The organism is Paenibacillus sp. YAE3 (genome assembly GCF_057546105.1).
On the sequence record NZ_BAAIYF010000003.1, the window covers coordinates 114,508 to 170,190 of the forward strand.

Annotated in this window: 56 protein-coding genes, 1 tRNA gene and 1 other RNA gene (2 of these 58 cut by a window edge); 35 read left to right on the forward strand and 23 right to left on the reverse strand. The window is 55.2% G+C overall.

Features of this window, described 5'->3' with window-relative positions; genetic code table 11:
- Together AC27KL_RS06525 and AC27KL_RS06530 are read left to right on the forward strand one after the other, a co-directional pair.
- A protein-coding gene (locus AC27KL_RS06525) for an ABC-F family ATP-binding cassette domain-containing protein (protein WP_487169207.1) crosses the window boundary here: on the forward strand, positions 1 to 791 show its 3' end. 1,126 nt of this gene lie to the left of the window's left edge; only the last 791 of its 1,917 coding nucleotides appear in the window; the start codon falls outside the window, past its left edge; the stop codon is at positions 789 to 791.
- A gap of 20 nt (positions 792 to 811) precedes the next feature.
- The gene (locus AC27KL_RS06530) at positions 812 to 1,828 is read left to right on the forward strand and encodes a glycine-rich domain-containing protein (protein ID WP_487169208.1); all 1,017 of its coding nucleotides are present in this window, start codon (positions 812 to 814) and stop codon (positions 1,826 to 1,828) included.
- 182 nt (positions 1,829 to 2,010) lie between these two features.
- On the opposite strand, the gene AC27KL_RS06535 is transcribed toward AC27KL_RS06530, so the two are convergent.
- The 5 genes from AC27KL_RS06535 to AC27KL_RS06555 form a co-directional block, all read right to left on the reverse strand.
- Positions 2,011 to 3,048, reverse strand: coding sequence for a M42 family metallopeptidase (locus AC27KL_RS06535; RefSeq protein ID WP_487169209.1), 1,038 nt, complete (start codon positions 3,046 to 3,048; stop codon positions 2,011 to 2,013).
- Positions 3,049 to 3,090: 42 nt separating this feature from the next.
- Positions 3,091 to 3,420 (reverse strand): LapA family protein, encoded by a 330-nt coding sequence (locus AC27KL_RS06540; protein ID WP_487169210.1) that lies wholly within the window; start codon positions 3,418 to 3,420, stop codon positions 3,091 to 3,093.
- A 76-nt stretch (positions 3,421 to 3,496) separates the two neighbouring features.
- Entirely contained in the window at positions 3,497 to 5,287 is a 1,791-nt protein-coding gene (gene pepF, locus AC27KL_RS06545; protein WP_487169211.1) for an oligoendopeptidase F, read from the reverse strand.
- Between the two features lie 208 nt (positions 5,288 to 5,495).
- Positions 5,496 to 5,681 (reverse strand): hypothetical protein, encoded by a 186-nt coding sequence (locus AC27KL_RS06550; protein WP_036706663.1) that lies wholly within the window; start codon positions 5,679 to 5,681, stop codon positions 5,496 to 5,498.
- Between the two features lie 9 nt (positions 5,682 to 5,690).
- Positions 5,691 to 5,924 carry a hypothetical protein gene (locus AC27KL_RS06555; protein WP_036706665.1) on the reverse strand — a complete coding sequence of 78 codons (234 nt, stop codon included), beginning with the start codon at positions 5,922 to 5,924 and terminating at the stop codon, positions 5,691 to 5,693.
- A gap of 163 nt (positions 5,925 to 6,087) precedes the next feature.
- Here AC27KL_RS06555 and AC27KL_RS06560 point away from each other — a divergent pair, with 163 nt between their 5' ends.
- Complete coding sequence (locus AC27KL_RS06560) at positions 6,088 to 6,285, forward strand: cold shock domain-containing protein (protein ID WP_036706669.1); 198 nt, start codon at positions 6,088 to 6,090, stop codon at positions 6,283 to 6,285.
- A 192-nt stretch (positions 6,286 to 6,477) separates the two neighbouring features.
- Here AC27KL_RS06560 and AC27KL_RS06565 read toward each other — a convergent pair whose 3' ends face one another.
- On the reverse strand, positions 6,478 to 7,125 hold the full coding sequence (locus tag AC27KL_RS06565) for a lysoplasmalogenase (RefSeq protein WP_487169212.1): 648 nt from the start codon (positions 7,123 to 7,125) through the stop codon (positions 6,478 to 6,480).
- Between the two features lie 219 nt (positions 7,126 to 7,344).
- Here AC27KL_RS06565 and AC27KL_RS06570 point away from each other — a divergent pair, with 219 nt between their 5' ends.
- Positions 7,345 to 8,376 carry a tetraprenyl-beta-curcumene synthase family protein gene (locus tag AC27KL_RS06570; RefSeq protein ID WP_487169425.1) on the forward strand — a complete coding sequence of 344 codons (1,032 nt, stop codon included), beginning with the start codon at positions 7,345 to 7,347 and terminating at the stop codon, positions 8,374 to 8,376.
- A 19-nt stretch (positions 8,377 to 8,395) separates the two neighbouring features.
- Positions 8,396 to 9,364 (forward strand): 6-phosphofructokinase, encoded by a 969-nt coding sequence (pfkA, locus tag AC27KL_RS06575; RefSeq protein WP_212953271.1) that lies wholly within the window; start codon positions 8,396 to 8,398, stop codon positions 9,362 to 9,364.
- Between the two features lie 131 nt (positions 9,365 to 9,495).
- Here pfkA and AC27KL_RS06580 read toward each other — a convergent pair whose 3' ends face one another.
- Both AC27KL_RS06580 and AC27KL_RS06585 read right to left on the reverse strand, forming a co-directional pair.
- Positions 9,496 to 10,860 carry an MATE family efflux transporter gene (locus AC27KL_RS06580; RefSeq protein WP_487169213.1) on the reverse strand — a complete coding sequence of 455 codons (1,365 nt, stop codon included), beginning with the start codon at positions 10,858 to 10,860 and terminating at the stop codon, positions 9,496 to 9,498.
- 250 nt (positions 10,861 to 11,110) lie between these two features.
- On the reverse strand, positions 11,111 to 12,286 hold the full coding sequence (locus AC27KL_RS06585) for a putative glycoside hydrolase (RefSeq protein ID WP_487169214.1): 1,176 nt from the start codon (positions 12,284 to 12,286) through the stop codon (positions 11,111 to 11,113).
- A gap of 317 nt (positions 12,287 to 12,603) precedes the next feature.
- Between AC27KL_RS06585 and AC27KL_RS06590 the strand changes: the two genes are divergently transcribed.
- Positions 12,604 to 13,710: a GntR family transcriptional regulator gene (locus AC27KL_RS06590; protein ID WP_487169426.1), complete on the forward strand. Its 1,107-nt coding sequence runs from the start codon at positions 12,604 to 12,606 to the stop codon at positions 13,708 to 13,710.
- On the opposite strand, the gene AC27KL_RS06595 is transcribed toward AC27KL_RS06590, so the two are convergent.
- Complete coding sequence (locus AC27KL_RS06595) at positions 13,707 to 14,618, reverse strand: SDR family oxidoreductase (protein WP_487169215.1); 912 nt, start codon at positions 14,616 to 14,618, stop codon at positions 13,707 to 13,709. The two genes, AC27KL_RS06590 and AC27KL_RS06595, sit on opposite strands and share 4 nt — an antisense overlap.
- Before the next feature lie 358 nt (positions 14,619 to 14,976).
- Between AC27KL_RS06595 and rhaB the strand changes: the two genes are divergently transcribed.
- Both rhaB and rhaA read left to right on the forward strand, forming a co-directional pair.
- The gene (gene rhaB / locus AC27KL_RS06600; protein WP_487169216.1) at positions 14,977 to 16,428 is read left to right on the forward strand and encodes a rhamnulokinase; all 1,452 of its coding nucleotides are present in this window, start codon (positions 14,977 to 14,979) and stop codon (positions 16,426 to 16,428) included.
- A 55-nt stretch (positions 16,429 to 16,483) separates the two neighbouring features.
- Positions 16,484 to 17,767 carry an L-rhamnose isomerase gene (gene rhaA / locus AC27KL_RS06605; protein ID WP_487169217.1) on the forward strand — a complete coding sequence of 428 codons (1,284 nt, stop codon included), beginning with the start codon at positions 16,484 to 16,486 and terminating at the stop codon, positions 17,765 to 17,767.
- A gap of 206 nt (positions 17,768 to 17,973) precedes the next feature.
- On the opposite strand, the gene AC27KL_RS06610 is transcribed toward rhaA, so the two are convergent.
- Together AC27KL_RS06610 and AC27KL_RS06615 are read right to left on the reverse strand one after the other, a co-directional pair.
- The gene (locus tag AC27KL_RS06610) at positions 17,974 to 18,162 is read right to left on the reverse strand and encodes a hypothetical protein (RefSeq protein WP_197069903.1); all 189 of its coding nucleotides are present in this window, start codon (positions 18,160 to 18,162) and stop codon (positions 17,974 to 17,976) included.
- Between the two features lie 185 nt (positions 18,163 to 18,347).
- A complete protein-coding gene (locus tag AC27KL_RS06615; RefSeq protein WP_339321566.1) occupies positions 18,348 to 19,172 on the reverse strand; it encodes a YitT family protein in 825 nt (274 codons plus the stop codon).
- A gap of 426 nt (positions 19,173 to 19,598) precedes the next feature.
- On the opposite strand from AC27KL_RS06615, the gene cshA reads away from it, so the two are divergent.
- Positions 19,599 to 21,179, forward strand: coding sequence for a degradosome RNA helicase CshA (gene cshA / locus AC27KL_RS06620; RefSeq protein ID WP_487169218.1), 1,581 nt, complete (start codon positions 19,599 to 19,601; stop codon positions 21,177 to 21,179).
- A gap of 100 nt (positions 21,180 to 21,279) precedes the next feature.
- Here the strand turns inward: cshA and AC27KL_RS06625 are convergent, their stop codons facing one another.
- Positions 21,280 to 21,396: a sporulation protein YjcZ gene (locus AC27KL_RS06625; protein ID WP_081992025.1), complete on the reverse strand. Its 117-nt coding sequence runs from the start codon at positions 21,394 to 21,396 to the stop codon at positions 21,280 to 21,282.
- A 180-nt stretch (positions 21,397 to 21,576) separates the two neighbouring features.
- Here AC27KL_RS06625 and AC27KL_RS06630 point away from each other — a divergent pair, with 180 nt between their 5' ends.
- The 3 genes from AC27KL_RS06630 (at position 21,577) to AC27KL_RS06640 (ending at position 23,299) form a co-directional block, all read left to right on the forward strand.
- Complete coding sequence (locus tag AC27KL_RS06630) at positions 21,577 to 22,401, forward strand: YesL family protein (RefSeq protein ID WP_487169219.1); 825 nt, start codon at positions 21,577 to 21,579, stop codon at positions 22,399 to 22,401.
- Positions 22,402 to 22,472: 71 nt separating this feature from the next.
- Positions 22,473 to 22,663, forward strand: a non-coding RNA gene (gene ssrS / locus AC27KL_RS06635) — 6S RNA.
- Between the two features lie 246 nt (positions 22,664 to 22,909).
- A complete protein-coding gene (locus AC27KL_RS06640) occupies positions 22,910 to 23,299 on the forward strand; it encodes a DUF1499 domain-containing protein (protein ID WP_036706691.1) in 390 nt (129 codons plus the stop codon).
- A 191-nt stretch (positions 23,300 to 23,490) separates the two neighbouring features.
- On the opposite strand, the gene tpx is transcribed toward AC27KL_RS06640, so the two are convergent.
- Entirely contained in the window at positions 23,491 to 24,009 is a 519-nt protein-coding gene (tpx, locus tag AC27KL_RS06645; RefSeq protein WP_036706695.1) for a thiol peroxidase, read from the reverse strand.
- A 173-nt stretch (positions 24,010 to 24,182) separates the two neighbouring features.
- Between tpx and AC27KL_RS06650 the strand changes: the two genes are divergently transcribed.
- Both AC27KL_RS06650 and gltC read left to right on the forward strand, forming a co-directional pair.
- Positions 24,183 to 24,815, forward strand: coding sequence for a rhomboid family intramembrane serine protease (locus tag AC27KL_RS06650; RefSeq protein ID WP_487169220.1), 633 nt, complete (start codon positions 24,183 to 24,185; stop codon positions 24,813 to 24,815).
- Positions 24,816 to 24,856: 41 nt separating this feature from the next.
- Complete coding sequence (gltC, locus tag AC27KL_RS06655; protein ID WP_036706700.1) at positions 24,857 to 25,780, forward strand: glutamate biosynthesis transcriptional regulator GltC; 924 nt, start codon at positions 24,857 to 24,859, stop codon at positions 25,778 to 25,780.
- A gap of 65 nt (positions 25,781 to 25,845) precedes the next feature.
- Here the strand turns inward: gltC and AC27KL_RS06660 are convergent, their stop codons facing one another.
- Both AC27KL_RS06660 and AC27KL_RS06665 read right to left on the reverse strand, forming a co-directional pair.
- Positions 25,846 to 26,520 (reverse strand): zinc metallopeptidase, encoded by a 675-nt coding sequence (locus AC27KL_RS06660; protein WP_036706702.1) that lies wholly within the window; start codon positions 26,518 to 26,520, stop codon positions 25,846 to 25,848.
- 45 nt (positions 26,521 to 26,565) lie between these two features.
- On the reverse strand, positions 26,566 to 26,997 hold the full coding sequence (locus AC27KL_RS06665; RefSeq protein ID WP_212951680.1) for a MerR family transcriptional regulator: 432 nt from the start codon (positions 26,995 to 26,997) through the stop codon (positions 26,566 to 26,568).
- Positions 26,998 to 27,348: 351 nt separating this feature from the next.
- Between AC27KL_RS06665 and AC27KL_RS06670 the strand changes: the two genes are divergently transcribed.
- The 3 genes from AC27KL_RS06670 (at position 27,349) to AC27KL_RS06680 (ending at position 30,683) form a co-directional block, all read left to right on the forward strand.
- Complete coding sequence (locus AC27KL_RS06670) at positions 27,349 to 28,791, forward strand: ammonium transporter (RefSeq protein ID WP_487169221.1); 1,443 nt, start codon at positions 27,349 to 27,351, stop codon at positions 28,789 to 28,791.
- Positions 28,792 to 28,866: 75 nt separating this feature from the next.
- On the forward strand, positions 28,867 to 29,946 hold the full coding sequence (locus AC27KL_RS06675; protein ID WP_487169222.1) for a DUF294 nucleotidyltransferase-like domain-containing protein: 1,080 nt from the start codon (positions 28,867 to 28,869) through the stop codon (positions 29,944 to 29,946).
- Positions 29,943 to 30,683, forward strand: a complete 741-nt coding sequence (locus AC27KL_RS06680; RefSeq protein WP_036706707.1) for an exonuclease domain-containing protein — start codon at positions 29,943 to 29,945, stop codon at positions 30,681 to 30,683. Before AC27KL_RS06675 ends, AC27KL_RS06680 begins: the two co-directional genes overlap by 4 nt.
- Here AC27KL_RS06680 and AC27KL_RS06685 read toward each other — a convergent pair.
- A complete protein-coding gene (locus AC27KL_RS06685) occupies positions 30,670 to 31,125 on the reverse strand; it encodes a Mov34/MPN/PAD-1 family protein (RefSeq protein ID WP_487169223.1) in 456 nt (151 codons plus the stop codon). The two genes, AC27KL_RS06680 and AC27KL_RS06685, sit on opposite strands and share 14 nt — an antisense overlap.
- Positions 31,126 to 31,301: 176 nt before the next feature.
- On the opposite strand from AC27KL_RS06685, the gene AC27KL_RS06690 reads away from it, so the two are divergent.
- Entirely contained in the window at positions 31,302 to 31,856 is a 555-nt protein-coding gene (locus tag AC27KL_RS06690; protein WP_339321558.1) for a TlpA family protein disulfide reductase, read from the forward strand.
- Between the two features lie 86 nt (positions 31,857 to 31,942).
- Here AC27KL_RS06690 and cimA read toward each other — a convergent pair whose 3' ends face one another.
- Positions 31,943 to 33,568 carry a citramalate synthase gene (gene cimA, locus AC27KL_RS06695; protein ID WP_487169224.1) on the reverse strand — a complete coding sequence of 542 codons (1,626 nt, stop codon included), beginning with the start codon at positions 33,566 to 33,568 and terminating at the stop codon, positions 31,943 to 31,945.
- Between the two features lie 206 nt (positions 33,569 to 33,774).
- Between cimA and AC27KL_RS06700 the strand changes: the two genes are divergently transcribed.
- From AC27KL_RS06700 to AC27KL_RS06710, 3 genes are all read left to right on the forward strand, one after another.
- Positions 33,775 to 35,070 carry a DNA polymerase IV gene (locus AC27KL_RS06700; protein WP_487169225.1) on the forward strand — a complete coding sequence of 432 codons (1,296 nt, stop codon included), beginning with the start codon at positions 33,775 to 33,777 and terminating at the stop codon, positions 35,068 to 35,070.
- 152 nt (positions 35,071 to 35,222) lie between these two features.
- A complete protein-coding gene (locus AC27KL_RS06705) occupies positions 35,223 to 35,471 on the forward strand; it encodes a ferredoxin (protein ID WP_487169226.1) in 249 nt (82 codons plus the stop codon).
- Between the two features lie 116 nt (positions 35,472 to 35,587).
- Complete coding sequence (locus AC27KL_RS06710; RefSeq protein ID WP_487169227.1) at positions 35,588 to 37,018, forward strand: L,D-transpeptidase; 1,431 nt, start codon at positions 35,588 to 35,590, stop codon at positions 37,016 to 37,018.
- A gap of 1 nt (position 37,019) precedes the next feature.
- On the opposite strand, the gene AC27KL_RS06715 is transcribed toward AC27KL_RS06710, so the two are convergent.
- Positions 37,020 to 37,154: a hypothetical protein gene (locus tag AC27KL_RS06715; protein ID WP_281422516.1), complete on the reverse strand. Its 135-nt coding sequence runs from the start codon at positions 37,152 to 37,154 to the stop codon at positions 37,020 to 37,022.
- A gap of 187 nt (positions 37,155 to 37,341) precedes the next feature.
- Here AC27KL_RS06715 and AC27KL_RS06720 point away from each other — a divergent pair, with 187 nt between their 5' ends.
- From AC27KL_RS06720 to AC27KL_RS06740, 5 genes are all read left to right on the forward strand, one after another.
- Positions 37,342 to 38,436: a quinone-dependent dihydroorotate dehydrogenase gene (locus AC27KL_RS06720; protein ID WP_339321553.1), complete on the forward strand. Its 1,095-nt coding sequence runs from the start codon at positions 37,342 to 37,344 to the stop codon at positions 38,434 to 38,436.
- A gap of 24 nt (positions 38,437 to 38,460) precedes the next feature.
- Positions 38,461 to 39,282, forward strand: a complete 822-nt coding sequence (gene yjbM, locus AC27KL_RS06725) for a GTP diphosphokinase (RefSeq protein ID WP_036706717.1) — start codon at positions 38,461 to 38,463, stop codon at positions 39,280 to 39,282.
- A 141-nt stretch (positions 39,283 to 39,423) separates the two neighbouring features.
- Positions 39,424 to 40,974, forward strand: a complete 1,551-nt coding sequence (locus AC27KL_RS06730) for an RsmB/NOP family class I SAM-dependent RNA methyltransferase (RefSeq protein ID WP_487169228.1) — start codon at positions 39,424 to 39,426, stop codon at positions 40,972 to 40,974.
- Entirely contained in the window at positions 40,971 to 41,726 is a 756-nt protein-coding gene (locus tag AC27KL_RS06735; RefSeq protein ID WP_487169229.1) for a pseudouridine synthase, read from the forward strand. Before AC27KL_RS06730 ends, AC27KL_RS06735 begins: the two co-directional genes overlap by 4 nt.
- Positions 41,727 to 41,859: 133 nt before the next feature.
- Positions 41,860 to 42,660 carry a Cof-type HAD-IIB family hydrolase gene (locus AC27KL_RS06740; RefSeq protein ID WP_339321550.1) on the forward strand — a complete coding sequence of 267 codons (801 nt, stop codon included), beginning with the start codon at positions 41,860 to 41,862 and terminating at the stop codon, positions 42,658 to 42,660.
- Between the two features lie 96 nt (positions 42,661 to 42,756).
- On the opposite strand, the gene AC27KL_RS06745 is transcribed toward AC27KL_RS06740, so the two are convergent.
- On the reverse strand, positions 42,757 to 44,097 hold the full coding sequence (locus AC27KL_RS06745) for an RsmF rRNA methyltransferase first C-terminal domain-containing protein (RefSeq protein ID WP_487169230.1): 1,341 nt from the start codon (positions 44,095 to 44,097) through the stop codon (positions 42,757 to 42,759).
- A 77-nt stretch (positions 44,098 to 44,174) separates the two neighbouring features.
- Positions 44,175 to 45,320 carry a GGDEF domain-containing protein gene (locus AC27KL_RS06750; RefSeq protein WP_339321548.1) on the reverse strand — a complete coding sequence of 382 codons (1,146 nt, stop codon included), beginning with the start codon at positions 45,318 to 45,320 and terminating at the stop codon, positions 44,175 to 44,177.
- A 144-nt stretch (positions 45,321 to 45,464) separates the two neighbouring features.
- Between AC27KL_RS06750 and AC27KL_RS06755 the strand changes: the two genes are divergently transcribed.
- From AC27KL_RS06755 to AC27KL_RS06770, 4 genes are read left to right on the forward strand one after another with little or no spacing between them, the layout of a single operon-like run.
- Positions 45,465 to 46,598 carry a glycosyltransferase family 4 protein gene (locus tag AC27KL_RS06755; RefSeq protein WP_487169231.1) on the forward strand — a complete coding sequence of 378 codons (1,134 nt, stop codon included), beginning with the start codon at positions 45,465 to 45,467 and terminating at the stop codon, positions 46,596 to 46,598.
- Positions 46,599 to 46,602: 4 nt separating this feature from the next.
- Positions 46,603 to 47,424, forward strand: coding sequence for a metallophosphoesterase family protein (locus AC27KL_RS06760; protein ID WP_487169232.1), 822 nt, complete (start codon positions 46,603 to 46,605; stop codon positions 47,422 to 47,424).
- Positions 47,361 to 47,924, forward strand: a complete 564-nt coding sequence (locus AC27KL_RS06765; protein ID WP_487169233.1) for a hypothetical protein — start codon at positions 47,361 to 47,363, stop codon at positions 47,922 to 47,924. The genes AC27KL_RS06760 and AC27KL_RS06765 overlap by 64 nt, the downstream gene beginning before the upstream one ends.
- Positions 47,914 to 51,102, forward strand: a complete 3,189-nt coding sequence (locus tag AC27KL_RS06770; protein WP_487169234.1) for an AAA family ATPase — start codon at positions 47,914 to 47,916, stop codon at positions 51,100 to 51,102. The genes AC27KL_RS06765 and AC27KL_RS06770 overlap by 11 nt, the downstream gene beginning before the upstream one ends.
- On the opposite strand, the gene AC27KL_RS06775 is transcribed toward AC27KL_RS06770, so the two are convergent.
- The gene (locus AC27KL_RS06775) at positions 51,089 to 52,117 is read right to left on the reverse strand and encodes a YkvI family membrane protein (protein WP_487169235.1); all 1,029 of its coding nucleotides are present in this window, start codon (positions 52,115 to 52,117) and stop codon (positions 51,089 to 51,091) included. The genes AC27KL_RS06770 and AC27KL_RS06775 overlap by 14 nt on opposite strands.
- Positions 52,118 to 52,275: 158 nt before the next feature.
- On the opposite strand from AC27KL_RS06775, the gene AC27KL_RS06780 reads away from it, so the two are divergent.
- The 4 genes from AC27KL_RS06780 (at position 52,276) to AC27KL_RS06795 (ending at position 54,277) form a co-directional block, all read left to right on the forward strand.
- Positions 52,276 to 52,872, forward strand: coding sequence for a DedA family protein (locus AC27KL_RS06780; protein ID WP_487169236.1), 597 nt, complete (start codon positions 52,276 to 52,278; stop codon positions 52,870 to 52,872).
- Between the two features lie 91 nt (positions 52,873 to 52,963).
- Positions 52,964 to 53,536, forward strand: a complete 573-nt coding sequence (locus AC27KL_RS06785; RefSeq protein ID WP_339321542.1) for a xanthine phosphoribosyltransferase — start codon at positions 52,964 to 52,966, stop codon at positions 53,534 to 53,536.
- 83 nt (positions 53,537 to 53,619) lie between these two features.
- Complete coding sequence (locus AC27KL_RS06790; RefSeq protein WP_036706737.1) at positions 53,620 to 53,949, forward strand: hypothetical protein; 330 nt, start codon at positions 53,620 to 53,622, stop codon at positions 53,947 to 53,949.
- 112 nt (positions 53,950 to 54,061) lie between these two features.
- A complete protein-coding gene (locus AC27KL_RS06795) occupies positions 54,062 to 54,277 on the forward strand; it encodes a hypothetical protein (RefSeq protein ID WP_339321541.1) in 216 nt (71 codons plus the stop codon).
- Positions 54,278 to 54,472: 195 nt separating this feature from the next.
- On the opposite strand, the gene AC27KL_RS06800 is transcribed toward AC27KL_RS06795, so the two are convergent.
- Positions 54,473 to 54,895 carry a YhjD family protein gene (locus AC27KL_RS06800; RefSeq protein WP_339321540.1) on the reverse strand — a complete coding sequence of 141 codons (423 nt, stop codon included), beginning with the start codon at positions 54,893 to 54,895 and terminating at the stop codon, positions 54,473 to 54,475.
- A 227-nt stretch (positions 54,896 to 55,122) separates the two neighbouring features.
- On the opposite strand from AC27KL_RS06800, the gene AC27KL_RS06805 reads away from it, so the two are divergent.
- A tRNA-Leu gene (locus AC27KL_RS06805) sits at positions 55,123 to 55,207 on the forward strand.
- A gap of 92 nt (positions 55,208 to 55,299) precedes the next feature.
- Here the strand turns inward: AC27KL_RS06805 and AC27KL_RS06810 are convergent.
- Positions 55,300 to 55,683 carry the 3' end of an ABC transporter ATP-binding protein gene (locus AC27KL_RS06810; RefSeq protein WP_487169237.1) on the reverse strand. Its footprint extends 576 nt past the window's final position, so only the last 384 of its 960 coding nucleotides appear in the window; its start codon lies beyond the right edge, outside the window; the stop codon is at positions 55,300 to 55,302.

Consider the following 55,683-nt stretch of genomic DNA (forward strand, 5'->3'; position numbering starts at 1 on the left):
TCACGGGTCCTACCGTCAAAATCGGCTATTTCACGCAGGAGCATCAGGACATGGACGGCAGCATGCGCGTCATCGAATACATCAAGGAGGAAGCGGAGGTCATCCGCTCTGATAACGGCAGCAGCATTACGGCGTCCCAGATGCTGGAGCGCTTTTTGTTCCCGCCCGCGATGCAGTGGACCCCGATTTCCAGATTGTCGGGCGGGGAAAAACGCCGCTTGTATTTGCTGCGGGTGTTGATGTCCGCGCCGAACGTGCTTCTTCTGGACGAACCGACAAACGATTTGGACATCCAAACGCTGGCCGTGCTGGAGGATTATTTGGACGATTTTCCGGGCGTCGTGTTTGTCGTATCCCATGACCGGTACTTTTTGGACCGGACGGTGGATAAAATATGGGCTTTTGAGGGCGACGGACGGGTGCGCGTGCATGTCGGCAATTTTACCGAATACAGCGAATGGATGGCTAAAAACGCCGAACCTGCCGCCGCGGAACGCAAGGCGGAGAAGGTTTCCGCGCCGCAGGCGGCCGCGGCCGCACCGCGCGAGAAGCTGAAATTCAGCTATAAGGAGCAGCGCGAATACGAGCAAATCGACGGTCTGATCGAAGCCTGCGAGAATAAACTGGCGGCCATCCAGAGTAAGATGGAGGAGGCCTTCGCCGACTCGGCCCTGCTTCAGGAGCTGCTTTCGCAGCAGCAGGAAACCGAAGCGGAGCTGGAGCACCTGATGGACCGCTGGACGTATCTGAACGAGCTGGCGGAAAAAATCGAAGCAAGCAAAAACGGCTAAATTGCAATAGGCGGTGACGCATGGGGATTTTTCAAAGATGGTTTAAAGGACGGAAAAAAGAACCTCGCCGTTCCCTCGGCAGTTACCCGGGGAGCGCTTTTTCCGATGTTGCTCCCGAGGGAGCGGGATTCCGGCAGCATGAATTCCTTGCGCCGGTCCAAACGCGGTTGGACGAGGTGTTCCTTAAGCATGAAGAATATTGGGCGCATGTAAGGTCGCGGTTTCTCGCCGAACATCCGGATGTTTCGGACGCGATGTATTCCTGGCTGCTCCTCGAGTTCAAACGGTTCTTGGCGATGAATGTTTTTCTCAAAAGCGTCGGCATGTACAGCTCCATGGTCGATGAAATCTGGCATTCCGCCCTGCTTTTTTCCCGCGAATACCAACAGTTTTGCCATGACCTGTTCGGGGAAATGATCCATCACGCGCCCCATACGGGCAAATCCGCGAAACCGGGGGAGGCGGAACGGGCCCAATTCGAGCTGGTGTACTCCGTTTTATTTGAAATCCATACGGAAAACACCATCCTTCTTGGGAGCTTCGGGCGTAAAAAACTGGACCCGGCGTTGGCAAACCATGCTCTGGCGGGGGACCGTGATGTTTTGCTTGAACGTTACTTCAAAAATCATCCGTCGTACGTTTACCACGCGGCCGTGCAAGAGCTTGTAAACCATATCATCCACGTCGTCCAAAACCGGGAGGAGCTGCAAAAACGGATGCCGACATCGCCGTCCTCCCAAGCGAAGGCGGGCCGGCCGTCCGGGCAGAGGAAAAATTCTCAAGCAGCTTCCGGTTTCACCTCCCAACAAACGGATTCATATGCTTATGGCGGCAGCGACGTAAATACGCTCATTATGCTTGATTTGATCGACGGGGACGTCGTCGGCGGCGAGTCTGCTTGCAGCAGCGAATCTTCTTGCGACAGCGATTCGTCCTGCGGCAGCGATTCCTCATGCAGCAGCGACTCCTCGTGCAGTTCGTCGTCCTGCAGCAGTTCATCCTGCAGCTCATCTTCGTGCAGCAGTTCATCCGATTAAAAACTCGTCGGTCCGGCAACATGACGGGAAGACAGATGCCGCGCGTTTCGCGCAAGAAACAAAAGGCTGTTCGATCAAGTGGATCGAACAGCCTTTTTTGTCGATATGAACATGCGTTGAATCCAGGAGAGACCATTCCAGCGTTCCGATGGAAGCCGCCGGGCTTGGCATTCACGCCGAAATTAAGATTGCAAATAGGCCGCCAGCAGTTTGGCCGTATTAAACACGGCCGTTTTGTGCGTGCGTTCCATTGCATGGGAGGCATGCACGCCCGGGCCGATCAGCGCGGCACGGATATTGTTGCCGGCCGACAATGCGGCGGAGGCGTCGGAGCCGTAGTGCGGATACACATCGACGGCATAAGGGATGCCTTCGGCTTTGGCCAGCTCGATCAGCTTGCTCGTCATGTCGTAATCATATGGGCCCGAAGAATCTTTGGCACAAATGGAAACGTCGGTTTCCTTGCAGCTGAGATCGTCGCCGATGCAGCCCATGTCGACGGCGATCATCTCGTCGATGTCGGAAGGGATATAGGCTGCGCCGTGACCGACCTCCTCATAGTTCGAGATCAGCAGCTTCACATTATGCTTCGGCTTCCAGTTTTCGCGCTTCATCGATTCGAGCAGGCCAAACAGCGCGGCCACGCTGGCCTTGTCGTCGATGTGGCGGGATTTGACGAACCCGCTTTCGGTGATGACCGCGCGGGAATCGAAAGAAACGAAGTCGCCGACGCCGATGCCCAGCTTCAGAACATCCTCTTTGGATTCGACGAGCTCGTCGATGCGGACTTCCATGTTTTCTTCCTCGCGTTTGAAGTCGCGGGCATCGTCGTAGACATGCACGGAAGGATGCGTGCTCAAAATCGTGCCCGTATACGTTTTGCCGCTGCGCGTATGGATGACGCAATATTCGTTTTCAATGCTTTGCAGCATAAAGCCGCCGACGCGGGTCAGGCGGAGCCGGCCGTCGGATTTGACGGCGCGGACCATGGCCCCGAGCGTGTCCACGTGCGCGCTGAGCCCGACCGTGCGGGAGGGGTCCTCGCCCTCCACTTCAAGAATAGCGCCGCCCTTTTGGTTCCAGGACAGCTTGACGCCGAGGGAGGCCGCTTCCTGCTCCACGAGCTTCAAGACCTGGGCGGTAAAGCCGGTGGGGCTTGGCGTGTCCAGCAGTTTTTTCAAAAGCGTTAATATGTATTCTTCGTTCGGTTGGATTGACATGCAGATGTCCTCCTTATTTCATGGATGAAGATGATGGGTTCCCTACGTAGGCAGTTCGCCTTCGTTTTTTTCTTTGCCGCCGGATTGGATTTCTTCCGGGGAAGGGGGCGTATATCCGGTTTCGTTTTGAATATGCGTCAGCTGGGCGGTCAAAAGCTTGATTTCCTTTTGCAGCTTGTACTGCCTGAAGATGCCGTAAGAGCCGACGATGATGCCGCCGATCAGCGTGCAGCCGACGATGAGCAGGATGAGCGGGATGTCGACTTCGCTGAACATAAAATTGACCCGGACCGGATCCACGTTAATGACGGCAAACACCGCCGTAATCAGCGCAAACACCAATCCGGCAATCAGCGACCATTGGATTTTCATGCGAAAGATACCTCCTTCTTAAAGACAGTATAAAATCCCTTGACCTGCAAGGACAAGGGATTTTATGCCGGATGCGTTATTTCGTCATTTGCTCCAACTGCTCGATGACATTTTCAAAGACGCTCATCGCTTCGCGGATCGGCTGCGGCGAAGACATGTCGACGCCGGCTTTTTTCAGGATGTTGATCGAAAAGTCGCTGCCGCCGCTTTTCAGGAAGCCGAGGTAGCGGTCCACCGCGGGCTGGCCTTCCTCCAAAATTTGCTTGGAGAAGCTAGTCGCCGCCGAGAATCCGGTCGCGTATTTGTATACATAGAAGCTGTTGTAGAAATGCGGAATGCGGGCCCATTCCATTTCGATGTCCTTGTCGACGACCATGCCTTTGCCGTGGTATTTCACGTTCAGGTCGTAATAAATTTCCGACAGCGCCTGCGGCGTCAACGCTTCGCCCGATTCGGCGCGCTCATGGATGAGCTTCTCGAATTCGGCGAACATCGTTTGACGGAACACCGTCGTGCGGAACTGGTCGGCATAGTAGGTCAGCAGGTACATCTTTTCCTTCGGATCGGTCGATTTTTTGAGCAGGTAATCCATCAGGAGCGCTTCGTTGGTCGTCGAGGCCACTTCGGCCAGGAAAATGGTGTACTGCGCGTCGCGGTACGGCAGCGCGTTGTCCGAATAATAGGAATGCAGCGCATGGCCCATTTCGTGCGCGAGCGTGAACATGCTGTTCAAGTTGTCCTTATGGTTCAGAAGCACGTACGGATGGGTGCCGTAAGCTCCCCAGCTGTATGCTCCGGTGCGTTTGTTTTCGTTCTCGTATACGTCGATCCATTTGTTGTCGAAACCTTCCTGCAGCGATGCCAAATAATCGTCGCCCAGCGGTTTGAGGCCTTCCTTGACGGTCTTTTTCGCTTCGTCGTACGTGATGTCCATTTTGTATTCGTCCACGAGCGGAGCGAACAGATCGTACATATGGAGCTCGTCGACGCCGAGCAGCTTTTTGCGCAGGTCCATGTATCTGTGGAGCAGCGGCAGGCTTTCATGGATCGTGTCGATCAGGTTCGTGTACACTTCCTTCGGAATGTTGTCGCCGTAAAGGGACATTTCCAGAACGGAAGGGTATTTGCGCACGTTCGCGTAAAAGATGTTTTTGTTGACGTTGGCGTTCAGCGTAGCGGCGATGGTATTTTTTTGCTTGGCGTAGGTATCGTACACCGCTTTGAATGCCCGCTCGCGCACCTCGCGGTTCGGGTTCTCCAGGAACTGGATGTAGTTGCCGTGGGTCAGCTCGACTTCCTTGCCTTCTTCGTTTTTGATCTTCGGAAACTTCAGGTCCGCGTTGTTAAGCATGCCGAAAATCGTTTGCGGAGCCTGCGACAGGTTGCCGACCTGGGCGAGCAGCGCTTCTTCCGTTTTGGAAAGCACGTGGGCTTTTTCGCGCTTCATTTCGGTCAGGGTGAATTTGTAAGGCGCGAGTACGGGATCGGCGATAAACGCGTCCAGCTTTTCGTCCGGCAAGGACAAAATTTCCGGCGTAACAAAAGAAAGGGCTTCGCCGACCTGCACGTTCAATTTTTTCGCTTTCTGGGATAATGCCTGGTATGTAGGGTTTGCTGTATCTTCGTCATGGTGCAGGTGAGCGTATACGTAAAGGCGTTCGGTTTTGAGGGAAATGTCGTCCTCAAGCGCAAAATAGTCCTTGACCGCGTTCGCGTTGTCGAGCTTGCCTTGGAATTCGGCGATCTTTTTCAGCTCCTGCTGCAGTTCGGCATAAGTTTGGTCCCAGGCTTTTTGGCCGTCGAACAAATCCTCCACATTCCATTTATGTTCTTCGGCTACCTCGGAACGCTTCAATAATTTTTCCATGGGAATCCTCCTTAAATGTTGGGATGAAAAAGCATGGGTTCCATTTGACGAAACCGCTGGAGGAAAGCAGGAAGCCGCCCCCACGACAAAGGTGAGCAGCGCGGCGATCCTGATCGTCTTGTTGAAGTTCACTACCAGGGGACCTCCTTATAAAGGAAAGATGTCCCTTAGTATGAACTTTTCCCCGCGATAATATGAAACCTTTCCTTCAAGGGCTGGAACCCATGGTAAACAGATTGTATACAATAAGGATAAAGGCAATCAGGATCATGACGGCCGCAGTGCCTGCCATGCCCCGTTTCAGCCTTGGCGGGACCGAGTTTTTCATCAGGATGAGCACGGCTCCCAGGCAAAAGGCCGAGATGATGTAAATAAGGGTGCTGTTGTATTCCATTTTAAGGGCTTAGACTCCTTTAAAGGCGGCCATGATGGAGCGCCATTCTTCCATGTTGTCTTCGTACTCCTCTTTGGGGAACCGGGATTCGGCCCACTGCATGAGAGCCGGGCGGCTCATGAAGGTGTGGGTTTCCTCGCCCCATTGATCGGAAATCTCCCGAAGCACGATGTAGCGGCCCTGCACTTCGACGGTCATCATGTTCCATTTGTCTTTTTTGTATATTTCGTGTTTTTTGATCATATGCATTCTCCGTTTGCTCTTTTGGTAAAATGATACCTTAGAGGAAGCTACAAAAGCAAATGAAAAAGTGCAATTTCGCAAAAGATCGATTGCATTGTCAAGAAGCATGAAGTATAATGTACTTATTCGCCACATATGGCGGTATTTTTAGGAGGTTGTTCATTTGAAAGGTACAGTTAAATGGTTTAACGCAGAAAAAGGCTATGGCTTTATTCAAGTTGAAGGCGGCGAAGACGTATTCGTGCATTTCTCCGCAATTCAAGGCGAAGGCTTCAAAACTTTGGACGAAGGTCAAGAAGTTGAATTCGAAATCACTGAAGGCAACCGTGGCCCTCAAGCTGCAAACGTAACTAAATTATAAGATCAACTCCGTTTTATGGATTTCTGTGAATTATGATTTTCGGCATCGGCTGAAATGTCGTAATCGCATGAAAAACTTCGGAAGTAGCGTCGAACCGACGTTTTCTTATAGCTTTGGTTAAAAAAAAGCCTATAAAGCACAGTTCTCGAAAGAGAGCTGTGCTTTTTTTGGTTCGGCTTAGGGAGGATCCGGCTATTGAATCGTGACGCCCCGTTTGTCGTTCGCTGCTCCGGATTGATGCCGTATGCTGCCGGCAAGCAAAAATTGCGCGGCATAGTAGGTTCCCATAATCAACACGTCCGAATAAGCGATATCCGAAACGAACATGTTCCAGGAGAGGATCGAGTCGCTCGCGATAAACAGCAGCGCCCCCGTCCCGCATCGCCAGCTTCCCGTCATGACGGCGAAGAACCCCATGAGCATGATGACGGCCACATATAAAAAGACCGGAACGACCAGGTCTCCATGTCCGCCGGAGGTCAAGCCGCCATGCAGCTTCCAGCCCACAAACGCGGCATAACCGGCAAGCGGAAGCGCGAAGCTCAAACGAAGAGGTGAATATGTCCATCGTCCTAAAAAAGCGGACAGGTAGAACAGATGCCCGATCAGAAAAGCCGAAAGTCCGACGACGAAAAAACGGAGCAAACCGTCTCCCAGCATGCAAAAGAAAAGGCCGGCTGCGGTCAGGCAGGCGTATTTCCTGTCGGAGCGGGGGAACTGCAGGCAAGCGTATACGATAATGAGTGCCATGGGAATCAGCTTGAACAGCAGTCCGTGCAGCAAAAAAACATAGAGCAGCCCCGCCAGCAGGATCAGAAGCGGGAGCGATTTTTTGGCCAAGCGGCATACCTCCCTCGCAAAAACGGATTCGTTTGAAATATAAGCGTTTTCATTGAAAATAAACGCGTTAAACGTGATCTAGTTTATTTGTACTATTTTAAGGTCCATATTATAATAAGAAACATTAGGATTGACACAAGTAGACAACAATGTGGAGGCACCGTCTTGAATGAAAATAGGCAAAGTCAATATCAAGTTCCCCGGAACCCTATAAGCTTGATGGGACGAGTGTATAAGCATATTCTGCCTGAAGTGCGGAAAGAGCTGAACGGATGGCGGAGTCTGGCGAAAAAAATACCTGACCCGGAACTGCGGAAACAAGCGCTTGCCAGCATCGAGACCAAACAATTTCATTGCGAGGGCGGAGGCATTTATGCCGCGGTCCCGCTGCCGGACAGGCTGATTCTAACGAAGCTTATCGTCGCCTACCAGACGATCAGCGACTATCTGGATAATCTATGCGACCGCAGCACCTCCATGGATCCCGAGGATTTTAGGCTTCTCCACCGGTCCATGCTGGATGCTACCGATCCGGAGGCAGAGCCGGTGAATTATTACGCGCTGCGCCTGGAGCAAAACGACGGCGGTTATTTGCGCAGCCTGGTCACGACATGCCAGGACTGCATCCGCCAGCTCCCCGGCTACGCGTCCGCCATGCCCTATGTCCAGGATCTGGCCGGCTTGTATACCGACCTACAGGTCTACAAGCATATCCGGCCCGAACTAAGGGAGCAGGCATTGCTGGAGTGGTGGGAGCAGCACCGTGAACGAACCCCCCATCTTCAGTGGAACGAATTCGCCGCGGCTACGGGGTCGACGCTGGGCGTATTCATGCTTTTTCTTGCCGCAAGTGACCGGCACTTGAGCGATGCGGCTGCGGCCTCCATTCATGCGTCATACTTTCCACATGTTTGCTGTCTGCACATTATGCTGGATTACCTGATTGATCAGGAAGAGGATCGGCTTGGCGGAGACTTGAACTTTTGCAATTATTATGAATCTCCCGAAACCATGCTGGACCGGATCGCCTTGATCGTCGGATGGGCGCGAAAGGATGTTCAGGCCATTCCCGTTCCGCCGTTTCACCGGATGATTATCGAGGGATTGTTGGCCATCTATTTGTCCGATCCGAAAGTCAGCGAGCAGCAGGAAGTTCGCTCCGTGTCCAAGCGCTTGATGAAGGGAAGCCCGCTGACCCGGCTCTTTTTCTTCGTCAACAGCCGCTGGATCCGCAAACATTTGTATGAGTGATTACGAGGAGGAATTTTTCATGACAGTGAAAAAGATTGCAGTTCTAACCAGTGGCGGGGACTCCCAAGGGATGAACGCGGCCGTTCGTGCGGTTGTCCGCAGCGGGCTTTATTTTGGGCTTGAAGTGTACGGCATTCAACGCGGCTACCAGGGATTGCTGAACGACGACATTTTTTCGATGGATCTGCGCAGCGTAGGCGACATCATCCACCGCGGCGGAACCATCCTGCAATCTGCGCGCTGCAAAGAATTCATGACGCCCGAAGGGCAGCAAAAGGGTGCCGAAATCCTGAGAAAACGCGGCATCGACGGCCTGGTCGTCATCGGCGGGGACGGTTCTTACCACGGAGCCAACAAGCTGAGCAAGCTGGGCATCAAAACGATGGCCCTGCCCGGCACGATCGACAACGACATTTCTTTCACGGATTATACGATCGGCTTTGACACCGCGGTAAGCATCGTCGTGGACGCCGTGAACAAACTCCGCGACACGATGTCTTCCCACGAGCGTTCCTCGATCGTCGAGGTCATGGGCAGACATTGCGGGGATATCGCCCTTTATGCGGGCCTGGCTTCGGGCGCGGAAACGATTCTCGTGCCGGAAGTTCCGCATGACATGGACGAAATTACCGCACGGATGGAGCAAAGCTTTGCGCTTGGCAAACGCCACAGCATCGTGATCGTGGCGGAAGGGGTCGGAAGCGGCGAAGACGTGGCGAAGGCGCTCACCGACCGCTGCCCGACGCTCGAACCGCGCGTGACGTGCCTCGGCCATATCCAGCGCGGGGGAACGCCGACGCCAGCCGACCGGAACCTGGCCAGCCGCCTTGGCGATTTTGCCGTGCGCAAGCTGATCGAAGGCGAATCCGGCAAAGCCTGCGGCATCATCAAAGGCGAACTTGTTCTGACGGACATCGACAAAGTCGTCAACACCAAAAAAGAATTCAACATGGAGCTTTACGAGCTGGCATCCCGTCTTTCGCAATAATGACGGGGGTTGGCGGCAAAACCAAAAAGCCGTCCCGCAGGTCAATCGACCCGGGACGGCTTTTTGGTTTGTTTGATCGCTGCCCATGGGTAGAGGGGGCGTTTGAATCCGGACGAACTTTTCAGGCCGAGTCATGCGGCGATGGCTTTGTTCTCCCGGCTCCCGCGCTGCACCCTTACAAGGCGCCAGAGCAGCAGGGTTGCGCCTGCGGCGAGCCCGGCAATGAGCCCGATCCAAAAGCCGAAAGCGCCCAGCGACGTAAAGGAGGCGAGGAGGTACCCGACGGGAAGCCCGATCACCCAATACGAAATAAAGGTAATGATAAAGGCGGGATTGACGTCCTTGTACCCGCGGAGCGCGCCTTGGACCGGCGTTGCGATCGCATCGGATATCTGGAAGAAAATCGCATAGATCAGAAAATGCTGCGTCAGCGCAATGACGTTGCTTTCTTCCGAATACAAGCCGGCGACGTATTTGCCGGCGACGAGCAGCACCACCGCGGTCGCAAGAGACAGGACCACCGCCGAACCGATGCCGAGGATGCTGTACTGCCGCGCATCCTTCAGCCGGCCGGCGCCCTTTTCGAAACCGACGAGGATGGTTAATGCCATGCTGATGCTCAGCGGGATCATGTACAGCGTGCTCGCGAAGTTCATCGCCGCCTGGTGCGCCGCAATCGTTATCGTGTTAAAGCGGCTCATCAGAAGCGTTACCGCGGCAAATACGGCGGTTTCGAAAAAAATCGAAAAGCCGATCGGCACGCCGATTTTGAGCAGTTCCTTCCATACTTTTAAAGATACGCCGTGGAACTTTCGGAAAATGCCGTAAGCGGCGAACGGTTTCAGCCGGATCACGAACGTGACCGCGACCGCAAACACGCACCAATACGTAATCGCCGAGGCGATCCCGGCACCGGCGCCCCCAAGGCGGGGAAATCCCCAATTGCCGAAGATGAGCAGATAGTTCAGAAAAATGTTGATCGGCAGGGAGATGAGCGTAATCGTCATGGAAATTTTCGTATGGCCGAGAGCGTCGATATAGCTGCGGAGCACCGTATAACCGAACATCGGAATGATGCCGATCGACAAAAAGCTCAAAAAGCGGAATGCGACGCTGCGGACCGGGGCATCGAGATTCATCCCGTCCAATATGACGGGAAGCAGCATGCTGCCGATGGCTAAAATCGCGACCGCGAGCAGCAGGGCCAGCCATAGTCCCTGTATGACGTGATAGGCGACCTTTTGGGCCTGACCTCCGCCGATCAGATGGGAGACGATCGGAGTCATGCCCATCAAAATGCCGCTCAAGCCCGTTTGCAGCGGGACCCACAGGCTGGAGCCGATGGCGACGCCGGCCAAATCGGTGGAACCGGCATGACCCGACATGTTCGTATCAAAAAACGTAATGGCGGAAAGAGCGATTTGCGTGATCAGGATCGGCAGCAAGATGACGAGAAATTGTTTCGATTTCTGACTGAGCGTTACCGTTGTTTTCATGTTAAGCCTCACAGTATATATAAATTTCGCGCTATTGAACGGCAGGAATCTATTGTAAAACATAAGCCTCCGTTTGAACAGGGATGACTGTTAATTAACCGGAAAGCAGTGCAGGAAATGAAGAAACCGCCGGAGATGACAAGCCTTGAAGCAGGGATTTGCCCTGTCGGGGGAAATCTTAAAAAGACCGAAACCCGGCCTTGGAGGGACCGGGTTTCGGCTGTGAAACGAATTTCGCGGGTAGAGCGCATTATTTGTAAACCACGCCTTGCGTATAGCGGTTGGTGGCATTCCACAGCAAATATTCGTCGATATGCATATCCTTCAAAGCCCGAATCTGCTCTTCGACCTGCGTTTTGCCGTATTTGACGTAGTGGCCGCTTCCCAGCCAACTGGCGGTAAAATCCTGAATCCACGGGCGAACGATCGGCTGCCGGTCCTTGAGCGGCTCGAGTTTTTTGAAGGTGTCGACCATCGAGCCTTTGATCGTGCGGTACGGCTCCTTGTCGGGGTCCTTGGCTCCGAACCAGCCCTGCGTGTAATGACTTGGGTACACCATCGGGCTGATCACGTCGACGTTAGCGGAGATTTTGTTGAAATCCTGGCCGATTCCTTCCGCCGCGGGCACCGATGCCGCGTAACCGAAAATGTCGACCGAAACGCGGACGCCCATCGGGGAGAGCTGATTGCGGGCATACTGCACGAAATCGGCGACGGTTTCCACGCGGGTTTTGCCGTTTTTGGCGTATTTCAGGGAGTCGGCCCGTTTCTCGAAGCCCTCGGGGAAGCGGACGTAATCGAACTGGATTTCTTTAAAGCCCAGCTTGGCCGCTTCCTTGGCGATTTCCACGTTGTAATCCCACACTTCCTTGCTGAACGGGTTGACGAAGCTGTCGCCTTTGCCGTTTTTCCATACGGTTCCGTCGCTTTTGACAAAGGAAAGATCAGGACGTTTTTTGGCAAGAACCGTATCTTTGAACACGACGACCCTCGCAATCGGATATACGTTGTGTTCTTTCAGGCGTTCCATGAGCCCGCGGATGTCGCGGATAAACGGCTGCGGGTGCCCGTTTTTGATCAGCACCGGGTTGTCCGTTTTGTACGTTATGTATCCGGCATCGTCTTTAATGTCGATGACCATGGCGTTCAGGTCCGTTTGGTCCACGAGGTCGAGAAGCTGGCTCATGCGCGCCCCTCCGGCGCTGTAGGCCGTGACGTACACGCCTTTGACTTTGGGGGCGTCCGTTTGGGGATCGGTTTTGGCGGCCGAACCGTTCGCGCTTGCGGCGACCTCGTTTTGCCGGGAAGCCTCGACGGCTGAATGAATGGCGGACTTCAACATATTGGCGGCTTGGTCGCTGCCGCTCTGCGGATGATGGTCTGCGCTGCCGCCTAACAACAACAGCAGTGCAAAGATGATATTCATAACAATTCTCTCCCTTGTTAGCGTTCACATTACGATTATATTAGAACGCCTAAGCTTAAAAACAACAGGTTTGTAACAATTTGACGATGATTACCGTCGAAAGTTGCGCGGTTTTGCAGGGGAGGCTCATGCGGTTCGCCGTTATATGGAGTATCTTTGCCTGCGGGGAAACGAAATACATATGGGCAAGGGGGATTGCCAAGATTTACGCAATGCTGGAAATGATCGCAATGAGGTTCAGGGCACCTGATCTTGCGAAAGCATATATCCTAAAGTATACTTAATTCATTCTGTAGGGAGTGATTACGGTGACGGGCATGGAAAAATCGGACAAGACGCCGATGTACCAATATATTATCAATGACATTAAACGCCGGATCGAAAACGGCGAATTACAGGCGCATGATCCGCTGCCGACGCAAGTCGAGCTGGCCAAACAATTCAACACCAGCGAAATCACGTCGCGGCGGGCTTTGGCCGATCTGGTTCAGGAAGGCTACATCTACCGGATTCGCGGCAAAGGAAGTTTTGTGAAGGAAGAGGTGGCAGCCCCGCAGCGGGATGCGATGCGCACCATATATTTAGTCTACAAAAACGAGGCCGTGGCTTCGTTTAACCATCCGTTTTTCACGGAAATGTTTCAAGGGATCCGGGAGGTATGCGAAGACAACGGCATCCGTTTTTTTCTGTGGGGGTTGGACGAAACGTATAAGCTGCCGGACGACCTGAACGCGGGAATCGTGTTGCTCACCAGCAACCATGCGTTCGATATCCGGCATCTGACCGGATGGCAGGAAGAAAAGCGGCGGATGGTGACCGTTCATTTCTTTTATCCGCATCTGGGCATTCCTTACGTCATCGTCGACAATTTGACGGGAGGGTATCTGGCGACGCATCACCTGATTTCGCTGGGGCATCGGGAGATCGGGATGATCCTGCCGGGAGAATCCATGATGGACATCAACCAGGAATTCTCCTTGCGCCTGCAGGGTTACCGCCTGGCCTTGTCCCAGCATCAGATTCCCTTCAATCAGGATCTCATCGCCGTATTGCCGGGGGAGGACTTCGCGGATACGGGATACCGGGGATTCAAGGCGCTGATGTCGCTTGAGCACCCTCCGACGGCCGTGTTTGGCGCCAGCGACCTGAAAGCCATCGGGGCGATGACCGCCGCCAAGGAGATGGGGATCCGCATCCCGGAGGATGTCAGCATCATGGGTTACGATGATCTTGCCATCAGCGAATTTACGAATCCCGCCTTGTCGACCGTCAACCAAAACACCCGCAAGCTTGGGGAGCGGGCCGCCGAAATCCTTTTGTTCGGGGGTAAGGACGACGAGAGCGGCCCGCTCCGCGAGGAGATCGTCCCGACGGTCATCGTACGGGATTCGACGGCGCCTTTGGCCCGGGATGCCGACGCTTAGCGGTACCCGGCGGCCTCGGCCGGTTTGCCTTTATCCTGCACCTCTTCGATATATCTCCAGGCATCGGGCCGCGACCCGTCCACATCGCAAAAACCGTATACTTTGGCCAGCTCTCCGCTGGAGACCGAGCAGCCGTTCCAGCGGCCTGCTTCCGGGTCCCCGGCCAGCGCTGCAACCGCACGCCCGACGAAGCGCGGCGTCTCCGAGATGATGAAATGAGGTTCCTTCTTAAGCGCGTCCCGCCAGTTCTCCTCCCGCACCCCGTAGTGGTCGAGCATGATTTCGGAACGCATCCAGCCGGGCGTTACCGCGACGGCTGTGCATCCATGGGGCCGCAGCTCGTGGGCCAGCGATTTGGCCATTCGAAGGACCGAGGTTTTGGCCAAATCGTAAAACATGGACAACCGGTAATTCCGGTCATTGTACGCGGCCGTCCCGTCCGTCATTTCGACGACCAGCCCCTTGCCGCTCCGGATCAGCAGGGGGAGCGCGAAATGGTTCGTGATGAGGTGGGTATCGATTGCCAGCCGCAGCATTCGGAATCCCTTTTCCAGTGATTGTTCCCATACGGGCATGTTCCACTCGATCAGATGTTCCCCGCCCCAAATGTCGTTGACGAGCACGTCCAGCCGCCCTTGCTCCGCCCCGATGCGGTTCATCAAAGCCCGAACCTGTTCCGGGTCCAGATGGTCTGTCCGTACGGGAATGCCTTTGCCTCCCGCGCGGTTGACGAGCTCCGCCGTTTCTTCGATAGTTTCGGGACGGCCATACTCGGAAGCCTGCTCCCTCGTCGTTCGTCCGGTGACATAAACGACAGCTCCAGCCGCCCCTAACTCGACGGCGATGCCCCTGCCGGCTCCACGGGTCGCACCCGCGACCAATGCTACTTTTCCTTCTAATGAATTCACGTTCTGCCTCCCCTTTCAAAAAAATCATTTTTACGCTTTTAGGATATACGTTAACGATGACAAAACCTGTCGTAGATGGACGATATTCAGATTTCGAGCAAAGTATACGCTAATCATCGGTTTGAAGGCCTTGGCAACGATAAAATCTTCCGATTCATCCAAAAAATGATTGCATAACCGCCAAGTATTCAATATACTTAATTCCAAAAAGTATACAATGTATTTTCCGCCATTGGTGGAACAGCTATACGAAAGTGCGCCAATAAACTTGCGATGCCGTCATGCACAATCCGTTCAAAGCGCGAAGGGCTTCGCATATGATTTTGGGTATGAAAAATCCATTTCGGGAGTCATGCATATGAACCATTATTTGGCCGTCGATATCGGCGCTTCCAGCGGCAGGGTCATCTGGGGGACGCTTCGGGAAGGAGCGCTCCGCCTGCAGGAGATCCACCGGTTCGGCAACGGATTCCATGAAAAAGACGGGAAGTTTTGCTGGGATATCGAATATTTGTTTGGGCAGATTCTTTCGGGACTGCAAAAGGCAAAAACGCTCGGCGTCGACGAATGCACGCTCGGCATCGATACCTGGGCGGTGGACTACGTGCTGTTGGACCGGAAGGGGGAGAGGATCGGGGAGGTTTACGCGTATCGCGATCCCCGGACGAACGGCGCCCCGGAACGTCTGCACCGGCATATTTCGTTTCAGGAAGTCTATGAAAAAACGGGCATCCAGCAATTACCCTTTAACACGCTTTACCAGTTGTTCGTGCATGACCGGGAGGAGCTGGAGGCGGCGAAGCATATCCTTCTCGTTCCCGATTACCTGCACTACCGGCTGTGCGGGGTTTTGGCAAGCGAAGCGACCAACGCCTCGACGACCCAAATGCTCAATTGGCAAACGCAGGATTACGATTCCGATCTGTTGGCGCTGCTTGGGCTGCATAGAAGCCAATTTCCCGATCTTGTCCGGCCGGGCGTCCGTCTGGGCGCCGTCCCAGGCGAGCTTGTCCGGGAGCACGGTCTCCCCCGCTGCGAGGTCATCTCGGCGGCAACGCACGATACGGCTTCGGCAGTGCTTGGGGTTCCGGCCCAAGGAACGTCATGGGGGTATCTCAGCAGCGGCACCTGGTCCCTGATCGGCGTGGAGCGGAAGCATCCCTTGACGAGCCGGCTTGCCATGGAGCGCAATTACACCAACGAATGGGGAGCCTTCGGCACGTACCGGTTTTTGAAAAACATGATGGGCATGTGGCTCATCCAGCAGGTGCGCAAGGAAGCCGATGACGCATATTCCTTTGCTGAACTCGCGGAAATGGCTGCGGCGGCCGAACCTTTCCGCTCGCTTATTCCATGCAACGACAGCCGGTTCATGAATCCGCCGAGCATGTCGGAAGCGATCCGCGGCTTCTGCAGGGAGTCCGGCCAGCCGGTGCCGGCGTCCGCCGGGGAACTGGCTCGGTGCATTTTCGACAGCATGGCGCTGTCCTACGACGTCTATGTCCGCGAGCTGCAGGAGGTGACCGGGGAGCGGCTGAAGCAGCTTCACGTCGTCGGCGGCGGCGCGAACAACGGATTTTTATGCCAGCTGAGCGCCGACGTGCTTGGCATGGCGATTTATGCCGGGCCGACGGAAGCGACGGTGCTGGGCAACCTTGCGGTCCAGATGATCGCGGACGGAGCCGTCCGGGACATCCGGGAGGCAAGGGATCTGATCCGCCGCTCCTTTCCGGTCCGCGCGTATGCGCCCCGGCCGCTGGACAGCGGTCTTTTGGCCGAACTTCGGGCGAAATACCGGTCGCTTGGCTGAAACAAACCGGGTGGGACGCCACCATTTCATTTTAAGAATCCGGAGGGGAAAACAGATGGAGTCGACGATTCAAAACAGCTTTGATGAAGCCAAGAAGCTTTACGGGAAGCACGGCATCGACGTGGACAGCGTCCTCGAAAGGCTTTCCCGCATCAAGATATCGCTTCACTGCTGGCAGGGGGACGACGTCAGGGGATTTTTGAACAAGAGCCGGGAGCTTGGCGGCGGCATTGCCGTCACCGGGAGTTATCCGGGGCGCGCCGGCACGCCGGACCAGCTTCGGGCCGATCTTGACAAGGCGTTCGAGCTCATACCTGGCAGGCATAAGGTCAATTTGCATGCCATCTACGCGGATACGGACGAGCGGGTTGATTTGGACGCGCTGGCGCCGAGGCATTTTGAAAATTGGGTCGCATGGGCCAAGGCCAAAGGCTACGGCTTGGATTTTAATCCGACGTGCTTTTCGCATGAAAAAGCGAACGACGGCTTTACGCTCAGCCATCCGGACGCGGGGATCCGCAGGTTTTGGATCGATCACTGCAAAGCCTCGCGGAAAATCGCCGAATATTTCGGCCGGGAGCTGGGGCAGCCCTGCGTGACGAACCTTTGGATTCCGGACGGGTACAAGGACACCCCGATCGACCGTTTGTCGCCGCGCGTCCGGCTGATGGAATCGCTCGACGAGGTATTCCGCGAACCGATCGACGAAAGCTACAATATCGATGCCGTCGAGAGCAAGCTGTTCGGCCTCGGCTCCGAAAGCTACGTGGTAGGCTCCCATGAATTTTATATGGGGTACGCCCTGAGCCGCGGAAAAACCATCTGCTTTGATTCGGGGCATTTCCATCCGACGGAAACGATCTCCAATAAGCTTTCGTCCTGGCTGCTGTTCGGCAAGCAGCTGCTGCTTCACGTCAGCCGTCCGGTGCGGTGGGACAGCGACCATGTCGTGACGATGGACGACGAGCTGCTCGACATTGCCCGCGAGCTGGTCCGCGGCGAACTGCTGGACAAAACCCATATCGGCCTTGACTTCTTCGACGGCAGCATCAACCATGTGGCTGCATGGGTCATCGGCACCAGAAACACGCTGAAAGCGCTGCTGCGGGCGATGCTCGAGCCGGTGGACCGGCTGAAAGAGATCGAGCTGGAAGGGGATTTTACGTCCAGGCTGGCGCTAGTGGAAGAATTCAAGTCCTATCCGTTCGGGGCGGTCTGGGATTACTACTGCTGGAAATCGGGCACGCCGGTAAGGGAAGAATGGCTGGCGGAGGTCAAGCGATACGAACGGGGAGTGTTGTTCCCCAGAACCCAAGCGAAAGGATCCGTCGTCGGTTAATAGAGCCTTTTTTGCGGGAACGTTTTCGCAGGAGCAAACGGATGAACGCAAAGAACCGGAAGCCCAAGATTTCTTGAGCCGCCGGTTCTTTTTGGCATCATGGCATTTATCACATGAACGGATTAAAATGCCGCCTGTCTTCAGTATGGTTCAGGGACTGACTACGAGGCGGCACGGATCTTTCGGTGAACTAACCACATCTTCATTCATTGAAGAGGCGCAGAGCTTTGATGTTCGCAGATGCTGTACTGGATAATTTCCATGGCATCTTCCTGTTCCAGGATACCCAGTCCGTCCCGCAGCACGATGAGTGAATTCAGTTCTTTTTGCTTCAAAAATGGCATCATGTCGGGGAACCACTTCATGACGATTTGGGACAATTTGACCGTTTCCATTTCCACAAAAATCACCCTTTCCTCTCGGATTCTTCAGAGCCCTAAATCTTTAAAGCCAAGGAACCGGAAAAGCGTGTAAGTGCCTGGAAAACCTTTGTCGATCCTAATCTCATGGAACTCATGCAGGTACCGCGCACCATTAATATACCACAAAACTCATCCTTTTTACACAAAGGGTGCCAAATTCAACTTCTGCGGAACGAACCCATGACCCCGACGGTCTCGACGATGTTGACGAAAGCTTTCGGGTCGGTCTGCTTGATGATCCGCTTCAGCTCTTGGAGCTCGTATCGGGTGGTTACCGTCATCAGCATGTCCTTGGATTCGTGGGAAAAAGCCCCTTCGGTTTTGATTTTGGTCACGCCGCGCGGGCGTTCGAGCAGTTTTTCCAAAAGGGCCTCCGTTTCGTTGGTAATGATATAGACGGTGACTTTGAAATGGCTGACGTGGATGAAATCGACCATCTTGCCGGTGACGAAAATGGAGATCATCGAGGCCAGGGCAAGATTCCAGTCGTTCTGCAAATATCCCGCGGCAAGAATGACCAGGCCGTTCATCGCCACCAACACGTTGCCGACAGGGAAGTCCCGGTAGCGCGTCACGATGGAGCCGATAATGTCAAAACCGCCGGAGGAGCCGCCCGCCCGGAAGGAGATGCCTGCACCGACGCCGACCAGGACCCCTCCGAACACCGAAGCGATCAGCGTATCCGTCGCGAGCAGGTTGACCGGAACGATGGCGATAAATGCGGTCGTGGCCACGACCGACAATATGCTGAGCACGATAAACCGTTTCCCGAGCTGGAACCAGCCCGCGGCCAAAATCGGCACGTTAAATACGAAATACAACACGCTGAGATTCATCGGCGTAAAATAATTGACCAGCATCGACAGGCCGGATACCCCGCCGCTTAACAGCTTGTGGGGGACCAGGAACAGATTGAATCCGCAGGCGATAAACGCCGCGCCGACGATCACGCCGATATATTTCCAAATATTACGGAGCTTCACAGTCTCACCTCGATTTTCTAAACGATACATTTTCATAAAAATTTTCAATCTTAGTTTCAAGCCGCTGGTGTTTGCGATTTAGTTTGTGATATAATGGATTGGATATTCTTGAGTAGGCTTGTACAATAGTTTTATTCTGACATTGTTTCAGGAGAAAATTACCGTTTACTAAAAAGTGATTTTGCGAATGAGCGGCGTTTCGTTTGGCAATTGATGGATCGGGAAGCGGGTGCTTCGTCTACATATTGCGCTCCGGAGCGGCCTGGATCGATGTCATGCAAAGTCCCTGTAGGCGTTTTTGCCCTGAATAACGCTATAGAGAATATAAGCCATGCAAAAAATCATGAAGAATGGCTAACCTATATATGTTTACCGCTACTTAAGAATACAGACAAGATTGTGGAATGTCCACTATATAGAAGGAGTATGAATATTTTGAAAAATTTTGCAGATTTAGGCCTTGAGCCGAAGGTTCTACGGGCCATTACCGAGCTTGGATTCGAGGAAGCGACACCTATTCAGGCACAGGCGATCCCGATCGCGATGACGGGACGCGACTTGATCGGTCAAGCACAGACCGGTACGGGCAAAACGGCCGCATTCGGCATCCCCCTGATCAACAAAATCTCGAAGGAAACGGACAAAATCGTGGCGCTCGTCATGACCCCGACCCGCGAGCTGGCGATCCAGGTGGCGGAGGAAATCGGAAAGCTTACCCGCTTCAAAGGCATCGGCTCCCTGCCGATTTACGGCGGCCAAGACATCGGACGCCAAATTCGCGCCTTGAAGAAAAAACCGCAAATCATTATCGGTACTCCAGGCCGTTTGCTGGATCATATTAACCGTAAAACCATCCGTCTCGACGACGTCGAAACCGTCATTCTGGACGAAGCCGATGAAATGCTGGACATGGGCTTTATGGAAGATATCCAATCGATCCTGAAGCTGGTTCCGGAAAATCGCCAAACGATGCTTTTCTCCGCAACAATGCCGCCTAACATCCAAAGACTTGCCCAGCAATTTTTGAAAAATCCTGAACACGTGTCGGTCGTACCGAAACAAGTCAGCGCGCCGCTGATCGATCAAGCTTACATCGAAGTGCCTGAACGCCAGAAGTTCGAAGCGCTTTGCCGTTTGATCGACATGGAGTCTCCGGAGCTTGCGATCGTATTCGGACGCACCAAACGCCGCGTCGACGAGCTGTCGGAAGCTTTGCAAAAACGCGGATATTCCGCTGACGGCCTGCATGGGGACTTGTCCCAGAACCAACGCGACACCGTGATGCGCAAATTCCGCGACGGAAGCATCGACGTGCTGGTTGCGACGGACGTTGCCGCCCGCGGTCTGGACGTGTCCGGCGTTACCCACGTCGTCAACTTCGACCTTCCGCAGGATCCGGAAAGCTATGTTCACCGCATCGGCCGTACGGGCCGGGCAGGCAAGGAAGGAACGGCTTGGTCGTTCGTGACGCCTCGCGAAATCGACCATCTGCACCTGATCGAACGGATCACGCGCCATCGCATCGCCCGCAAACCGCTGCCGACGCTGGCAGAAGCGATCGAAGGCAAACAGCGCATCATTGCCGAGCGTTTGCTCGAGACGATCGAAAAAGGCGAGCTGAACGAGTACAAAGGTCTGGCGATCCAGCTGCTTGAGCAGTACGATTCCGTGCAGCTTCTGTCCGCGGCGATGAAAATGCTGACCGGCGAGAAGCGCGATTCCGAAATCCAGCTGACTCCGGAAGAACCGATCCGCGTGAAACGCCGTTACAACAGCGGCAAGCCTGATCTCCGGAACGGCCGCAGACCTTCGGGCAACTACGGCGGTTTCCGCAGCAACAGCGGCGGCAGAGGCGGCTACAACCGCGACCGCGATAACCGCGGCGGCTACAACCGCAACGGCGGCCGCAGCGATTCCTACCGCGACGGAGACCGCAAGCCGCGCACCAGCAGCAGCAGCGGCGAGGGCAGACGCCCGTCCAAACGCGACGAATCCTACAACAGCTAAGCCAAAGGCGGGGACGTTACCCGCTCAAAATTAAAGAGACGAGGGGCATTGCTGCCCTTCGTCTCTTTTTTTGGTTGCTGCCAAGGATGGTTCGCTCGGATTAGAAAATGAATGCGCGCGTGATGATGACCAGCAGAATGAAGAGAACCAGAATCGCACCTGTGGAACCCCACAAACCAAGACCAGGACCATAACCATATCCACCAACATGAGACATTGAGAATTACCTCCTTAAGTGTTTGATTCCTTTGGGTTACTGTGTATCTTATGTGGGTGAGCACCTTGAGGTATAGACCATCACCCATTTTGCGAAAAAATTAGGCTCTGGCAATGTAAGGCTAAAATGCGGTAAAATATCATTAGTACGAGCATAGATAGTGGAGGAGGAGGCTTTTTCTTGGAATTTAAAGGCGCAATGGGCGGTATTTACAGATTAACGGAATGGATCACCCGCTTTGCTTACAGCAACATTCTATGGCTGGTTTGTTCGTCTCCGTTTTTCTTTTTTCTGGTGACCAGGCTGATGGTGACCGGCGTAAACGAAACGCTTCAAATGAACTGGGCCATGGGTATTGTGGCACCGTTTACATTGTTTCCGGCCACGGCGGCGTTGTTTGCGGTCGTGCGCAAATGGGTGATGGGCGATCCCGACGTCAAAATTTTCAGCTTGTTTTTCAGATCGTACAAGGAAAATTACAAACAAAGCATGATCGGAGGCATTTTTTACGTTCTGCTTCTGGTGATCATGATGGTGGACTACACCGTTTACATGACGCAGTTCAAGAACATGCAAATCATCGGCATCGTGATGCTGATTCTGCTGATCGTCTTGTTCGTGTCCTTGTTCAATTTCTTTTCCATGATCGTCCATTATCATATGAACATTCGGCAGATCATGAAAAATGCGGTGCTGATCACGATCATCCGCCCGTTCCGGGTCATCGCGACGGTGCTCGGAAGCGCGGTCGTACTGTTCATTGGCTCCAAATATCCGGCGCTCATCTTCTTTTTCGGCGGAAGCTTGATTGCTTACTGGGCATTTTTTAATTTCTACGCGACGTTCACCAAAATGCAGGAACAGGCCGAGCGGATCAAACAAAAGGAACTCGAGGAGCAAGAAGCCGCGGAGGCAGGCATTGATCTTGAAGCTACATCCGGCGCGGCCGGTGGCGAACCCGGCGACGGCGATCGGCGGAGCGGGGAAACGACAAGAAAGGACTGATCCCGCTTCGGTTCGTTTCGGAATTTTTCTCCCGAGATTTACTTTTTGAGCAAAAAGGTCTATAATAAGACTACATCCTGCGATGTTCGCCACGGTTAATCGTTGTTTTGAACCAATGATGATGTCTAGGGAGATTTTTACGATGCGCGGCTGGAACGCCCTGTCTATATGACAAGGGGACTTCAAAAACGCGTCCGCGATCACCCACCTGCCAAAGCAGGTTCAGAAGACAATTTAACCGGACGGCATAGGCGGGTTTTTATTTTAGAACATGGCAGGGCACTCCGTGCTTGCGGATTTTACCGCAAACCGGGGTGTCTTTTTGGTTTACGAAAAACATCCCGGCGGACTCTCTTCGTAAGCGAAGGCAAAAACGTGCAAACGCTTTATGGAAAGCCGCGCTAATTTGCCTTTTCGCCGAATTTTCCCTTACTTTCTCTTTTGTTCTGGTCCCAACAATGATACACTGTAAAGTATTGATGATGCTTACTACAAAGGGGGAAAGGTCTTGTCGCTGAAAAGGGTTCTAGTGGGAATCTTTCGCAGTCAGGAAGGTACAAGCGACCGGGCGAAGGATCCGAAGATGAAGACGCGCTACTACAATTTATCGAAAGACAAGGCATGGGAGGAAATATCCTCGACATTAAAAAAGATCCCGGGGTATAAGGTCTTGCATGAAGTTCCTTCCGTCGGCGAAATTACGCTGGAGAAAAGAACGTCTTTCGGACGAACGGTGGACATCACGGTATCCGTGCTGTCGGTAGGTCCGGTGCGCAGCGCGGTTGACATGTATTCCGCTTCCAGAGGTTCCCTGGGGGATTTGGGGGCCAACTACCGCATTATTCTCAATTTATTTTCGGCACTCGACAAGAAACTGGGCAAATACAAAGTCTCTTAACGATAGGCATGAAAAAGCGAGAGAAAGACACAAGCTTTCTCCCGCTTTTTTTCAGGTAGGGAATACGCGTCGTTGACGCGCTTCCCGATTCGAATGAACAGAGGACATGAAAAAGCGGTCTGTCTTCAACGAAAAACGACGATAGGCTTTTTCTTATGCCCTGGCAAGCATATACTTAAGGCGAGGGCTTCTTACAGAAGCTCTTTGACGGCTGCGACCGCTTTTTCGTAATTCGGATGTTCGGCCATCTCTTTCAGATATTCCACGTACGTGATTTTGTCGTTTTGGTCGACAACGAAAATGGAGCGCATGTCCAGACGGAATTCCTTGATGTGGACGCCGTAGGCTTGGCCGAAAGACATGTCCTTATGATCCGAAAGCGTGATGACGCGGTCTACGCCGGCTGCGCCGCACCAGCGCTCTTGAGCAAACGGAAGATCGGCGCTGATGGTGAGTACGACCACGTTATCGCCAAGGGCGGAGGCCTCCTCGTTGAAACGGCGGGTTTGGGCGTCGCATACGCCGGTATCCAGGGAAGGTACGACGCTGATCAGCTTGATTTTTCCCGCGAAATCTTTCAGGGTAGCCTGTTCAAGCAGATTTTTGCTGACGGTAAAGTCCGGAGCCTGATCGCCCGCCTTCAGTTCGGGACCGATCAGCGTAATCGGATTGCCTTTAAATGTTGCAGCACCTGTGCGTTCTTGTGCCATGGTTGATTCTCCTTTCGGATATGGAATTTTGGTGATTCGTGCCAATTCATTATAATCTTTTTAAAAAGGGATTGTCCAATGAGCCGGATGCCGGCGGGCGACGCCGCGAATGCCAACATGGTTTCCCGATATCCGGGACGGTCCCGATATAGCGATAGAAAAGGAAGTGCGGCATGTTATTTGTTCGTTATGAAAACTGGAAAAGCTACTTGAAATATTATCCGATTACGACGATATTGTTTGTGGCGAATATTGTGATGTACCTGATTCTGGTCTTTAACGGAGGGGCCTCCGATCAAAACACGATCATCCGATTCGGGGCGCTGACCAACGTGGAAGGAATGAACGAATGGTGGCGATACGTAACGTCGCTTTTTCTTCACGGAGGTTTTTCGCATCTTTTGTTTAACGATTTTGCCATCCTCGTCTTCTGCCCGCCGCTTGAGCGGCTGCTTGGGGCTTGGCGATATGCGCTATTATACCTGCTCAGCGGCGTGATCGGCAATATTTTGTCCGTGGCGCATTATAACCGTCTGGGGGAAACGCTCCTTACGTTAGGCGCCTCAGGGGCCGTTTACGGGGTGTACGGAGCCTACCTCTACATCGCCCTGCTGCAGCGGAACCTGATGGACGAATCCTCGCGCAAGACGATTTATGCCCTGCTTGCCATCGGGATTATTTTCTCGTTTGCTTCGGGGGAACAAATGAAAATCAACTGGATGGCGCATTTGGGCGGATTGGTCGGCGGATTTTTCGTTTACGGCTTAATGGCAAGGATTTTGAAGAAACGGTATGGAAGGTCATAGCAAGAGGACCCGCGTAAAAAGCAGAATGGAGCGAGTAACAGGTGGAATTAAGACAGTTGCAGTATTTTTTGAAGGTAGCGCAGAAAGAGCATGTCACCCAGGCTTCGGAGGAGCTTCACGTGGCCCAGTCTGCGGTCAGCCGTCAGATTCATCAGCTGGAGGAAGAGCTGGGCGTTCAATTGTTTATGCAAAAGGGAAGAAACCTGCAGCTGACGCCGGTAGGACAGCTGTTTTGCAAACGGGTGGACAGCATCCTCAAAGATCTCGACCGGGCGGTTGCCGAGGTTCATGAATTTTTGGACCCGGAGCAAGGCGAAATCCGGATCGGTTTTCCGCACAGTTTGGGGATCCATCTTATTCCGTCTGTCGTGGCCGAATTCAAGCGGCGGTATCCGAACGTGAAATTCAGGTTCAAGCAGGGCATGTTCCCATCCTTGATCCGCGACGTCATTTCGGCGGAAGTGGATCTTGCCTTCATTTCCCCGTTTCCGGAGAAGCATGATCAAGTGGAAGGGGAGATTATGCTGACGGAGGAGCTGTTTGCGATTTTGCCTCCGAACCATCCGCTGGCCAAGGAAGAGAGCATCAAGCTTAGCCAACTCAAGGACGATAAATTCGTCCTGTTCAGCAAAGGGTATTCGCTGCGGCCGATCGTATGGCATGCCTGCTTGGAGGCGGGATTCACGCCGAAGATCGCGTTTGAGGGCGAGGAAACCGACACGATCCGGGGGTTGGTGGCCGCGGGCATGGGGGTAAGCATTTTGCCGGAGATGGCATTATTCCAGACGAATCCGCTCCAGCCTGCCCGTGTACGGATTTCGGAGCCGAAGGTGACGCGCACCATCGGGCTGATCCACCGATCGGACGACAAGCTGCCGCGGGTGGCTCAGGCCTTCCGCTCCTTTTTGCTCAGCTACTTCGGACTGCAGCAGCAAGCCGGAACTTGCGATAAACCGAAAACATAACCTGAACAATCATAAAACCCCCTGGCCGGTTGGCAACCGTCCAGGGGGTTTTTGGCGTCATAACGTTAATCGCGGTTATTGTTCACGAAAATAAAGATGTAGCGCAGAAGCTCCAGCACGGAGATCAGCGCGGCAGCCACATAGGTCAGGGCCGCGGCGTTCAGCACCTTGGCGACGCCTCTTTCTTCTTCGTTTGTGATATATCCTTCGGCCACCATAATGTCGCGGGCGCGGTTGCTGGCATTAAATTCGACCGGCAGCGTAATGAGCTGGAAGGCGACGGCAACGGAGAAGAAGATAATCCCGATCCCGAGAAGCCCCATCCACTGGAACAGGAAGCCGGCGATAATGAGCAAAGGAGCGATCCCCGACGCAAAGTTGACGATCGGGAATATCCGGTGTCTCAGCACGAGCATCGGATAATGCTGTTTGTGCTGAATGGCGTGTCCGACCTCGTGACAGGCGACCGAAACCGCCGAAATCGAATTTTCGTAGTAGACCGGTTCGGATAAGCGGACCACGCGGTGAATCGGATCGTAGTGGTCGGATAACGCGCCGCGCACCGGTTCGATCGGAACATCGTGCAAACCGTTGCTGTCAAGCATATGCCGGGCTGCATCGTAGCCGGTCATGCCGCTGGCCGCCGGTACGTCCGACCATTTTCTGAACGTTCCTTGGACCCGGAACTGCGCCCACAAGGAAAAACCGAACGCAATGATAATAAGAATATACATTCCCATCTTACAACCTCCTGCTTGTGTCGATACCTGTAAAATAGAGCCTCGCTAAAGGGTAGGTCCTTGTTCGAGGAAAAGCCTGATCGCCTCGATGCATGCCGCGCCCTGCGGCAGCAAATTCAGCAGCAGGCGCCGCGCTTGCCCTGGCTTCATCTTCTCGAGAAGGGGGCTGAGCTCCTTGACCTCGCGTTCCAGCTGCTGCATTTGCAGCTCCAGGTGGGAAAGCCTGTCGGATACGTGATGGATCTCAGGGGCGGCATCCCATTTGGCAAGCGTCTGGCGAATCTCTTCCAGAGTATATTTCTCTTGTTTCAATTCATTAATACGTTTGAGACGGAGCAAGGTTTCATGGCTGTACAAACGATAATTTTTAAGAGTGCGCTTTTCGGGAGAGATCAACCCCAGCTTGGTATAATAGTCGATCGTACGCTCGCTGACGCCCCCGGCCTTAGCCAATTCACCGATCCGGTAAAGTTTCATATCCCCATCTAAACCACCTCACCGAAAAAAGTTTGCGGATGCTGATTTATTGCAGTATCCCGAGCTCTATAGAATGAACGTCTCATTTTTGTCGGTTTTCTAAAAAAGGATGCTCCGGTTCGTTCAATCTATGTAACTCATTTTAATGACCTGTAGATAAAAATATGATACATGATAACGAACCGTACAGTCAAACGTTACGGTTTTATAATATAACAATTCATGTAATATATTTTTACATATATTATTTTTTTGAGAATTGTATTGTCATTTTCCCGCTTATCTGTTTATAATGTGATTAATAATTTCGTAATATGTTATAAAACCTAACATTAAAGAGGAGTGGGGAACATGAAAAAAAAGTGGCTTGGCGGTGGATTAGCTTTTCTTGCGCTGATGGCATTTCCGGCAACGGTATTTGCCGATGACGGGGCAAGCAATATGGCGCTTCAGACGGGGCTGAACACGTTTTTCGTATTTATGGCCGCGATGCTCGTCTTTTTTATGCAGGCGGGATTCGCCCTTCTGGAGGCCGGTTCGGTGCGGATGAAAAACGCGGGCCATATTGCCGGGAAAACGGTGCTGACCCTCGGAATCGCCATCGTCGTGTTTTGGGCGTTCGGGTTTGGCCTCGGATTCGGAAACGGCAACAGCCTTTTCGGAACGACCGGGTTTTTTATGACCGGCGATTCGATGGCTTCCTCTTTTGACGCGCTTTCGGCGTCGGAGGTCTCTTTATCGGTGAAGTTTTTGTTCCAGCTGTCGTTTGCGGCCGTTTCGCTGGCGATTGCCTGCGGCGGCATGGCAGAACGCGCCAAGCTGAGCGTATATATCGTATTCGGCACGTTGTTCATGATCGTGATTTATCCCGTGGTGGCCCATTGGGTGTGGGGCGGCGGCTGGCTCGGCCAACTCGGCATGCAGGATTTCGCGGGTTCGGCCGTCGTGCATTTAACGGGGGCGACCGCGGCGCTGGTCATTACCTACCTGCTTAAACCGCGTCTTGGCAAATACAATAAGGATGGCAAACCAAACAGTATTCCGGGTCATAATCAAGTGCTTTCCGTTCTGGGCGTGTTTATTCTGTGGATCGGCTGGTTCGGCTTCAATCCGGGCAGCACGCTTTCGGCACTGATGGACGGCTTTTTCGGATACGTCGCGCTGACGACCAATCTGGCGGTGGCGGCGGGCGCCATCGCGGCGCTGTTCATCTCATGGGCGGTATTCGGGAAAGCGGACATTCCCAGCATGCTGAACGGCGTGTTGGCCGCGCTCGTGGCGATTACGGGCGCTTGCGCGTTCGTCGACGCATGGGCTGCCGTTGTCATCGGCGCCGTCGCCGGCATCGTCACCTTCTTTACGGCGCAGTGGTTTGAAAGAGTGGGCATCGACGATCCGATCTATGCTTTTTCCGTTCACGGCATTGCCGGCATTTGGGGGGCGATCTCCACAGGATTGTTTGCGACGCCAGAACTCGTGGAAAAAACGGGGGTCGGCAAACCGGGGCTGTTCTACGGAGGAGGATTCGGGCAGCTGGGCGTACAGCTGCTGGGCGTGCTCGGCGCCTTTGTATTCGTGTTCGTCATCTCGTTTGTGATCGTCGGCATCATGAAAGCGACGATGGGAATCCGCGTCACGGAGGAAGAAGAAATGATGGGGCTGGACATCAGCGAACACGGCGCCTACGGGTATCCGGAGCAAATGAAGCTCATCGCCGGCGCCGAGGCGGCAAAATCCGCTTCCGAGATGCCTTCCGCCTCCAAACCGGCGGTCGGGACCGGCGATTCCTTTTAATCCGAAAAAAGCAGGCGAGGACGCAGCGTTTCGTCGACGAGTGCAGCATGACGGCTTGACAGGGAGGTATCGGGTATGGAGCCGGTGAAAAACGCGAAACATGAACCGGATTTGGAGCTGATCAGGCATGCGGATACGCGCGAGCAGCTTCGGGAAGGCAGGCGGGCTTGCCAGTCCCGGATCGAATATTTATATGCGGAAATGCCGATTGCAGCCTGGACGGCGCTTGTGAACGACATGCATGACGAGGTGGCCGCCAGGGCGGCTGCGGTGTGCGAGAAGGAACTGAAGGAAGCGGGTTACGGCCCGCCTCCGGTTCCTTATGCTTTGGTCGTGTTCGGCAGCTCCGGCCGCCGGGAATCCACGCCTTGGAGCGACCAGGATAACGGGCTGATCGTCAGCGACGAAGCCCATGGACATAAGGACAAGTATTTCGCCGCTTTCGGGCGCCGTCTGTCCGATCTGCTGGAATATGCGGGATATGAGAAATGCAAAGGAAAGGTTATGTGCTCCGAGCCGGCCTGGAACCAAACGCTTGGGCAGTGGAGACATCGGCTGGCTGGCTGGCATCGGGATCTCAGCTGGGAGAACGTGCGCAACCTGATGATCGCGTCGGACCTGCGCTGGATCGCCGGCGACCCGTCGCTGGCGGCTGCCTGGAAAAGTTGTTTTGCCCATGGCTTGAACGAATCGCCGGAAACGGCGACCGCCATTTTGCGGAATACGGTGAGGCACAAAGCGACGCTGAACATTCTCGGTCAGGTGGTGACCGAACGTTTCGGCGAACATGCCGGCGAATTCGACGTCAAATACGGGGTGTATATACCGCTCGTCAACAGCATCCGCTATATGGCGCTGCAGGAAGGGGTCCATGAAACCTCGACGTTGAAACGGCTTGAAAAGCTGACCCTGCTGGACGGCGGAAACCTTCTGTTTGAAAATTGCCAGCGCGCTTTTTTGACCGCATTGACGCTCCGCGCATCGGCCACATATACGCTCCGGAACGGCGTGTATTCCAGCAGCGGTTATTTGCCGCAGACCGAGCTGAAGCAAAAACCTCTTCTGTATAAGCTGAGGGAAAGCCTGACGACGGTCAGACGCACGCACCGGGCACTGCAAAGAAGGCTGCGTTTTGCGGAGAAGGGGAGACTATGAAGGCTCCGGAACGCGGAAACGGGGGGTTTTGGAGTTTGCTGCGACAAGGAGGCGTCCCGTCCGCGATCGCTTCCGTCATGGGGGGCGCCTCCGCCCAGCAGATGGCTTTTATCCGCTCGCTGATGAGGGAACAGCGCCGCCCGGAAATGCTGCATACCCCTTTGCATAAACTGAAGACGGTCATTTTCGATTTGGAGACGACCGGGTTCAACGTCCAACAGGGCGATGAAATTTTGTCCATCGGCGCTTTGAAGGCCGACGGCCAGCATATCGTGGAAGAAGAACCGTTTTATACGCTGGTGAAAGCCAAGCGACCGGTCCCTCCGCAAATTACGGAGCTTACGGGCATTACGCAGCCGATGATCGACCAGGCTCCGCCGTTGATCGAAGGCCTGCACGACTTTATGCATTTCGTCGGGGACCGGGTGCTGGTCGCCCATGCCAGCGGGCATGACAAAGCGTTCCTGAACGCGGCCTTGTGGAAGACGTCCAAGGTGAATCTCGGCCACCGGGTCCTGGATACGATGATGATCGCCCGTTGGCTCGGCCCCGGCCTTCCGAGCTATTCGCTGGATGCGCTGCTTTCGGAAAAAGGCATTCCGGTTGAAGGCAGGCATCATGCGCTGGAAGACGCGAGGATGACGGCCAAGCTGTGGGTTTCCTATCTGCGGGACATTGCGGAAAGCCGCAAGGCGGAGACGCTCGGCGACCTGTACGCTTGTCTCAGCCATGCGTGACGTCCGCAGGAATCAAATGATATAATCCGTTTTTTCCTTTTTCGATCATATAACCGTTTAGTTCGATTTCGCCGCCCGTTTTTGCGGGACTGCCGATGAGGTACGCGCTGAGCATGCCCGCGAATAAAGGCAGCTGCTGCAGATCTTCATCGGAAGGAACGGGCGGCGAGGAAGGGTGGGAGTGGAACAGGCCGATCAGGCCGCCGCCCCGCAAGCATTCCCGCGTCCATTCCGCCGGGTCCAGGACGAAACGGTGCAGCGGGTCAGGCGCTACGTTGCGAATCGGGGCAAAGGCGTCGATTCGCATGCCGCCCGCTGCAGCTTTACCCCGCAACACGCCGCAGGTTTCATATGGCAGTCCGGAAACAAGGTGTTCGGCGATTTGCCTTCCGCACGAGGCATTGAGCCGGATTTCCCGCCGGACCGTATGAGGATCTGCCAACCGTAGTTCTCCCCTCTCGATGGCCTCTGCTCAATGGAAGCAGAGGTATTTTTTTTTGACGTACGTCCGACGTTTTTCGTTTTTTGGCCATTTTCTGCAAACTATTTGTAAGTTCCGATGAAAAGAGGGTACAATACAGAATAGCCACTACAATACGAAAAGGAACGAAGACATCCATGAAGCGTAATCTATATATTCTTCTTGGCGTCATCGTCTTAATCGGCATCGCGCTTTACCAAAATGCGGGACCCGGCATTCAGGCGGCGTTCCAGCATCAAAAAACGATGCCTACCGAGACGGGGCCCGAAGCCGGGCTGCTTGCTCCCGCATTCACCGCCCAAGGACTGGACGGCAAGGAGTATCATGTGGGCGGAACCCAGGATAAAGCGATTTTGCTGAATTTTTGGGCGTCCTGGTGCGAGCCGTGCAAGCAGGAAGCGCCCGAGCTGAACGCCATTGCCGAGAAATACAAGGACAGCCTGGCCGTTTACGGCGTGAACGTGACCAAATACGACAACAAAAAAAACGCGCAGAAGTTCGTCGATAAATACGGGGTTCAATTCCCGGTCATGTTCGACCTCAAAGCCGACATTTACGAAAAGCAGTATAAAGGGGTCGTTTTCCCGACGAACGTGCTGATCGACAAGCGCGGGGTCGTGCAGGAAGTCGTGCTCGGCATTTTGCCGCAAAAGGATCTGGAGAAAAAGGTAAAAAAACTCATCAACTCCTGACATGCAGACAGGCCTTGCCGGCCGCCATATCAAAAAACCTCGGTGCCCTATGCGGACGTCCGAGGTTTTTTTGCCGTGCTGCCGTCTTAATGATTGACAAGTCCCCGCTGCTCCGAGGCAGGCGATTCCTGCGCATCCCGTTCGTTCAAGGCTTGCCCGAGAAGCGCATACCGCATACTGTCGACCAGCGCCTCCCAGCTCGCTTCGATGACGTTGCCCGATACGCCGACGGTATTCCACGAGTTGTTGATGTCCCTCGATTCGATCAGCACGCGGACTTTGGCCGCCGTGGCGTCCTTTTCGTCCAGCACGCGGACTTTATAGTCGGACAGATGCATCTCTTTGATCGCCGGGAAGTATTGGACGAGCGCTTTCCGCAAGGCGTTGTCCAGCGCGTTGACCGGACCGTTGCCTTCGGCGGCGGTGTATACGTTGTTGCCGGCCACGTTCAGCTTCACGAAGGCTTCGGACACGACCGGCTGTCCTGCCGTTTTTTCGACGAGCATTTTAAAGGATTCGAAGGCGAAAAGCTCCTTCATTTCCCCGCCGGCTTCGCGCAGCAGCAGCTCCAGGGAGGCGTCGGCGGCTTCGAAGGTATAACCTTGGTGCTCCAAATCCTTGATTTTGTCGATTACTTTGCGCGACTGTTCGTTCGCCGGGTCAAAGTCGAGCCCCATATCCTGCGCCTTCGAAACGATGTTGCTTTGCCCTGCCAGGTCGGATACGAGGACGCGCTGCTTGTTGCCCACCCATTCGGGAACGATGTGCTCGTATGTCCTGGAGTCCCGGAGAATCGCGGACACGTGGATGCCCCCTTTATGGGCGAAGGCAGCGTTTCCGACGTACGGCTGGTTCACCGGCATGTTGACGTTGGCGATTTCGCTGACGTAACGGGCGGTGTTCGTCAGCTGCTTCAGGCGCTCCTCGCCGATGCACTCATATCCGAGCTTGAGCTGCAGGTTCGGGATGATTGAGCACAGGTTGGCGTTGCCGCAGCGCTCGCCGTAACCGTTGATCGTGCCCTGCACCTGGCGGGCGCCGGCCTGGACGGCGCTGAGCGTATTGGCGACGGCCAGCTCGCAGTCGTTATGGGTGTGGATGCCGAGATTGGCATCCGGTACGCTTGCATGGAACGCGGCGACGATGCTTCCGATTTCATGCGGCAGCGTGCCGCCGTTGGTATCGCACATGACGAGCCAATCCGCGCCGGCCTCTTTCGCTTTTTTGAGCACGGCGACGGCGTATTCGGGGTTGTTTTTGTAGCCGTCGAAAAAATGCTCCGCGTCAAAAATGACCTCCAGCCCTTTACGCTTCAAATAAGCAACCGAATCGTAAATCATCGCCAGATTTTCTTCCAGCGTCGTTTGCAGCGCGGTATGCACATGGAAATCCCATGATTTCCCAACAAGCGTGGCCGCCTGGGCGCCGGACTCGATGATCCGGTTCAAGTTCGCGTCCTGATCGGCTATGCTGTCCTTGCGCCGCGTGCTGCCGAAGGCGGTGATTTTGGCGTTGAGGCCGAGCTCCCCCACCCGTTTGAAAAATTCGATGTCCTTGCTGTTGCTTCCCGGAATCCCGCCTTCAATATATGAAACACCAAGTTCATCGAGCTTTTTGGCAATTTTGAGTTTGTCGTCCGCCGACAAGCTGACCCCTTCTCCTTGAGTGCCGTCGCGCAGGGTTGTGTCGAAGATGGATATGGACTTTGACATGAAAGCGTCCTCCTTTGGAAGTCTTATGAATTCGTTTTTGGTTTTAGCGGGAATCTAACGATCCACATATATAGTAAATTATTATAGCATTTTTACGCGGGAATGTAACAAAGAATTCCGTGTTTTTCGCGGGTGCCCCATTCTTGACCTGTTGCCGGGGGAACGTTATGCTGAACGTAACGAAATTTTCGAAGGTGAGAAGGCTCATGAATAGGGACGTAGACGCTTATTATCCAACGAACGGAAGGGTCATTTTGCATGTGGATATGAACGCTTTTTACTGCTCGGTCCATGAGGCGGAGGAGCCGGACAAGTACCGCGGCAAACCGACGGCGGTGGCCGGGAGCATCGAGCTGCGCAAAGGCATCATCGTCACCTGCTCCTATGCGGCAAGGCAAAGGGGCATTTCGACCGGCATGCACGTCAGCCGCGCGCTGAAGCAATGTCCGGAGCTGATCCTCATCAAGCCGGACTTCCATTTATACCGCAAATATTCGAAAGCGTTCATGAAAATCGCCTACTCCTACACCCCGCTGATGCAGGCGACATCGATCGACGAATGTTACCTCGACATTACCGGTTCGAGGCAGTTCGGCACGCCGCAGCAGATCGCGGAGGAAATTCAAAGGCGGATCGACGAGGAGCTCGGCCTGCCGTGCTCGGTGGGCATCGCTCCGAACAAGCTGCTGGCCAAAATGGCATCCGACATGAAAAAGCCGCGCGGCATTTCCGTGCTGCGCATTCGCGACGTCCCGCGCCTGCTCTGGAACAAGCCCTGCGGCGAATTGTTCGGCATCGGCGGCAAAACGGCCGAAAAGCTGCGTAAAATCGGGATCCATACGATCGGGCAACTAGCAAAAACCGACGAAGAGGCGCTGATCCGCACGTTCGGCGTGATGGGCGCGTGGATGAAGCAGGCGGCAAACGGCATCGACCATTCGCCCGTGCTGGAGGAACGCGAGCCCAATAAGTCGATCGGGCATACGACCACGCTGCCGGCCGACATTCAGGAACGCGAGGACGTCCATAGGGTGCTGCTCAACATCAGCGACCAGGTCGCGCGCCGGCTGAGGCGGCAGGGGCTTGTCGCAGGGGGCGTCCAAATCACGATCCGGACCCCGGACATGAAAACGATCACCCGCAGCCGCATGCTGGACACGCCGACGGAGAACGCCGGCGACATCTACGATGAAGCCCGGCGCCTGTACGCGGAGCACTGGAGCTGGGATAAGCCGGTGCGGCTGCTCGGCATTACGCTCCAGCACTTGACGCCGAAAAGCGAAGCCGCGATCCAGCTGGACCTTTTCGAATATGAAAAACAGCCGAAAAAAGAAATGCTGACGCAAACGATGGATATGCTCCGCAACAAATTCGGCGAAAACGCCGTGGTCACGGCCGGCATGCTGGGGGACGATCCGTCGGTGCTGCTGCGCAACCATAAGGTGCGGGGAACTTCGCTTCAAATGGATTTCGTAGGCAAAGACGGGCTGGATCTTCCTTGATTCCCATCGATATTTATCAAATATCCGGCAGCGAAAGCGACATTGATCATTGGCATTTTGCCCAAGGTGGATTAAGATAGGTCTGGCGGCCGCATCAGGCCAACTTGAAACGCTCGCGTTTGACGTTTGAAAGAGGAGGCTCTCAAGAAATCATGGCGAAATACTGCTGGGTAGACAAAGATACATGCATTTCCTGCGGGGCATGCGGGGCTACGGCGCCGGACATTTTCGATTACGATGACGAAGGTCTCGCCGAGGTTGTCTTCGGCGGAGACGGCAATGAAGGCATGACCGAAATTCCGGAGGACCTGTTCGACGATATGCAGGATGCGGCGGACGGATGTCCGACCGATTCCATTAAGGTAGCGGACAGCCCTTTTCGCGTCCCTGTCGAGAAATAAGCGTAAGAGGAAGCTGCTGCGACACCCCCTTTCCGATCCGTCAGGGAAGGGGGTGTTTTTTTTGACGCCCCGACCCGATATATATAGAAAAGACGTTGTGAGGGATGGAGGACCCCGTGAGAAATTCACTTTATTTGAAAAAATACGTCCAGATGCACCCGGATAACAAAATGGGATGGTATTTGCTGGGCAAGGAGTACGAAAAAGAAGGGCAGCTGGGCAAGGCGAATTACTGTTTTAACCGGTCCGGCGGCATCTATGAAGCGTTCGAAACGAGCAAAATGCCATCCGATATATGGAAGGAATACGAGCAAAGGCTGCTGCAGCAGGCCGAGGAAAGGGAACGGCGTTCCGTTCGGCTGCGCCGCTTGCTGGTGGCCGTCATGGTTTTGCTGCTCGCTTTGGTCCCCTCGGTGGATGCGCCAAGCCAGCATCGGAAGGCGCAAGAAGCGCCGGCCGTTCATCGGCCCGATCCGGCTGCCGGTAAGGAGCAGGCGCAGGCTGACCCGCAAGGAGGCGGCAAGGAGCCGGTGACGGAGGAAGGGGCGGTCATGTTTACGGCCGTTAAGGAAGGCGGTTTGGAAAAAGGCGTGACGCCGATCGCGCCGGGGCCGTTAGCCCACCCCAAGCTGCTTGGAAGCCGGCTGGCCATCCTGGAAATGAAAAAACAGGGGAACTGGCTGGCGTGGAAGCGCCGGCTGCCGGTCGGATATACGCTTGAAAACAAAGGTTCGGGAGCGGTCGCTTACCAGTCATACGATCCGAAAACGTGCAGCTGCCGCCCGGAGGATGGGGACAAGCTGGCCAAAGCCGCGTCCGCCTGGACGGAGAAGCAGGAGGAGCTGGCGCTGTTGAACAGCGCGATTCGGGCATATCAAAGCCAAACGGGTCAATACCCCGAAAAGCTGGAGGATTTGGTGCGCCCGTTTCCGGACAACTGGATTTCCGGGACGACGGAAGGGATGAAGGAAGCGTTCCTGCCTCTAGTGCAGCGGGCGCGGGCGGAAGCGGCGGGACAGAAGCAGGATTCTCCGGACGCCGCAAAAGGAGGCGGGGCCGCGGGAAAAGGGCCTTTCGCCGATACATGGGGAGGCGGGCCTTATTTCGACGCCCCGTTGACCATTCTCGTGGACAAGCAGAACCACCGCCTGGCCGTCGTGAGCGGAAACGTTATGCTGCGGAATTATAAGGTCGGACTCGGGGGCAAGCGGACGCCTGAGGGCCGGTTTGCGATCACGGACAAAGTGATGAATCCGAATGGACGCGACGACGGGGAATTCGGCAGCAGGGGGATGCAGCTTTCGGACACCAATTACGCCATCCACGGCACAAACGAGCCGGATAGCGTCGGAAAGGACGAATCCCAGGGCTGCATACGGATGAGCAGAGCCGATGCGGAGGAATTGTTCGACCTGGTGCCGATGGGGACGCCGGTCATCATTAGCAAAGGGGGCCTGCCCGATGAACTGCTCGCTCCGCAGGAGAAGTTCCGCACGAAGCGGGAGCAGGATCAGACAAACCCCCGTAAAACATACCACTGGCTGTAAATCAGGTGTTCCAAACAATCAGCACGACGATCAGCAGAATGAGAAGCAATAAACTAAGGCCGGACCAAAATATCGCCTTTCTGTTCACTTCTTCTTTTTTTTGCCGAAGTGTCGGAGGCTTGCGTTTGGTTGCCATACCGTTCTACCCTCTTTCTATCGATTTTCGGTGGACACCTCAATTGTAATGGGTTTATCCCCAAAAAACCAGCGGGACAAGGGGAGAGGCGGCGGAAGAAAGAAGGCAAAAAACTTTTCTTTTACCCCGGAAAAGGATAAACTGGAGAGTAGAGAAAAAACTTGCGGATGGAGAGGAAGAGTAACTGGTGCTGTACCGAAACGTGGCAAAACCGATTTTTTTTAAGATGGACCCGGAAAAAGCGCACCATTTGGTGATCGGAGGATTACATACGGCCGGTTCCTTCCCGGGAGGCTCCGGTTTTTTGAGAAGCATGTACGGCGTAACCGAAACGCCTGATCTGGCGGTCGATTTGTTCGGACTTCACTTTCCCACACCGGTAGGATTGGCGGCGGGACTGGATAAAAACGCGGCAGCAGTGGAAGGGTTCTCTTCCATCGGATTCGGATTCATGGAGGTGGGGACGGTCACGCCGAAAGGGCAACCCGGCAACGATCGGCCCCGCCTGTTCCGCCTGCCTCCGGACGAGGCGCTGCTGAACCGGATGGGGTTCAACAACGAAGGGGCGGAAGCGATGGCGGGCAGACTGTCCCGGCTGAAAACAAGGCCCGTTCCGGTCGCCGTCAATATCGGCAAAAACAAGGTGACTCCCAACGAGGAAGCGTACAAGGATTATCAGGCTTGTCTTCGGACGCTGTATCCGTACGGCGATTTTTTCGTCGTGAACATCAGCTCGCCGAACACGCCTGATTTGCGGAATTTGCAGTACGGCAGCGAGCTTTCCTCGCTGATGGCGCATATTATGGAAGAGATGCGTCTGCAGGCGCAAAAGCACGGCAAATCCAAACCGATTCTCGTCAAAATCGCTCCGGACGTCACCAACGAGGAGCTCGAGATGATGGTGGACGCCCTTTCCGCGAGCGGGATTTCCGGCATTATCGCCACAAACACGACGATCGGGCGGGACGGGCTGACCCATCCGAACAAAAAGGAAACCGGGGGAATCAGCGGCAGACCTCTCCGCGCGCGTTCCACGGAAGTGGTTTCGCGCGTCTACAGACAGACGGCCGGCAAGCTGCCGATTATCGGATCGGGAGGCATTTTCAGCGCGGAGGATGCGTATGAAAAGATCCGGGCCGGAGCCAGCCTGGTCGAAATATATACAGCTCTTATATACGAAGGGCCCGAAGTGAACCGCCGGCTGCATGCCGGACTCAGGGAGCTTCTGCGCCGTGACGGATTTTCGCATATTTCCGAAGCCGTAGGAGCGGACCATCGCTGAGGGTGACAGACAGGAGGCATGTGAATGGACGGCAGGGATTGGGGATTATTTTTGCTACCGTATGAGCAAGCCGTTGAGGAACTGAAAGTGAAATTCAAAACGATGCGCGCCGAACTCAAAAAACGCGAAGAATATGCGCCGATCGAGTTCGTGACGGGACGCGTCAAACGGATTTCCAGCATCTTGGAGAAGGCGAAGCGGCTGAACGTCCCGATGGACCAGCTGGAGACCGGCATCGAGGATATCGCCGGGATTCGCATCATGTGCCAGTTCGTGGAGGATATCCGGCGCGTGGCCGAATATATCCGCAACCGCAAGGACCTGAAGCTCTTATACGAAAAAGATTACATTACCAATTACAAAGAAAGCGGCTACCGCAGTTTTCATATGATCGTGGAATATCCCGTGCAAACGGCGCTTGGACAGAAAAAGGTGCTTGCCGAGATCCAAATCAGGACGCTTGCGATGAACTTTTGGGCGACGATCGAGCATTCTTTAAGTTACAAGTACCGCGAAATGCTGCCGGAGGACGTGCGCAGACGCCTGCAGAAAACGGCGGAAGCGGCGGCTATTCTGGATAATGAAATGTCGGGCATCCGCGAAGAAATATTGGAGGCGCAGAAAAAATTCGAGGACGATTCCAACGTGACGTCCCAGGTGCTGACCTTGATTCACCAGCTGTATTTTTATCATCTCGTCAACGAGGCGATGGAATTCCAAGAACGGTTCAACCGGATCTGGTCCAGCCAAGACGGCCGCCCCGACATGGATGAGATGAAGCAGCTGCTCGAAGAAGTCAAACGGGTGATGGCGGGATGCCGCAAGAACGACTCGCAAGAAGACTAGGCGCCGGCTTCCGAAAAGCCTGTTGTCAATGCGAACATCATCCATACGTTCAACCTGCTGTCTTAGGAACAGCGGGTTGTTGTTTTTGATGGTGCATAAGCGAAACCGATTTTAACAAGACAGAACAGGATGATGAGAAACATGGCATTACAGCTGCCTGCCGCTTTTCAGGGGCGCATGAAGTCGCTGTTGCAGGATCAATACGAACGTTTCATCGCTTCATATGACCATGATCCGTACAGCGGAATCCGGGTCAACACGTTAAAAATATCCGTCGGCGACATGCTGGCATCGAGCCCTTGGCAGCTGAAGCCGATTCCTTGGTGCGAAACGGGCTTTTATACGGAGCCGGGCGACCGGCCGGGCAAACATCCCTATTATCATGCCGGGCTGTATTATATCCAGGAGCCCAGCGCGATGGCGCCCGTGGAGCTTTTGGATGTGCGTCCCGGCGACAAGGTGCTGGACCTTTGCGCGGCTCCCGGAGGCAAGTCGACCCAAATTGCGGCCAAGCTGCAAGGGGAAGGACTGCTGGTCAGCAACGACCTGAACCAGGAACGGACGAAGGCGCTGGCGAAAAATCTGGAGCTTTACGGGGTGAGAAACGGCGTCGTGCTTCAGGAGCATCCGGAGCGGATCGCCGCCAGCTTCCCGGCCTTTTTCGATAAAATCCTCGTGGATGCCCCCTGCTCGGGCGAAGGCATGTTCCGCAAGGACGAGGACATGGTTCGCCAGTGGACGGAAGAATCGCCGGACAAATACGCCGCCATGCAGAGGGAAATTTTGAAATCGGCGGCCAACATGCTGAAGCCGGGCGGACGGATCGTTTATTCCACCTGCACGTTTTCTCCCGAAGAAAACGAGGCGATCATCGCCGAATTCCTGCTGGAGCAACCATGTTTTAACGTCGCGCCGCCTCCGGGCGGGCTGTTCGCTTCGGGAGCCGTCGACTGGCTTCGCGGCCATATGGGGGAATCCGATCAAATCCCGGATGACATCTGGGAGCAGGCGGAGCAGACCTCCCGTTTATGGCCGCATCTGATCGAAGGCGAAGGCCATTTCGTGGCCGTGCTGCAGCATGACGGAACCGGCACGGACGAGCCCGGCCGTTTTCTGGCTGAGACAGATCGCGGTTCCTCGGGCGGGGCACGTTTGGACGGCAAAGGCAAGAACCGGAAGGACCGGAGCCAGGGAATGCCCAAAAAAGGCAAAGGAACGGCAAAAAAGCCGGCCGGGGATGATCCGGCCGCCCAGCTGGAAGCCTACGGAAATTTCGTGCGCGACCATCTTGGGTTCGTTCCGGGCGGGCATACGATCATGTTCGGCCAGCATGTCTATCAATCGCCGCTTCCTCCGGGAGCATTGGACGGGCTGAAGGCGGTTCGTCCGGGGTGGTATATGGGCGATGCCAAAAACGGCCGCTTCGTGCCGGCCCATCCGCTGGCCACCGCCCTGCGCCCGCAGGAGTTTTGCCGCGTGCTTTCCTTGTCGTCGGAAACGGGCGAGGCGGTCCGGTATTTAAAGGGCGAAACGCTGAACGTCGAAGCGGACCGGATCCGCTGCACGGACGGGGTCCTGCCCAAAGGATACGTGCTTGTATGCATCGACGGCTATTCGGCGGGGTTTGGCAAATGGCAGGACGGAATGCTGAAAAACGAATACCCGGCAGGGTGGAGGTGGACCTCGGCGTGAGCGCAAAAGGGAGAAATACGCTGCGATTGGACAAGGCGCTGACCCATTTGGGGTATGGGAGCCGAAGCGACATCAAAAAATACGTGAAACAGGGCCTGATTACGGTAAACGGCGTCCGGGCCAAAGACAGCGGGATGCATGTCGATCCGGAAACGGACGTGGTCCTGCTGGACGGGGAGCGGATCCATTACAGGGAGCACATCTACGTGATGCTGCATAAGCCGCCCGGCGTCGTATCGGCGACCGAAGACAACCGGGACCGGACCGTGCTGGATTTGCTGGCGCCCGAGTATTTGGCGTTCGAACCTTTTCCGGTGGGGCGGCTCGACAAGGACACCGAAGGGCTGCTGCTGCTGACCAACGACGGAAAGCTGGCGCATGAGCTGCTCTCCCCGAGGCGGCATGTGCCGAAAACCTACATGGCATTGGTGCTCGGAGAGGTTGGAGAGGCGGACGTCGCGCGGTTCGCCGAAGGGGTTACGCTGGACGACGGCTACGTGACGCAACCCGGAGAGCTTGTCGTGCTAGGGCACGATCGTCAAGGGGAAGAGGTCGTCTCTCGGATCGAGCTGACGATTCATGAAGGCAAGTTCCACCAGGTCAAGCGAATGTTCCAGTCGGTCGGCAAAAAGGTGGTCTATTTGAAACGGATCCGCATGGGCCGGTTGGAACTGGATCCTTCGCTGCAGCTCGGGGAATACCGGGAATTAACGGAAGACGAACTGGCCATGCTAACAGGCCCGCAGGATTAAAGCGCAGTAATAAACGGCTTGCGCGCAGATGGCTGGATGACGTTTCTGTATAAAGCAAAGGAATGGTTTTTTGCATCAATCGAAGGGGTTTCAAGCCAAATCCCTAAAATAGAGAAGAAGGATGGGTGGAGACATGAAATACAAGCTGATCGCTCTCGACGTCGACGGAACGCTGCTGAACGACAACCATGAACTGACCGAGCAAACGAAACAAACCATTCAGGAGGTATCGCGAACCGGAGCGGAAATCGTGCTCTGCACCGGGAGAGGCCCGCAAAACTCGATTCCGTTCATGGAAGAGATCGGGCTTAAAGGTTATGTGATCAGCCATAACGGGGCGGCGACGGTGGACGTCGTCACGAAGGAAGTCGTGCACCAATTCGCCATGGATACGAAAGCGATCCAGCCGTATATGGATTATTTCCGCGATAAAAAGGTTCATTTTGACGTCAATACGGCATTTCGCATGTATGTGGACGACGTGGACGGCATGGCCGTCGAGGTCCGCAGCATGTACGAGAATTTCCTGATGCTGCCGGCCAACCTGCCGCCGATTCAAGAGCTGGGCGAGCCGGTCGTAAAGGTGACGGCATTCGATTACGCCGACGTGCTGGACAAGGTCCATGAGGAAATCGGCAAATGGACGCCGGAATTCAACATTTTGCGAAGCGGCGAATATTTCCTGGACCTGATGCATCCGGACGCATCGAAGGGCAACGCGCTCAAGCAGCTGGCGGAACGCCGCGGGGTGCGCCCCGAAGAGGTGCTGGCGATCGGCAACTACTATAACGATATCACGATGCTGACCTTTGCGGGCATGGGCATCGCCATGGACAATTCCCCGTTGGAAGTGAAAGCGGCGGCCAACGAGGTAACCGCCTCGAACAACGAAGACGGCGTGCATGCGGCTTTGCTCAAATACTGCTTGTCTTGATGGAGTAACGGATATATAAAAAAACGAAGGTACCTGAAGGCTTGTCCGCAAGCCTTCAGGTACCTTCGTTTGTTAAGGGAACGCGTTCCCTTCGCATCACAATTGGCGGAGTCCTTTCGGATAATGATTTTTCAGCTGCCCTCCGCTGGCTTTGCCCCAGCCGACCGGAAGGCCGTCCACCGTAACGAGCGTCCAGCCGCGGAGATCGGCCGCAACGGGCAGCGTCTCGCCGCGCAGATAGGCCGCCGCCTCCGGCCCGTCCGCTTCCAGAAGGAGCCGCTGCTTGGCCTGTTCGGGAGCCAGCGCCATCGCAAGCGCATGGGCCGGTTCGACGCGGTTTTTCTTCAAGTGGGCCAAATGAAGCCCGGCCCGGGGAACCTTCAGCCCGTCGATCGGCAGCGGTTCGGTGGAGGGGAGTAGATACAAGGCTTCCCCGAACAAGACGGGCGTTCCCGCCGGCGGGACGAATCCGGGAAGCTCCTCCGCCGCCCAGGAGGCAAAGTCGCGATACGCCGCCAACTCCGCTTTGTTTTTGCCCTTGTCTTGCGGTTTGCGGGTTCGTTTTTGCTTTCCCGTCCGCTCTACGTCATCCTTTTTGCGCAGCACGGCCACGAAATGCCCTTCTCCGTTTTCCTCATGCGGCCACAGCCGTTTCATGGAGACCAGCTCCATATCCGGATAGGCGCTTGTGAAATGCGCCATCATCTCCTCGTTTTCGCTCAGGTTAAACGTGCAGGTCGAATAGGCCATCGTGCCTCCGGGTTTCAGCATCAGGTAGGCATGGTCCAAAATGTCGCGCTGCCGCGCGGCGCAAAGATCCACCATGGCCGGAGACCATTCCGCCAGCGCGTTCGGATCTTTGCGGAACATGCCTTCGCCCGAGCAAGGCGCATCGAGCATGATCCGATCGAATGCCTCGGGAAACCGGCGGGACAGCTCGTCCGGCGGGGCGCAGGTGACCACGCTATTTGCGATGCCCATCCGCTCGACGTTTTCCGCAAGGATTTTGGCGCGTTCCGGATGGATTTCGTTGGAGACCAGCAGCCCCCGGCCGCGCATTTTGGAAGCGATATGGGTGCTTTTGCCTCCGGGAGCGGCCGCCAGATCCAGCACCGTTTCGCCCGGCTGCGGATCGAGCATCTCCACCGCCGACATGGCCGAAGGCTCCTGGATGTAGTAAAGTCCGGCCTGGTGGTAGGGATGTTTGCCCGGACGCGCGGATTCGTTGTAATAATAACCGGTCGAACACCAGGGAACGGGCTTCAGGTCGAACATTCGGATCACGTTTTCCTGAAGCGCGGCCGTGGCCTTGGATTCATTGAAGCGCAATCCGTGGGTTCGCGGAAGATCGTAGGAGTGCAAAAAGGCGGGGAGATCCCCGCCCAGAATAGATTTCATTTGTTCAATGTACGCGGAAGGCAGCGATTCTTTGCCCATCGTTTAAGCTCCTTTTTGCAGTTTTCGTTTCGTAATGCCGCGATGGCCTGAAAGTTTTTTATGGTTAGGGAGTTGCCTCATGAGCCGGTTTCCTCCGCCGGTTCTTTTTTCGAGGAGGGCGTGCGGTAAGGCGACACTTTGTTTTTGCCCGTCGTTTTGGACCGGTACATCGCTTGGTCGGCTTGTTTGACCAATTCCTCCGCGGTACCGTTTTTGCGGAGCGAGCTGTAGCCGATGCTTAAGGTGACGATCGTTTCTTCGGCGACCCGGGCGCGGATCCGTTCCGCGATTTGGGCGGGATTAGCCCGTTTGTCCACGATCAGGGCGACAAGCTCCTCCCCGCCGAAACGGCCGCTGAGGCCGACCTCGGACACTTCCTCGTCGATGATCGCCGCCACCTGCTTCAATACCTGATCGGCACGTTGGTGGCCCTCGGTATCGTTCAGCTTTTTGAAATTGTCGATGTCGCAAAAGATCATCGATACCTTGACGCCCTGCTCCACATATTTGTTCAACTGTTTCATGAAAAAGCGGCGGTTATACAGATTCGTCAGTCCGTCGGTGATGGAGGAACGGTAAATCGACTGCATCAGCTCGACGATCCGCTCGAACAGAATCAGGAACACGATCGTGTAATACGCAAGCGGAAGCCAGACCGTCGCGGCGTCGATCCATGCGGCATGCCAGCCGGCGTAACGCGCCAGCATCCCGACAGCCACGTAGACGAAGTAGACGCCGATGCCGGCAAAATATTTTCCGCGCTGCCCGATCCGCGGCAGAATGAATGAAATGCCTGCATATAAGATGCCCAATTGGTAGACATCCAAGTAGATTTTCTGCCATCCGGTCCCTCCGAACGGCATGACGTAAGAGACCAGCGGCACGAGAAACAGCAGCGCAAGCGATGCAAAAATCAGATACGAGGATCGGCTCATTCGGCGGTAAAGCTGAAACACGGCCAGGTTGAGCAGCAGGAACGAAAAAATTTGCAAATCGGCGATCCGGGAATAGCTCCCGCTCCGGCTGCTTGCAGGCGACAAGGCGAAATGGATGTTCAGACCTTCGTATGTCATAATAAATAGAAAGGCGACGATCATCGACACATAGGCCTTTTTCCGCTGCTTGCTGTACATAATGAGGCACATCATCGTCATGATGAGTATGATATAGAAACAGCATGCCGCAGCAATGCCGGCCGAAACGGCGTAGGGTGATCCGGACATGAAAGGCGTCATCCTCCAACGGCTCCCGAAATGGTTTTCCTTTACTGAAACATATGTTCCAATATATCATAATTTCGAAGATCCCGAAACGAGTGGACAGCACAAAAACAGATAGAAAGAGATACTAGAAAGGGGCGTTTCCCCATGAGATTACTGCAAGCACTTTTTTTCCCGCCGGAGCAGCCGGGCGGCGTATCCTCGATGATTCCGTACATGCAGGAGCGTTTTCAATCCTCGAGATGGGACATGGAAATGTTCTGGCTTCCGAAGCGGATCCGGAACAAGGGGCATGAAGACGTCCGGTTCGAAACCTTTGACTGGACGGAATACGGCGACTATCCTATCGTTCAAAAATACATTCAAACCTACAAGGATTATTTATGGTGGACGAAGCTTCGGATCCAAAAGCCGTACGATCTGATCCACGCCCACCATCCGATCGCGGGCCTCGCCATGAAACAGGCGTTTCCGGACGTGCCGCTTATCCAAACTATCCATTCCAGCTACGAAAGAGAACTGATTTTGAACGGGAAAATCAAGGCGGACGGCCCCGAGCACCGCTTCCTGGTGTCCTTGTACCGCGAGCTGGAGCTGAAAAGCGAACGGATGCTGACCGTTTCGCGTTCGTTTGCGGATTATCTGGGAGCCTACGTGGATTATCCGGAGCGCATCGCCGTAACTCCGAACGGATTCGACGAGAAACGGTTTAAGCCGGTTCCCCACGAAAACGACGTTCCGCAGCTGATCACCGTCTGCCGGCTCGTCCCGGCCAAAGGACTTGACGTCCTGCTTAAAGCGTGCGCGGAGCTGAAAAAGAAAGGGCTCGATTATGTCCTGCATATCATCGGCGACGGTCCGTACCGCACTGAGCTTGAAACGCTGGCCAAGCAGCTCGGCATTTACAATGAAACGATATTTTACGGCTATACGCTGCACCCCGAAGAGTTTATGCCGTTTTTCGATATTTTCGTTCTGCCTTCCCGGGCGGAAGCTTTCGGTTCGGTATTTGCCGAAGCGGCACTCAGCTGCCTGGCGCTCGTCGGAACGAACGTCGGCGGGATTGCCGAGCAGATCGAGGACGGCGTCAACGGCCTTCTCGTTCCGCCCGAGGATTACGTCGCGCTCAGCGAGGCGCTGGAGAAGGTCATCGCCGACCCGCTTTATCGTTACGAACTGGCGCGTTCGGCCTGGGACAAAGCCAAAAGCCATTATTCGCTGACCCATGCGGTTAATGAACTGAAGAAATTATATTTACAATACTCACCCGTGAAAGAGTGATGGAATGGTTTCCTTTAAATTCATCCATGCTGCGGACCTTCATCTCGACAGCCAGTTTAAAGGCATCAGCGGGCTTTCGGACAACATCCGTGCATTTTTGCGCGAATCCACCTTTGCTTCCCTGGAGCGGCTGACAGAGCTGGCCGTCCGGGAGCGGGCCGATTTTATGGTGATTAGCGGCGACGTATACGACGCGAAGGACGCGTCCCTTCAGGCCCAGCTCCGTTTCCGGGAGGCGCTGGACCGGCTCGGCGAGCACGGTATCGGCGTGTACGTCATCCACGGCAATCACGATCCGCTTGACGGCCCGCGCATGGGCACCTCCCCGAAGGAGCATGTGCACGTGTTTGGCCCCGAATTCGAACGGGTCGTCGCATACCGCAGGCAGGATCGACGGCCGGCAGCGGTCATCGGCGGTATTTCTTATCCGACGGCCAAAGTTACCGAAAATACGTCCCGGTATTTTGAAAGGAGCAAGGATTCATCCTTGTTCCATATTGCGCTTCTCCACGCCAACGTGGACGGCGATCCCGCGCATGAAACGTATTCGCCCTGCACCCGGAGCGACCTGAATGCGACAGGCTACCATTATTGGGCGCTGGGGCACATCCATAAAAGGCAAATCTTGCAGGAAAACCCCCATACGTTTATCCGGGCAATATCCAGGGTCGCAGCATTCGGGAAACCGGGGCGAAGGGCTGTTATGCCGTTCAGGTGGATGAAGAAGGGAACGTCGGCCTGCGGTTCCATGAGCTGGATACGGTGCGTTGGTTCCGGGAGGAGCTTGCCATCGACGGCCTGGAAAGCGAAGAGTCGTTCCATCTGATGGTGGAGGCTCGATTGGAGGCTATTCGCCGCGAGCGTCCAGGGGAAATGAGCATCGTCCGGTTTACCGTGATCGGCCGAGGCCGTCTTCATGATCGGCTGGAAGAAGGGATGGCGGAAGAGCTTCTGCATGCGTTCCGCCGACAAGCGGTTCAAGCGGCGGAAGGGCCCGGCGGATTCCGCGGGCTCGTATGGATCGAAAGCTTCGAGATCCGGTCCGGCCCATGGATCGACCGGGAAGCGCTGCTTCAGGAGGACAGCTTTCTCGGCGAATTGCTGCGATACGGAAAGCGGGTGGGCCAGGACGAGCGGATCCGTTCCGAGTTGTTCCGTCGCGCCCTGCAGCCATTGGCGGCGAATGGCGAGCTGCGCAGGCTGCTGGCCGAAACCAGCGAAGAGGAGCGGATGGGGTGGCTGCGGCGGGCCGAAGAGATGGCGGTCATGCTGCTGGCGGACCTTGGCCCGGAAACGGAAGGGGATAAGGAATCGGATGCACATTGAGCGTTTGCAAATTCAAGGTTTTGGCCGGATCCGGGACCGCGACATCCGGCTAAGCGCCCCGATCACGGTTTTGGCGGGCCCGAACGAGGCCGGCAAAAGCACGATCCTGCATTTTGTGCGGGCCATGCTGTACGGCATACCGAGCCGATCCTACCCCGGGGAGCGATTCGAACCGCCGGGAGGCGGAGCGCATGGCGGCGTATTGACCGCCAGGGACGAAGACGGTTCGGCATGGACCGTCTCCAGGTTTGCGTCCGGGGAAGGCGGACCGGCCTCCGGACGGGGAGAACGGCTGTCGATCGTCAAAACGACCGCCCAAGGAACGGCTGTACATATGACGCAAGACGATTTGGAAAAGGGGCTCCTGGGCGGATTGTCGAGGGACATGTTCAAGCAGCTGTTTGCCGTGACCTTGACGGAGCTGCAGGAAATCCGGACCCTGCAGTCCGAGGAAATGGGCAGCTACTTGTTCCATGCCGGTTTCGGCGGCGGCGCCGGGATCGTCCGGGCCGAGCGGAGGCTGTTTCAGGAGATGGAAAAGCTGTACAAGCCGCGGGGACGGGTCCAAGAAAGCGCAAAGGTGCTGCAATCCATCGAGCGGCTTGAGCGGGAGATCTCGGAAAGCCGCGCTTATCTCTCCAAATATATGGCGGCGGATTCGAAGCTGCTGGAAACCGGAAAGAGCATCGGGGAAACGGAACAAAAACGGGCCGAGATATCCGACCGGCTGGTATTGCTTCGAAAAGCGCAGGACATCCGGCCGCAGTGGCTGAAGTGGAAGGAGGCTGCGCTCGAGCTGACCGGGCTTCCCGAAGCTGCAAGTTACCCCGAGGAAGGCGTCTTGAGGTGGCATCGGCTTCAAGAGGAGCTGGACAGGCTGAAGATCCGGCAGAAAGAGCTGGAGCATGCGGAAGCCGCCATGAACGAACAGTTGGGCCGTCTTCAGCCTGCCGATAGCTTGCTGGCCAAGGGGCCGCTGATTGATAGGCTGGCGGCAAGGCGGGAACCGATCCAAATGAGGATCAAGGAACTCCAGGAATTTTCCGGCGAGGAGGCGGCCTTAAGGGAGCAGCTGCAACGATTGCTCCGGCAGATGGACCCGCGGTGGGGCATGGCCGAACTGCGGGCTTTTTCGGGCAGCGCCGCGGAGCGGGAGGCTGTCCGGCGGTATGCCGCCGGATTTGCCGGGTATGACCGCCGCATGGAGTCGCTTGCGTTGGAGCGGGAGCAAAAGGGCAGGCAGCTGGAAGCGGCCGAATATGAGCTTCGGCGGGCGGAAGCCGCTTATGGCGAGAAAAAAGAAGACGGAACCGCCCGTTTCGCGATGTTCATCCCGAAATCCAAAGCCGAATTGCTCCCCGTTTGGAACGAAATCCAATCGGCGGCGGAACGTTGGCGCGAAACCCGTCTTGAACGGTTTTCCTTTCAGGAAATGGAAGAACGCGAGGCCGCCGTCGATCAACGCATAAGGGCTTTGTACCGGAAGCTGTTATGGGGCAGCGTCCTCTTGACGCTGCTTCTCCCTGGCGCGCTGTGGCTGCTGCAGTCCCCTCCGGGAGCCGGTGCGGCCTTGGCTTTGTTGGCTGCAGCCGATGTCGGGCTATGGCTGGGAAGCAGGCGTTCCTCCGCGAAAGCGGAGAGGACAAGCAGAAGGCATGCAAACTTTTATGATCCGGGAAACGAGGAAAGCCGGTTGTCTTCGCTCATCTCCTCGCTAGTTGCCGACCCGCTGGCCGCTTCCGCCCGGGCGGAGGGCAAAGGGGAAGGAAGACGGGACGCCTTCTTTGCCGAGCAGGATCTGGAATCGGCCCTGCGCGAGCTGCGCAAACTGGTGGACGCCTGGCTGTTGTGGCAGGACGAACTGGAAAGAAGCAAAGCCGAAGCGTTGTCGGCGCGCCAGCGGACCGAGGCTTTGCGGCATGAGCTGGCGTCGCTCCGCCGTAAAATGGACAAGGAGCAGGGGATCTTCGCCGAGCTTGAAGAGGAGTGGCAGCACTGGCTGGCGGAGCGGGAACTCCAGGCATCCTCCTCGCCCGAGACGGTGATGGACCTGTTCGGATTTGCCGAGCAGGGAATGGAGCTTGTGCGGCGTCTCGATTGGCTTGATAGAAAAATGCGGGGGCTTGAGCAGGAAATACGGGCCTATGAAGAGGAATGCCGGCTGGTTCTGCCCGATCAGGAAGAAAGCGGACCCTCTATGTTTTTCCGGCTTGAAGCGGCCGAGCGGGCGTGGGATGAGGAGAAAAAGCTGCTGCGCCAAAGGGAAATCGTGATCTCCAGATTGGAGCCTGTGCAGGAGGAGCGTTTCCGGGTGAACGGGGAAATCGAAGCGGTCAAGCGGTCCATGGCATTCCTGCTTGCCGAAACGAAAGCGGCGGACGGAGAGCAGTTTTTGCGGCTCGGGGCCGCATCGGAGCGGCGCAAAGAGCTGGAGCGCAACATCCGCCAGCTTATGGTCGGCATGTTCGGCGGCTGGCCCCGGGAACGGGAAGAAGCGCTTCGCGGCGTCCTGGACGAGCATGACGCCGCCTCCCTCGACGAAGCGGTGAAGGAAGCGGAACGGGAGCTCGGTCAGGCGGAGCTGCTGCTAAGCGAGCTGCGGCAGCTGCAGGGCAGACTGCTGCAGGAACGGGACGATCTGGCGCGGTTATGCGCCCGGGATACGGCTCTGCAGCAGCTTGAGGAACAGAAGGCGGCGCTTAAGGAGATCGCCGGGCAATACGCGGTTCGTGCCTTGTGCGCCGAAATGATCGCGAACACGCGCAGCATTTACGAACGGGAGAAGCAGCCGCAATTGCTGAAGCTCGCTTCGTCTTATTTTGCCGAGCTGACGCGGGGGAGCTACGCCAGAGTCGTCATGAAATTGGGCGACAAAAGGCTGCTGGCCGAACATCGCAGCGCCGGACTAATCGACAGCACGCTGCTAAGCCGGGGAACGGCCGAACAGCTGTACCTGGCGATGCGCTTCGCCCTCGCCGGGAGCATGAACGGCACAACCGCCGTGCCTTTGCTGCTCGACGATCTGTTCGTCAACTTCGACGAGGAGCGGATGTGCTCCGCCCTCGATCTGGCGGGCAAGCTGGCGGCGGAGCGGCAAATCATCATGCTGACCTGCCACCGTTATATTCTGGATCATGTAAGGGAAAGGCTGCCTCAGGCCGAAATCATCCGGATTTAAGCATCAGCTTGACCACCCAGACGATCGCCAGGCAGCCGAACAGCGGGTACAGCACGGATAGAAGCGAACTAAACCCGATTTGGCTGAGCAGGAAACAGATGAACAAAACGGATGCCGTAATGAGCCTCGGGGAAACGGAAAGATGCTGCTGCAGCTGAAGCGTCACCCCGTACAGATCCGCCACGAACGTACTGAAGATTTCCAGGAAGATCAGGATGACGTAGATCAAATGGACGGCCGTTCCCAGATGGGAGGCGATGCTGCCCATAGGGATTTCGTATTGCCGGATGCCGGGCATATGCGCCGAGATGGCGATATGGGCCGAGAGCAGCATCAGCCCGACGCCGATTCCGCCCGCTATGCCTCCCCATTTGACGGCGGCCGCGCTTTCGGTTTTGCTTCCGAGCGGAACGAGGACGGCTTGGGCCAATACAAGGTTAAAAGCGGTATAAATGATCGGCGATAGCCAAACCACGGACCAATGCGAATCGGCGGGCAGGCTGAGAAAACGGTCGGCGGTGGGGAGCTTGGCCGTATTGAGAATCATGACCACCGACAAGGAGAGCATTAGCGGAACGACGATGCTGTTAAGCTGCATAATGGCATTCATGCCGTGCTTCAGCAAAAAAAACGTCCCTATGATCGTGATGAGCAGTGCGGTTTGATAATGCATGCCGAGATGCTCCATGAATACGGAGCCCGCCCCGGCGAGCATGACGCTGTTAACCCCGATCAAAATCAACAGCATGATGATGCTGATGACGGACCCCGCCTTCGGGCCGAAAAGATGTTTGTTCAGATCCTCGTAAGAGCGGGCGGAAATCCGGCGCGACAACAGCATCATTTTGGTGCCGAGCCATATGAACAGAATCGTCGCAAGCAAGATGGTCAGGGCGCCCCATTTGCCGAATCGGGTAAAAAACTGAATGATTTCCTGCCCGGTGGCAAATCCGGCCCCGACGACCGTTCCGATGTATGTAAATGCGATTTGGATGATGCGTATCCCGGTTTTCATTAGGTTCCTCCCTGCTTTAAAGCGGCGCTATTGTGTACTTCGCTTAGTACAGGTTATGATGGGATTGTGTAGGACATGACTCAGGCGTGTCCCCATCGGTTAGACCTCGAAAAAATATCCAATTGCTGCCACAGCATGAGAAAAGAGAGGCATAACGTTTGACGGAAATTATGGTTTACCTGACACAATACGGTTATATCGCATTATTTGTTTTGCTGGCATTAGGAATCGTGGGCGTGCCGGTTCCGGACGAAACGCTGATCGCGGCCTTCGGCGGCATGATCGCGCAGGGGCATTTTCATTTTGCCGCCGCGCTTGCCGTCACGTTTACGGGAAGCATGACGGGGATGATGATCAGCTATGCGCTGGGAAGAAAAGTAGGGAAGCCGCTATTGGAACGGTACGGCAAATGGGTCCGGCTCACGCCGGGGCGCCTGAAGTCCGCCGAAGCTTGGTTTAAGCGGTACGGTGCCTTCAGCATCGTGATCGGGTATTTCATTCCCGGATTGCGTCACCTGTCTTCCTATATGGCCGGGATATCCAAACTGCCCGTGGGACGTTACGCCGCTTATGCGGCATTGGGCGCGCTGCTGTTTTGTACGACGTTTTTGCTGATCGGACATGCGGTAGGGTATCATTGGAACGAAATCGCGATCATGATGCAGCGGTCGTCGCTCAAGGTCGGGGTGCTGGTGACCGTGCTGCTCGTTGCAACGCTTGCGGTCGCGGGGTTCGTTTGGCGGCGGAGACGTTAAACGCGGTGGTTCGCCGCTTCCGTTAAAGGGTATGAATTTTTTTGAAAGTACGTCGATCGACGTTTTTCTTAATCGTTTTGGGGGTTATGAAATGGAAAAATTAAAGCAAAGGATTATTGAAGAAAGCACGGTCATGTCGGAGCAGGTGCTGAATTTGGACGGCATTTTGAATCATCAGGTGGATCCCGAACTGACGATGGAGATGGGCCGGGAATTTGCCGCGCGGTTTGCGGATGCAGGCGTCACGCGCGTCATCACGGTGGAATCCTCGGGCATTTCCGTCGCGTTTGCGACGGCGCTGGAGCTTGGGGTGCCGCTCGTGTTCGCGCGCCGCAAAAAAACGCTTTTGGCCGATCCCGACGCGTTATGCGAGCGTGTCCCGTCCTTTACGAAAGGGATCGTCACCGATATCATGCTGTCGCGCAAGTACATCCGGCCAGAGGATAAGGTGCTGTTTATCGACGACATTATCGCCAACGGCGATGCGGCCAGAGGGCTCGTCAAAATTATCGAACGTTCGGGAGCGGAGCTGGTCGGCCTCGGCGTCGTCGTCGAAAAATGCTTCCAGGCCGGCGCGCGAACGATCCGCGAGCAGGGAATCCGTTTGGAGTCGCTGGTAAGGATCGAGTCGCTCGATCACGGAACCATCACCTTCGCCGACTGATCGTCCAAATATAAACAATTTCTTTCAAGTGGCGTCCTTTTCGCTTATAATATACTTAAGAACTCGAGAGGGGAGGCAGCGAAATGGGGAAAGAACCGGTAACCGAACAGTTTTTCGTCGATAAACTGGCTGCAGCCAAAGATCATTTCGAACGCGCATTGGATTGCAAACATACGGAGTTTGATGATCTGTATCCCTACATGATGGAGCATCCTCAATTTTTCTGGTACAAACGTTACGTCGCCTGGTCGGAACTTCTGACCATCGTGCGTATGTGTGATGAGCTTGACTTTTCCTGGAAGGATTTGTTCGCCCCTCATCAAGTGGAGTATGTTGAAAAACGGGTGATGTCTTCTACAGTGCTTGATTTTTGGTTTGAGAAAAATGACAGCAAAGAGCATGCGCAACGCTAATTCTCGCACGAACGTTGAATTCAGCCGGCAAGCCGCTGCAAAAGATATGACCTAAATGAATCCATTTAGGTCTTTTTTTGTGATACGAACAAAGGAAAGGAGGCCGCTTGCGATGATTACAGACGAACAGCTCAACAACTACCGCCTTTCCGGAGAAATGGTCAGGGTGGTTCGCGACAGTCTTGAAGAAAACGATGTAAAAGGCATCGTGGTGGCGTGGGACGACAATCATGTGCTGATCCGGCGCCGCAACCGGAAGGTCGTCAAGCTTGACCGGAATTATTGGTTCCAGCCGGCGGACGAGCCCCGCAAAAACCCCGAAGCTTGAGCTTTTGGGATGACAGCCGTAAGCAATGCCGTTTTAATCTGGGGGAATCCTCCTGCCTGCATGGCAGGGTTTCTCCGGTGTTAAAGCGGCTTTTTTTGCAGCTGGGGAATGCATATTCCAGCGCTGCGCTCCAAAGCAGGCTCCGGCTTCAGCCCGAACTTCTGTGCCGCCGATCCGGGAAGACAAGGGATTCCTTTACGTCGTCGAAACAGGAGGGGAAAGAGGGGTGCCCGGAGAAAAGCCGGTGCCGACATTCGGAACGAGTCCCAGATAAGCCTTCATGCGGGCCATCATTTCGCTGCGGAAAGCCGGCCATAAAATGTTCATTTCGCCCGTGTAACCCCTGCATACATATTCCGCGCCGATGCCGCGTTCGTCTTGAAGGATGCGGTATACGCGGATTCGGCGGCTTTTGAATTCGCGTTTGACGCCGGACAGCAGCGTTAGGGCTTGGCGGTCGCCTCCGGCTACCACCTCCATATACAGCTCGGGCGTTTTGAACACGCCGCTTTCTTCCATGATGCGAAGGTCCCGCTCAAATACTTTGTGAATGTATTGCAGCAGAAGATAACTTTTGATCAGCGCCAGTTCGTCGCGGGTTATGCCTGGTGCAGTCATGTAAGGATCACCGCCTTTTATGGGAACCCATGTTCCTATTTTATCCCGCCTGCTGCGTTTTAATCAATGCTTTTTTGCTGGCAGTTGCTTCCGATTTCCCATGTCGTAAAATGGATGCTAATAAAATATCAAAAAAAGTGTTGACCATATTTTAAAATCATGGTATGATCTATCTTGTCGCCGCGAAAGAGTTGGAAAAACAAAAGCGCGAAGCGATGAATACATATGCGGTCGTGGCGGAATTGGCAGACGCGCACGGTTCAGGTCCGTGTGGGCTAACCCCCCGTGGAGGTTCGAGTCCTCTCGACCGCATCGCTTATAAACAGACCCGTAAATTATGTTCATAATTTACGGGTCTGTTTTTTTTTATGCAATCCGCTAAGAAATTGACGAATCGCGGTTTCTTAAACGAGGTGGCAGGCGACGATGCGCCCCGGTTTCGCTTCCCGGAGCTCGGGTTTGCTTTCCGCACAGACCGCCGCCGCGTGAGGGCATCGCGTCCGGAAGGGGCAGCCGCTTGGCGGTTTGAGCGGACTGGGAAGCTCGCCGCTGAGCACGATCCGCTCCTTGCCCGCCTCCACGTCGGGATCCGGGACGGGGATAGCGGACATGAGCGCGCGCGTGTACGGGTGCAGCGGATCCGCATACAGCGTTTCGCTGTCGGCCAGCTCCATGATTTGCCCCAAATACATGACGGCAACGCGATCGCTGATATGTTTGACCATGGACAGATCATGCGCGATGAACAGGTACGTCAGTCCAAGCCGTTTCTGCAAATCTTTCAGCAG

Excerpts from the sequence above, each read along its gene's own strand:
- AC27KL_RS06530 (WP_487169208.1), top strand. The coding sequence starts at position 812 with ATGGGGATTTTTCAAAGATGGTTTAAAGGACGGAAAAAAGAACCTCGC.
- AC27KL_RS06535 (WP_487169209.1), bottom strand. The coding sequence starts at position 3,048 with ATGTCAATCCAACCGAACGAAGAATACATATTAACGCTTTTGAAAAAA.
- AC27KL_RS06540 (WP_487169210.1), bottom strand. The coding sequence starts at position 3,420 with ATGAAAATCCAATGGTCGCTGATTGCCGGATTGGTGTTTGCGCTGATT.
- pepF (WP_487169211.1), bottom strand. The coding sequence starts at position 5,287 with ATGGAAAAATTATTGAAGCGTTCCGAGGTAGCCGAAGAACATAAATGG.
- AC27KL_RS06550 (WP_036706663.1), bottom strand. The coding sequence starts at position 5,681 with ATGGAATACAACAGCACCCTTATTTACATCATCTCGGCCTTTTGCCTG.
- AC27KL_RS06555 (WP_036706665.1), bottom strand. The coding sequence starts at position 5,924 with ATGATCAAAAAACACGAAATATACAAAAAAGACAAATGGAACATGATG.
- AC27KL_RS06570 (WP_487169425.1), top strand. The coding sequence starts at position 7,345 with ATGGGACGAGTGTATAAGCATATTCTGCCTGAAGTGCGGAAAGAGCTG.
- pfkA (WP_212953271.1), top strand. The coding sequence starts at position 8,396 with ATGACAGTGAAAAAGATTGCAGTTCTAACCAGTGGCGGGGACTCCCAA.
- AC27KL_RS06580 (WP_487169213.1), bottom strand. The coding sequence starts at position 10,860 with ATGAAAACAACGGTAACGCTCAGTCAGAAATCGAAACAATTTCTCGTC.
- AC27KL_RS06585 (WP_487169214.1), bottom strand. The coding sequence starts at position 12,286 with ATGAATATCATCTTTGCACTGCTGTTGTTGTTAGGCGGCAGCGCAGAC.
- AC27KL_RS06590 (WP_487169426.1), top strand. The coding sequence starts at position 12,604 with ATGGAAAAATCGGACAAGACGCCGATGTACCAATATATTATCAATGAC.
- rhaB (WP_487169216.1), top strand. The coding sequence starts at position 14,977 with ATGAACCATTATTTGGCCGTCGATATCGGCGCTTCCAGCGGCAGGGTC.
- rhaA (WP_487169217.1), top strand. The coding sequence starts at position 16,484 with ATGGAGTCGACGATTCAAAACAGCTTTGATGAAGCCAAGAAGCTTTAC.
- AC27KL_RS06610 (WP_197069903.1), bottom strand. The coding sequence starts at position 18,162 with ATGGAAACGGTCAAATTGTCCCAAATCGTCATGAAGTGGTTCCCCGAC.
- cshA (WP_487169218.1), top strand. The coding sequence starts at position 19,599 with ATGAATATTTTGAAAAATTTTGCAGATTTAGGCCTTGAGCCGAAGGTT.
- AC27KL_RS06625 (WP_081992025.1), bottom strand. The coding sequence starts at position 21,396 with ATGTCTCATGTTGGTGGATATGGTTATGGTCCTGGTCTTGGTTTGTGG.
- tpx (WP_036706695.1), bottom strand. The coding sequence starts at position 24,009 with ATGGCACAAGAACGCACAGGTGCTGCAACATTTAAAGGCAATCCGATT.
- AC27KL_RS06650 (WP_487169220.1), top strand. The coding sequence starts at position 24,183 with ATGTTATTTGTTCGTTATGAAAACTGGAAAAGCTACTTGAAATATTAT.
- AC27KL_RS06660 (WP_036706702.1), bottom strand. The coding sequence starts at position 26,520 with ATGGGAATGTATATTCTTATTATCATTGCGTTCGGTTTTTCCTTGTGG.
- AC27KL_RS06665 (WP_212951680.1), bottom strand. The coding sequence starts at position 26,997 with ATGAAACTTTACCGGATCGGTGAATTGGCTAAGGCCGGGGGCGTCAGC.
- AC27KL_RS06670 (WP_487169221.1), top strand. The coding sequence starts at position 27,349 with ATGAAAAAAAAGTGGCTTGGCGGTGGATTAGCTTTTCTTGCGCTGATG.
- AC27KL_RS06675 (WP_487169222.1), top strand. The coding sequence starts at position 28,867 with ATGGAGCCGGTGAAAAACGCGAAACATGAACCGGATTTGGAGCTGATC.
- AC27KL_RS06680 (WP_036706707.1), top strand. The coding sequence starts at position 29,943 with ATGAAGGCTCCGGAACGCGGAAACGGGGGGTTTTGGAGTTTGCTGCGA.
- AC27KL_RS06690 (WP_339321558.1), top strand. The coding sequence starts at position 31,302 with ATGAAGCGTAATCTATATATTCTTCTTGGCGTCATCGTCTTAATCGGC.
- cimA (WP_487169224.1), bottom strand. The coding sequence starts at position 33,568 with ATGTCAAAGTCCATATCCATCTTCGACACAACCCTGCGCGACGGCACT.
- AC27KL_RS06700 (WP_487169225.1), top strand. The coding sequence starts at position 33,775 with ATGAATAGGGACGTAGACGCTTATTATCCAACGAACGGAAGGGTCATT.
- AC27KL_RS06705 (WP_487169226.1), top strand. The coding sequence starts at position 35,223 with ATGGCGAAATACTGCTGGGTAGACAAAGATACATGCATTTCCTGCGGG.
- AC27KL_RS06715 (WP_281422516.1), bottom strand. The coding sequence starts at position 37,154 with ATGGCAACCAAACGCAAGCCTCCGACACTTCGGCAAAAAAAAGAAGAA.
- yjbM (WP_036706717.1), top strand. The coding sequence starts at position 38,461 with ATGGACGGCAGGGATTGGGGATTATTTTTGCTACCGTATGAGCAAGCC.
- AC27KL_RS06730 (WP_487169228.1), top strand. The coding sequence starts at position 39,424 with ATGGCATTACAGCTGCCTGCCGCTTTTCAGGGGCGCATGAAGTCGCTG.
- AC27KL_RS06740 (WP_339321550.1), top strand. The coding sequence starts at position 41,860 with ATGAAATACAAGCTGATCGCTCTCGACGTCGACGGAACGCTGCTGAAC.
- AC27KL_RS06745 (WP_487169230.1), bottom strand. The coding sequence starts at position 44,097 with ATGGGCAAAGAATCGCTGCCTTCCGCGTACATTGAACAAATGAAATCT.
- AC27KL_RS06750 (WP_339321548.1), bottom strand. The coding sequence starts at position 45,320 with ATGTCCGGATCACCCTACGCCGTTTCGGCCGGCATTGCTGCGGCATGC.
- AC27KL_RS06755 (WP_487169231.1), top strand. The coding sequence starts at position 45,465 with ATGAGATTACTGCAAGCACTTTTTTTCCCGCCGGAGCAGCCGGGCGGC.
- AC27KL_RS06760 (WP_487169232.1), top strand. The coding sequence starts at position 46,603 with ATGGTTTCCTTTAAATTCATCCATGCTGCGGACCTTCATCTCGACAGC.
- AC27KL_RS06770 (WP_487169234.1), top strand. The coding sequence starts at position 47,914 with ATGCACATTGAGCGTTTGCAAATTCAAGGTTTTGGCCGGATCCGGGAC.
- AC27KL_RS06775 (WP_487169235.1), bottom strand. The coding sequence starts at position 52,117 with ATGAAAACCGGGATACGCATCATCCAAATCGCATTTACATACATCGGA.
- AC27KL_RS06785 (WP_339321542.1), top strand. The coding sequence starts at position 52,964 with ATGGAAAAATTAAAGCAAAGGATTATTGAAGAAAGCACGGTCATGTCG.
- AC27KL_RS06790 (WP_036706737.1), top strand. The coding sequence starts at position 53,620 with ATGGGGAAAGAACCGGTAACCGAACAGTTTTTCGTCGATAAACTGGCT.
- AC27KL_RS06795 (WP_339321541.1), top strand. The coding sequence starts at position 54,062 with ATGATTACAGACGAACAGCTCAACAACTACCGCCTTTCCGGAGAAATG.
- AC27KL_RS06800 (WP_339321540.1), bottom strand. The coding sequence starts at position 54,895 with ATGACTGCACCAGGCATAACCCGCGACGAACTGGCGCTGATCAAAAGT.